The following is a 57,671-nucleotide window of genomic DNA, read 5'->3' on the forward strand; positions in this document are numbered from 1 at the left end:
AAGGAAGGACAGGTCGGCGGCCCCGACGAGGGAGCCGAGGGTGGTGCGGCGCTGGGCCAGCGCGCGGCCGGCCAGCACGAGCGCGCCGGCCGCGGCGGCCCAGGCCGGGTCGACGCCGAGCACGGAGGTGAGGACGAAGCCTGCCAGCGTGCAGGCCACGGTGACCAGCGCGAACAACGGCAGCTGAGGAGGATCGGCATCCTGCGTGGCGTGCGTTCCGGTGTCCAGATCGGTGGCGAAGCAGCGGCGGAACACCAGGTATTCGACGGCGATCGCGGCCAGCCAGGGCGGAGCCATCAGGGCGGCGAAGCGGGTGAAGCTCAGTCCGCTGGCCGCGAAGGCGAGCAGGTTGGTCAGGTTCGAGACCGGCAGCAGCAGCGAGGCGGTGTTGGACAGGTGGGTGCAGGCGTACACGTGCGGCTTGGGGCGGGCGCCGAGCCGGGCGGCGGTGGCGAAGACCACCGGGGTCAGCAGCACGATGGTGGCGTCCAGACTGAGGACTGCCGTGATCACCGAGGCCAGGACGAAGACGGCGGACAGCAGTCGCCGGGGCTGTCCCCGCGCCGTGCGGGCCATCCACACCCCGCAGGCGTGGAAGAGCCTTTCGTCGGCACACAGCCGGGCGAGGATCAGCACGGCCGCGAGGAAACCGATCACCGGCCCCAGGTGCGCGGCCTCGGCCCGGGCGTGCTCCAGCGAGATCGCCCCGATGGCGACCAGCACGGCGGCGGCCGGCACCGCGACCACCGCTTCCGGCCAGCCGAACGGGCGGATCACCGCGCACGCCAGCACCACCAGCAGCAGGACGGCCGCCAAGGCCTCCACAAGTGATGTGTTCAGGGTCCCGACCTCCCAGGTGAGGTCTTCATCGAAGCAGGTCCGTGCCGCGTGACCGGCCACGGAGCGACTCGCTGCGGTCCGGGACGGCTGTCCGTTGGCGCGGCGCACAGCGCCGCCGTGGACGCCGCCGTCGTCGGCTGATCGCCGAGCCACGCCCCGGCCTGGGATGTCGTCGAGCGGACGGGACCTTCGATTCGCTGATGGAACAGCTCAACCGGCGCTCCGCCGTCCTCTTCGTCCACCCCTCGACCCTGCCGGCCGAGCCGGTCCCCGGCCTGCCCGCCTACGCGGCCGACTTCCTGCTGGACACCACGCGTGCCGCCGTCAACCTGGCCCGGTCCGGAAGCCTGGACCGCTTCCCGGACATCAAGATCATCCTTTCCCACGCCGGCGCCCGCCGCCAAGTCCGCCCATTTCACCCGCATGCTGGACGACTTCCCGCTCCCCGATGCCCATCGCGAGGCCATCAACCGGGGCAACGCGGAAGCGCTCTTCCCGCGGCTGGCCGCCTCGTAGCCCGCCCCGGCCTTGCGGAGCCGTCCCTGCCGGTCGCGTTCCGGGCGCCATTGACATGGTCATCATGCTGTCCAAAAATCGTCCCGAACGGCTTCACGGTCTCCAATCGATGGCCACGCATCAGCTTCCGTAGGTTCCGGCTCCATGAGCGAAAAGGGCTGTCGATGACATCGTTGTCTAGCTCCGTCTCCTCAGCCGACGCGGCCCCGGTGCCGCGACCCGATGGCCGGCCGCCGCTCTCGTTCGGCCAGCGTCGGCTGTGGGCGCTTTCACAGCGGGAGGGTGCCAGTGCCGCGTACAACGAGCCGATGGCCTTCCGGCTGCGGGGGCCGCTGGACCGGACGGCGCTGGGTCGGGCGCTGGACGCCCTGACCGCCCGGCATGAGGCGTTACGCACCCGGCTGGTGCCCTTCCAGGGCGAGGCGTACCAACAGGTCGATCCGGCGGACATCGGCTTCGCACTCGCGGTGGACGACCTGACCGGCTGCCCGGATGCCGAGCACCGGCTGGCCGGCCTGCTGCACCGGGAGACCGTCCTGCCGTTCGACATGGCCGCCGAACCGCTGGCCCGCGGTCGGCTGGTGGTGCTCGGCCCGGACCACCACGTGATCGTGCTGACCGTGCACCACGCGATGTTCGACGGCTGGTCCCGGAGCATGATGCTGCGCGAGACCGGCGCGCTCTACTCCGCCGCGCTGCGTGGCGAGCCGGACCCGCTGCCGCCGGCACGGTGGCAGTACACCGACTTCACCCGCTGGCAGCGGGAGTGGATGGCCGGCGAGGAACCCGCCGCGCAGGAGGAGTACTGGACCGGGAAGCTGGCCGGCGTGCCGCCGCTGCTGGAGTTGCCGACCGACCGGCCGCGCCCGGCCGAGCAGGACCACTCCGGCGACCGGGTGCACCTGGAGATCGGCCGGGAGTTGACCACGGCGCTCAAGGCGGTCACCGAGGAGCACGGGGGTTCGCTCTTCTCCACCCTGCTGACCGGCTGGTCGATCGTGCTGTCCCGGCTGTCCGGGCAGCAGGACCTGGTGGTGGGCACCCCCACCGCCAACCGTCGGCGCGGCGATGTCGGCGGCATCATGGGCTTCGTCGTCAACACGCTGGCAGTGCGGGTGGAGTTGGCGGACGCTCCGACCGGCTCCGCGTTGCTGCGGCAGGTACGGGCCACGGTACGGGCCGGGGTGAAGAAGGTCGACCTGCCGTTCGAGCGGGTGGTGGAGCTGGTCAACCCGCCGCGCAGCGCCGCGCACACCCCGCTGTTCCAGACCATGCTCGCCTGGGTTCCGCCCATGGAGGAGATGATGGAGCTGCCGGGGGTGACGGTACGGCTGTTACCGATGCCGTTCGCCCCGGCCAAGTTCGACCTGGCGCTCGCGCTGGAGGAGGCGCAGGGGCGGATTGTCGGTGATCTGGACTACGCCACCGCGCTCTTCGGCCGGGAGACCGCCGAGCGCTACCTGCGCTACCTGGTCCGGGTGCTGGAGCAGCTGGCCCGGGAGCCCGGACGGCCGGTCACCGAGTACGCGCTGCTGGACGAGGCAGAGACCGCCGAGCTGCTGGCCGACTGGGACGCCACCGGTGCCTCGACGGACGCGGCCGCCACGGCGCCCGGCAGCGCTCCAGGCACTGAGACGGCCGGGCTGGTCGAACGGTTCGAGGCGCGGGTGCGGTCCGCCCCGGCGGCCACAGCGGTGGTGGCCGGCGACCGTCGGCTGGCCTACGCCGACCTCGACCGGCGGGCCAACCGGCTGGCGCACGCCCTGATCGCCCGCGGGGTGCGCCCGGACCAGGTGGTCGCGCTGTACGCCGGCCGGTCGGCCGAGCTGGTGGTCGGTGTGCTCGGCATCCTCAAGGCCGGCGCCGGCTGGCTTCCCCTCGACCCGGGCCAGCCGACCGAACGGCTGGCCGCGATGGTGGCCGACGCACGGCCGGCCCTGGTGCTCACCGACCGGCAGGGTGCGCCGGAAGACTGGCACCCGCTGACGGCCGTCGAGGCCGAGGGCGAGCGGGACAGTGCACCGGGCCTTGTCGTCCCGTCCTCGCATCTGGCGTATGTGATATACACCTCCGGCTCCACCGGCCGGCCCAAAGGCGTCGCGGTGACCCGCGGCAACGTACTCAACCTCTTCGACCAGTGGCTGGCCCGGTTCGGCACCACCCCGGGCGAGGCGACCTCGGCCTGGTCCAGCATCGGATTCGACGCCTCGGTGCACGAGCTGCTGCTGCCACTCACCACGGGCGCCGAAGTGCATCTGGTACCCGAGGAGTTACGCGGCGACCCGGCCGCGCTGCTGGGCTGGCTGCGCGAACACCGGGTGGTGCAGGCCTTCCTGCCGCCGGCCTACGTGCGGTGGATCGACGAGGACCCGCAGGGCCGGCTGGCCGGGCTGGCGCTCCGCCAGTTGCTGACCGGGGTGGAGTCGCTGCCCGAGGCGGCACTGCACCGGATGGCCAAGGCCCTGCCCGGGCTGCGGGTCTGCTTCGGCTACGGACCGACCGAAACCACGCTGTACAGCACCGCCTATGTCGACCCGCGGCCGGTGGACCGGCCGTGCCCGATCGGCCGGCCGCTGCCCGGCACCCGGCTCTACCTGCTCGACGAGCGGATGCGGCCGGTGCCGCCCGGCGTGGTGGGCGAGGTGTACATCGGCGGGGCGAGCGTGGCCCGCGGATACCTCAACCAGCCGGAGCTGACCGCCGAGCGGTTCCGGAGCGACCCGTTCGTCGCGGGCGGCCGGGTCTACCGCACCGGCGATCTGGCCCGTCGGCTGCCGGACGGCAACGCCGAATACCTCGGCCGCCGCGATGACCAGGTCAAGCTGCGCGGCTTCCGGATCGAGCCGGGCGAGGTCGAGGCGGCTCTGCTGGCGCTGCCGGGGGTGCGGGAGGCCGCGGTGCTGGTCGATCGCGACCCGGCCGGCGAACCACGGCTGGTGGCAGGCATCGGACGCGGCGAGGCGCCGTCCCGGCAACCGCACGAGTGGCGGGCGGCGCTGGCCGAGCGGCTGCCGGACTATATGATCCCGGCGGTCTTCGTGGAGCTGCCCGGCCTGCCGCTGGGCCGCAGCGGCAAGCTGGACCGGGCGGCCCTGCTGGAGCGGGCACGGGCGGCGCGGCCGGCACAGGTCAACACCACGACCCCACGCGACCATGTGGAGATGGTGCTGCACCGGATCTGGTCCCGGCTGCTGCTCCACCCCGATATCGGCATATCGGACAACTTCTTCGATGTCGGCGGCACCTCCATCTCGGCCATCAAGGTGGCCCACGCCATCGGCGAGGAGTTCGGCGAGACGCTGCCGATCCGCGAGGTGATCCGGCATCCGACCATCGAGGCTCTCGCCGAACGGCTGCGCCGGGGCGCCTCCGGGCCGCCGGGTACGAACCTGATCGAGTTCCGGGCCGGCGCCGGCCGACGGCGGCTGATCTGCGTCCATCCGGCCGGCGGTACCGCCTTCTGCTATCTGCCGCTGGCCGGCGCGCTCCCCGGGGACATCGGGGTCTGGGGCCTCCAGGCCCCGGGCATCAATCCGGATGAGGCGCCGCTTCCCACCGTCGAGGCGATGGCGCAGGCGTATCTGGAACTGATCGACGCCCGCCCGGACCAGTCGTTGGTGCTGTGCGGGCTGTCCTACGGCGGCCTGATCGCACATGAGATGGGCCGACGGCTGGCGCTGGCCGGCCACTCCCGGCTGAGCGTGGTGCTGCTCGACACGCACGCCTTCGACGACCCGGCCGAGCAGGCCGCGATCCAGCCGGTGGAGTACGAGGAGTTCGCCGAGAAGCTGGTCCGGTTCAACGGCATGTACCCGGGCATCGAAGCCGACCAGCTCACCCGGTACTTCGAGACGTACAACCACAGCCGGATGACCGCCCGCGACCATCATCCGCGGCCGACCACCGCCCGGCTGACCCTGATCGAGGCCGCCGCGGACGGGCCGGGCGCGTCGGGCCCGCACCCGACCCGCGAGTTCTGGCGACGGCGGGCCGGTGCGGGGCTCGCGGTGGTGACGCTCGACTGCGGCCACTGGGACTTGCTGGAGGGAACACAGGTGCCGACGGTGGCCGAGGTGGTCGTCGCGGAGCTGGCCCGGCTGGACGCCGCGGAGCCGGCCCGCCCGGCCGTGCCGTCCGCGGCGCTGGAGCTGTGATGACGACCTTGAGCAACGGCCCGGCCCCCGCCGAGCGGCCGAGCCCCGACGGTCTGCCGACCCCGGGCGAATCACCGGCGGACGGCCTGCCGGCCATGGTGGCGACCGGTCTGGCACACGGCGTCCACCTACAGACGCGGCTCACCCCCGACGCGATCGCGCTGGTGGACCAGGGCCGCCGGTTCGGTTACGCGGCGCTGGACACCGCGGGCGCCCAGGTGGCCGCGGCGCTGCGGCGCCACGGGGTGCGCCCCGGCGATTCGGTCGCGGTCGGCCTGCCGCGTTCCTGGCAGCTGGTCGTGGTGGTGCTCGGCGCACTGCGGCTGGGCGCGCGGGTGGTACCGCTGGACGCGCAGAGCCCGCCGGAGCGACAGGCGCACATCCTGACGGACTCGGGCAGCGTCGTGCTGGTGCACGGCACCACAGCGCCAAAGGACCTTCCGGCCACCTTGCGTCCGCTCCCGGCGGCGCGGCTGCTGACCGCCGTATCGGACCGGGCCGTATCGGACCAGGCGGTATCGGCCCAGGCCGAGCCGGGCGACGGCCCCGGCCGACCGGTCGAAGCGGGTGGCGTCATCGACGGGTTCCCGGAGCGGCCGGCCGGGCTGGTCCTCTACACCTCCGGCACCACCGGTCGGCCCAAGGGGGTGGAGGTGCCGGAGGCCGGCATCATGCGGATGGCCCGGCCCGGCTGGCTGCGGCCGGCGGCGGGGGCACGGTTCTCCTGCCTGTCCAACCCGGCCTTCGACGCGATCAACTTCGAGATGTGGACACCGCTGCTGACCGGCGGTTGCTGCGTGGTGCTGCGTGACGAGGACGTGCAGTCGCCGCACCGGCTGGCCGCCGCGCTGCTGCGCGAGCGGATCGACACGCTGTTCGTCACCACCGCGCTCTTCCACGCCGTGGTGGACACCGTGCCCTCCTGCTTCGCTGGTGCCCGGCAGGTGCTGGTCGGCGGCGAGCAGCTCAACACGGCCGTGGTACGGCGCTGGTACCGGCACAACGCCGGCGGCGCCACGGTGCTGCACAACATCTACGGCCCCACCGAGGTGTGCACCTTCGCGCTCATTCACCCGATCCCCCGGGACTTCGACACGGACGTCGTACCGGTCGGCCTGCCGATACCGGACACCGGGACACTGCTGGTGGTACGGGGCTCCGAGCGCGTCGCCGAACCGGGCGAGGTGGCGGAGCTGCTGCTGTCCGGGCCTGGCGTGGCGACCGGCTACCGCAACCTGCCGGAGGAGACCGCCCGGCGGTTCGTCCGGCTGTCCTGGTACGACGGCGGCCGGGAGCGCTACTACCGCACCGGCGACCTGGTGCGGGCCGGCCCAGACGGCGTGATCAGCTACCTGGGCCGGGTGGACCGGCAGGTGAAGGTGCGCGGCTTCCGGATCGAGCCGGCCGAAGTGGAACGGCGGATCGCGGCGCACCCGGCGGTCCGGCAGGCGTATGTCTGCACCCGGGAGCGTCCGGGGACCGCCGGACATGAACTGCTGGCCTACCTGGTGGCCGGCCCGGAATTGGACTTCGAGGAGTTCGACCGGCACCTGACGTCCGCCGTACCGGTTTATATGAGGCCGCACCGGGTTCACCGGGTGCACGCACTGCCGCTGACCGGCAACGGCAAGGTGGACCGGGCCGCCCTGTTGCGCCGCCCGGACCGCCCGTGGCAGCGCTCCGCCGACGCGGGCCCGGTCGCCTCGGTCACCGCGCGCCAGCGCGAGGTGCTGGAGCTGGCCGAGGCAGTGCTCGGCACCTCGGGGCTGCGCCCCACCGACCGGTGGATCTCCAGCGGGGGCGACTCGCTGCGGGCTCTGCGGCTCCGGTTCGAGATCCGCCGCCGCTGGGGGCACGAGCTGGGCCAGGCGGCGGTGCTGCACGCCGACTTCGCCGCCATCGCGGAGGCGATCGATCAGGCCGGTTCAGGAGCCGGACCGCGCTACCCGGTGCCGGCCCCGCCGTCCGGTGCCACCCGTGGTCCGGCCACCAGCGAGCAGCAGCGGCTCTGGCTGCACCACCAGCGCTTCCCCGGTTCCCGTGGCTACACGGTGGGCCAGGCGCTCCGGCTGGACGGCCGGGTGGACCGGGCCGCGCTGCGCCGGGCTCTGTGCGGCCTGGTGGCTCGGCATCCGGCACTGCGCACCGGGTTCGAGGCGTCGCCGGACGGTCTGCTGCAGGTGGTGGGCGAGCCGTACGACCCGTGGACCGAGCCGGAGGCCGCGGCGCTCGCCGGTGCGGAGGCCGCATCTGCCTTTGCCGACCGGTTCTTCGCCGAGCCGCACGATCTGGCGCGTCCCAGGATGCTGGCCGCTTGCTGGCTGCCGCGCCCGAACGGCGGCACGCTGCTGCTGCGGCTGCATCACATCGCGGTGGACGGCTGGTCGTTGACGGTGCTCTTCCGCGACCTGTCGGCCTGCTACGCCCAGGCGCTCGGGGCGCCGGACGCCGCGCTGCCGGAGGTCTCCACGGCACCGACCCCGCTGGACCACGCGGCCTGGCAGGCTGGCTGGTTCGCCACGGCCGGGTACCAGGCGCTCCGCGCCGAGCTGCGCGAGTGGTGGACCGCCGAGGAGGAGCCGGACGAACCGCTGCGGCCGGCCCGCCACCGGCCCCGGCCCGAGGGCCGACTGTGGCGCACCGCGCTGGACCCGGACCGCCGTGCCGCGGTGGACCGGCTCTGCGGCGAGCTGGAGCTGAGCCGTTTCGAGTTGCTGCTCGGCGTGTTCGCCTGGAGCCTGTACGCGGTCACCGGCCGGACCCGGCCGCGGATCGCCGCGCCCGTCACGGGCCGTCCTGTGCAGGATTTCGAGTCGAGTGTCGGGATGTTCGCCAACACCGTGCTGCTGCCCGTGGCGGTCGCGCCGCGCGGCGAGCTGCGCGCCGAACTGCTGCGGCTGGGCGCGGCGGTGCGGGCGACCCTGGAGTGGCAGGACGTGTCGCTCGCCGACGTGCTGGACGACCGTGGCCACCCGGCCGGCCGGCCCCCGTTCGACGTTCTGTTCGTACTGGAGAACACCGACTTCGGCGCGCTGGAGCTGCCCGGGATCACCGCCCGGCCCATGTGGCGGGCACCGGCCGAGGCCAAGGTGCCGCTGACCGTATCGCTGGTGGAACACCCGGACGGCTTCGACTGCCTGTGGGAGTACGCGGCCGACCACTTCGCGGCTGCCGAGATCGAAGCCATGGACCGGCTGTTCCGGGCCGGCCTGGACCTGCTCGCCGCCGGCCGGTCCGGTACCCCCGCCGAGCTGGCGGCCTCGTACCGGCGCGGGCTGCCGGAGCCGGGGCGCGGCGCCGAGCCGGCCGGCGGCTGGGCCACGGTGGCCGAGGGCTTCGCCACCCAGGTCGCCCGGACCCCGGACGCGCCGGCCCTGATGGCCGCCGACGGCCCGGTCGGCTACGCACAGCTGGACCTGTGGGCGGCCACGCTCGCCGAGGAGCTGCGGGCCGGTCACCCCCTGGCGGCCGGTGACGAGGGGTGGCGGCATGTGGCGGTGTACATGGAGCCGTCGGTGGAGCACGTGGTGGCGCTGCTGGCGCTCGCCCGGCTCAACTGGACCGCGGTGCCGCTCGACCCGGCCTACCCGACCGAGCTGCTGCGGCAGATCCTGCGCCAGGTCGATCCGGTGTGCGTGCTCCTCGCGCCGGGCGGGGGGCCGGAGTTCGATGTGGTGGACCCGGGCGACACGGCACGCCGGACGGTCACCCTGGCGGAGGGCGAGCCGCCCGCCGTACCGCTGCCGCCGCATGCCGGCCGTCCGCTGTACACGCTGTTCACCTCCGGCTCCACCGGGGTGCCCAAGGGCGTCCAGGTCTTCGACCACACACTGGCCAACCTGCTGCACTGGCAGGCGGCCGAGGGCGGTCTCGGCGCACCGGCCGTGACCCAGCAGTTCTCCATGCTGTCTTTCGACGTCTCGTTCCAGGAGATCTTCACCACCCTGTGCGGTGGCGGCTGCCTGCACCTGATCCGCCCCGGTTGGCGGCAGGACGCCCCGGCGCTGCTCGACCAGCTGGAGTCGGCCGGCGTGGAGCGGATCTTCATGCCGTATGTGGCGCTGCAACTGCTTGCCGAACACGCCGTCCACCTGGGCCGCTACCCGTCCCGGCTGCGCGAGGTGGTCACCGCGGGTGAGCAGTTGGTGTGCACCGACGCCATCCGCCGCTGGTTCGCCGGTCTGCCGGGGGCCCGGTTGTTCAACCACTACGGGCCGACCGAGACGCACGTGGTCAGCGCGTTGTGCCTGGCCGGTGACCCGGCGCGGTGGCCGGAGCGCCCGGCCATCGGCGTCCCGGTGGCGGGCGCGCTGCTGCGGGTGGTGGACCCGGCCGGCGAGCCGCTACCCCCCGATTGCGTCGGCGACCTGCTGATCGGCGGCATCATGGTGTCCCGCTGTTATCTGGGCGACGGCGCGCTGAATCGGGAGCGCTTCGTCGAACTGCCCGGAGCGGGCCTGTTCTACCGCAGCGGCGACCGGGCCGCCTTCGGCCACGACGGGCTGCTGCACCACCACGGCCGGGACGACCAGCAGATCAAGCTGAGCGGCCACCGGCTGGAGCCTGGCCAGGTGGAGGCGGCGCTGCTGCGCCACCCGAAGGTGGTCAACGCGTTGGTGGTCCCGGAGGGTGGCGGGCTGACCGCCTGCCTGGAGTGCCGCGATGACGCCCCTTCGGCCCGGGAGCTGGCCGACCACCTGGTGCCGCTGCTCCCGCCGCACGTGCGGATCGACCGGTTCCGTCGTCTGGAGTCGCTGCCGCGCACCCCGAGCGGCAAGTTGGACCGCCGGGCGGCGCTGCGCGCCCCGGGCGAGGAGCTGCGGCGCGCCCCGGCCGGCGGTCAGCGGCTCTCGGCGCGCGAGGCCGAGCTGTCCGCCGCGTATCAGACGGTGACCGGTGTGCCCATCGGCCCGGACCAGACGTTCTTCGAGGCCGGCGCGTCCAGCCTGGGGCTGATGCGCTTCCACCTGCGGTGCACCACCGCGCTCGGCCTGCGGTTCGGGATCGCGGACCTGTTCGAGCACGTAACGGTACGCACGCTGGCCCGCTTCCTGGACGGCACGGGGCCAGTCCGCTCCGGCGAGGGCGCCACGGACCGCACCGCACCGGCCACCGGGGCGCACTCCGACCGGGCCCTTCTCGAGCGCACCGGGCCCGGTGCGCGACCGGCCGAGGCGGCGGGCCAGGAGCCGATCGCGGTGGTCGGGATGGCGGTACGGGTGGCCGGCGCCCCGGATCTGCGGGCCTTCTGGGAGCTGATCCGGGACGGCGGCCGTGGCATCGAGTACTTCGACGCCCCGGACGGGCTGGTGGGGGCACGCAGTCAGATGGACGGGCTGCTCGACTTCGACCCGGAGCACTTCGGCATCGGCCGGCAGGAGGCCCGGCTGATGGACCCACAGCAGCGGCACACGCTGATGACCTGCGTCGAAGCGCTGGCGCACGCCGGCATCGCCGACACCTCGGCTCTGCGGGTCGGGCTGGTGGCCGGTGCGGGCGAGAACACCTACTTCCAGGCCATGCTGCGGCAGACCGACCCGGACCGGTTACCGGACGGGTTCCAGCTCGCGCTCCACCACGAGAAGGACTTCCTGGCCACCAAGGCCGCCTACCACCTCAACCTGACCGGTCCCGCCTTCACCGTCCAGGCGGCGTGCGCCAGTTCGCTCTTCGCGGTGCACGTGGCCGCCGGGCTGCTGCGGCAGGGCGACGCCGACGTGATGCTGGCCGGCGGGGTGCTGGTGGACACCGGGCTGAGCGACGGTTATCGCTACCGGCCGCAGCACATCTACTCAGTGGACGGCCACTGCCGGTCCTTCAGCGATGACGCCACCGGCACCGTCGGCTCCAGCGGGGTGGGCATGCTGGTGCTCAAGCCGCTGCGGCTGGCCCGCAGAGCCGGCGACACGGTCTACGCGCTGGTCACCGGGTCGGCGGTGAACAACGACGGCTCGGACAAGCTCGGTTACAGCGCCCCCTCGCTCGCCGGCCAGCGCGAGGTGATCCGTACCGCGCTGCGCCGCAGCGGGCGTACCGGCGCCGACCTCGGCTACGTCGAGGCGCACGGCACCGGCACCCGGCTCGGCGATCCGGTCGAAGTCGGCGCGTTGCGGCAGGCGTTCGGGGTGCCGGAGTCCGGCCGTACCGCGCTGAGCTCGGTCAAGAGCCAGATCGGCCACCTGGGCGCGGCGGCCGGCGTGGTCGGGCTGGTCCGGGCGGCACTGTCCGTCCACCATGGACTGATCCCGCCCACTGTGGACTTCCGCGCCCTCAACCCGCGGCTCGGCCCCGATCCGACACCGTTCTACGTCCCGGTTGAGGCGCTGCCCTGGCCGGCCGACCGGCCGCGGGTGGCGGCGGTCAGCAGCTTCGGCATCGGGGGCGCCAACGCGCACGCGGTGATCGAAGCGGGCGAGCCGGGGCGGCCGGTCGACGCCCCACCGCCCTGCCTGCTGCTCTCCGCCTCCAGCGAGGCGGCGCTGCGCGCCGACGCGGACCGGATCGCCGCCTACCTCGCGGAGCGCCCGGAAGCGTACCCGGCGGTTCTGCGCCATCTCCAGGCCGGCCGACCGGCCCGCCGCTGGCGGATGGCGGCTGTCTGCCCGGACCCGGCCTCGGCGGTGCGGTGGCTGCGAACCGCTGCCGGCACCGTAGTAGAGCCGGATGCCGAGCCGGTCCCGGCGGCGGATCGCAGCGCGCCGCGGTTGGTCACCGACTGGCTGGCCGGCCGGCGGATCGGCTGGCCGGCGGGGCCGGCGCAGGCGCCGTGGGACTTCCCTCCGCCGGCCTTCGCCCAGGCGGAGTACGACGTCGAACGGGCGCCGACCGGGCCGACCGGGCCGGCCGGGCCGGCGCCGACCGGTACCACCTGGCCGACACGGCTCGCCGAGGAGCAGTGGCTGCACCAGCCGCACTGGGTCCGGTTCCGCCGGGCGGGCACCACCGCCCCGGCGGTCGCCTCCCACCCGCTGGTGCTGGTCACGGACGGCCCGGCCGACCCGGAGGAGGTACGGGCGCTGCGCTCGGTCCGTCCGCGGGTGGTGCTGGTGGCCGCCGCGGACGGGTTCGCCCGGCTCGACGACGACTCCTACCTGGTGGACCCGGCCGACCCGGCCTCGCTCGGCGCGCTGCTGGACGCACTGGGCGACCTGGGCACCGTGGACTGGCTGCACGCGCTGCCGCTGAGCGTGACCGGCCCGGTCGACGCCGACCGGCTGCACCGTGCCCGCTGGGCCTGCCTGGACGCTCCGGCCGCACTGGTCCGGGCGGCGGCCGGCCGGACCGGTCTCACGCTGCGCCCGGTGTGGCTGTCGTACCGGGCCCGGCCGGTGGACGGCCCGGTGGACCGGCCCGAGTCGGCGCTGCTCGCCGGGGTCACCGAAGTGGCCCCGCAGGAAGGCGCCGCCGCTGGGCACTGGGTCGACCTCCCGGCCGCCGCGCCGACCGGCTGGGCGGCGCCGCTGGCGGCGCTGCTGGCCGCCGACGAGCGGCTGCCGGCGCACCTGGCACTGCGCCACGGGTACTGGTGGCGGCAGGCCACCGTGCCGGTACCGGCTCCGTGGCCTGACGCCGGCCCCGTGCTGCCGACCGCGGCGGATACGGTCCACCTGCTGCTGGGCGGCACCGGCGGAATCGGCGCCACGATCGCCGGCTGGCTGCTGGAGCGGACAGCCGGCCGGGTGCTGCTGCTGGCCCGGCGGCCGGAACTGCCGGACGCGCTGGTGCCCTGGGCCGACCGGGTCGAGCTGGTCGAGGCCGACCTGGCCGCGGATTCCGCCGCGGGCTCCCTGGAGCAGCTCGCCGATCTCGTCGCTCTCGTCGCCGACCGTACCGGGCGGCTGGACACCGTGGTGCACGCGGCCGGCGCGGGAGCGGGAGGGCTGATCGCGCGCCGCGACCCCGCCGTGGCGCGCGCCGGCTCGCTCGCCAAACTGCACGGCGCGCTGCTGGTGGAGCGCCTGGTCGAGCGATTCCGGCCGCATCTGGCCGTCTACTGCTCCTCCATGTCCGGGACGCTGGGCGGGGTCGGCCGGCTCGACTACGCCGCGGCGGCCGGGGTGCTGGACGCCTTCGCCCATCACGAGCCGGACGGCGGTGGGACGACGCTCCGGCTGGCCATCGGCTGGGACGTGTGGCGGGAGGCCGGGATGGCGCTGCGTGTCCCGGCCACCGACGTCCGCCACCAGGCCCATCTGGCGGTCGGGTTGACGGTGGCGGAGGGCCGCCGGACCTTCGCCCGGGCGCTGGCCGCGCAACTTCCGCAGGTGCTCGTCTCCACCACAGAACCGACGGCGTCCCGCGTCTTCTACGCCGGGCCGGCGCCCGCCCCGGTCACCACGGCGGCCGCACCGGAGGTCGCCGCCCTGCCGGACGCCGGCGGTTCGCGGCCGCGTCCCGCGGAGGGCCGGAGCGAACCGGCCGCGCTGCTGGGCGACCGGCTGTGCGAGTGGCTGGGTCTTGACACCCTCGACCCGGACATCTCGCTCTACGACCTGGGCGCCGACTCGCTGACCCTGCTGGACCTCATCGGCGAGATGAAGCGCCATTTCGACGTGGAGCTCGACCTGGCCGAGCTGAGTCACCAGGTCTCGCTGACCGAGGTGCTGACCCTGCTGGACCGGGCCCGCTCCGCGGCGTCCGCCTCCGGCGGCACGGCCGGGGCGGCCGATGACGTCCCGGCGGCCGGATCGCGGATCACGCTCGAGGTGTGGCAGCAGGGCACCGGAACCGAGGTGCTGTGTCTGATACACCCGGTCGGCGGAGACATCCAGGCCTACCGCGCGCTGGTCGCGGGCCTCGACCCGCGGCTGACGGTGGCATTGATCGCCGACCCGGCGTTGCGCCGGGTCGGCGGCCCGGAGTGGACCATCGCCGAGCGGGCCCGCCACTACCACGCGGCGCTGGAGGCGCGCTTCCCGGCCGCCGGCTGGCACCGGCAGCTGGCCGGGTGGTCGTTCGGCGCCTGGGTGGCCGTCGGCATGGCTGCCGAGGCGGAAGCGGCCGGCCGGCCCGTGGATACGCTCCACCTGCTGGATCCGCCGCCGCCCGGCACCGGCCCGCTCTACCGGACGTACGGCGAGGGGGAGTTGCAGACGCTCTTCGCGCACGAGCTGGGACTCGGCGGCAGCGGCCGGGACGGCGAGGCGGCCCGAGAGTACGCCGAACGGCTCACCCGGCGCTGCCTGGCCAACCTCCGTGCCATGGCCGGCCATCGGCTGCCGCTGCTGGCCACCACCCCGGCCCGGGTGTGGCTGGCCCGGCTCCCGGTGCGGGGCCTGCCGCCGCTCGGCTCGCCCGCGGAGCAGCGCGCGCTGTGGCGGGCCCACCTGACCGCGCCGAGCGACTGGGAGGAACTGGAGACCACCCACTACGGCCTGGTCCGTCCGCCCCATGTGGCGGCGGTGACGACCGCGGTCAACGCCGTCCACCGCGATGTGGCCGGTCGGCGCTGACGGCCGGCACCGGCCGCCCGGAACCATCCGACCGCCGAATCGACCGTCCAACCGACCATCCGCCGGAACCCGGCGGGGCCACCGCCCGGAACCGGCAGGGAGAGCCATGGAACAGTACGAACTCGACGCCATCAAACGGATCACCACCCGGCCACAGGCCGAGTACCGGACCATCGAGGTCGCGCCGATCACCCCGGTCATCGGTGCCGAGATCTCCGGTTTGGACCTCACCCGGGAGCTGACCGGGGAACAGCTCACCGAGGTCCGCCGTGCCTTTCTCGACCACCACGTGCTGGTCTTCCGCCGACAGGACATCACCGTCGATGACCACAAGCGGTTCGCCGGCCACTTCGGCGAACTGCGTCCGGTCAACCCGCCGCCGCCGGAAGGCGACCCGTACGTGCTGGAGATCCGCACCAGCGCCGAGGCGAGCAACGTGGCCGGCAACGGCTGGCATGCCGACGGCACCGCGGACCCGGAGCCGTCGCTCGGCTCGATGCTGCACATCACCCGGACGCCCGAGCCTGACTGCGGCGGCGACACCCTCTTCGCCAACATGTACCTGGCCTACGACATGCTCTCCCCCGCGCTGCGCGGACTGCTGGACGGGCTGACCGCCGTGCACGACGGCGGGCTGTCGCTCAAGGGATACACCCTGCCGCCGGACTATGTGGTACCCAAGTCCGAGCACCCGCTGGTGGTCCGGCACCCGGAGACCGGCCGCCAGGTCCTCTATGCCAATCCCGCCTACACCGACCGCGTCCCGCAGCTGTCGGCCGACGAGAGCCGAGCGGTGCTGGACCTGCTCTTCAAGGTGGTCGCGGAACGCCCGTTGCTCTTCTGCCGGGTGCGCTGGGAGCCCAACACCCTGGTCTTCTGGGACAACCGCTGCGTCCAGCACCACGCGGTCTACGACTATTACCCGCACACCCGTTACGGCCGCCGGGTGGCGATCAACGGCGGCCCGCTCAAGGGCTGAGCCGACGGCAGATCACGGAACCTACGGAAACGGGAATCTGAATGCGTGTGTTGCTGTCGACGTATGGGTCGCGCGGGGACATCGAACCGATGGTGGCACTCGCGGTGCGGTTGCGGGCACTCGGCGCGGAGGCGCGGGTGTGCGCGCCGCCGGACGAGGAGTTCGCGGAGCTGCTGGCCGGTGTCGGCGTGCCGCTGGTGCCGACCGGCCGGCCGGTGCGCCCGTTCATGCACGGGGCGACGCCGCCGTCGGCGGCGGAACTGTCACGGCGGCGCGTCGAGTTGGTCGCCCAGCAGTTCGACACGGTCGCCGCGGCGGCCGAGGGATGTGACGCGCTGGTGGCGGCCGGCTTGGCGCAGGTCGCCGCGCGGTCGGTGGCCGAGAAACTGGGCATCCGCTACGTGTACGCGAGCTACTTTCCGGTCGCCCTGCCGTCGCCGCACTTCCCGCCGCCGCCGCGGGAGGGCCTGCCGTTCCCGGCAGACGTGACCGACAACCGGGCGCTGTGGGACCTGGACGCCCAGGCCATCCAGGAGCTGTTCGGCGCGGCGCTCAACACCCGCAGGGCGTCGATCGGCCTGCCACCGGTGGACAACGTCCGCGACCACGTCTTCACCGACCACCCGTGGCTGGCGGCGGATCCGACCCTGGGCCCGTGGCAGGACACCCCGGACCTCGATGTGGTGCAGACCGGCGCGTGGATCCTGCCCAAGGAACGCCCGCTCCCGGCCGGATTGGAGGCATTCCTGGACGCCGGCACACCACCGGTGTACGTGGGCTTCGGCAGCATGCGCGCACCGGAGGACGCCGCCCGGGTGGCCGTCGAGGCGATCCGCGCGCAGGGCCGCCGCGTACTCGTCTCCCACGGCTGGGCCGAGCTGGCCCCGATCGACGACCGGGACGACTGCTTCGTCGTCGGCGAGGCCAACCTACAGGCACTGTTCGGCCGGGTGGCCGCCGTCGTGCACCACGGCGGCGCGGGCACCACGACGGCGGCCGCCCGGGCCGGCGCGCCTCAGGTGGTGGTTCCCCAGATGGTGGACCAGCCATATTGGGCCGGCCGGGTGGCCGAGCTGGGCATCGGCGCGGCACACGACGGGCCGACTCCGACCGCCGAGTCCCTGTCAGCCGCTCTCAGGACGGCCCTGACCCCCGGGACCCGCGCACGAGCGGCCGCCGTGGCCGGTACGATCCGCACCGATGGGGCGACGGTGGCCGCGAAGATGTTGCTCGAGAAGATTCTCCCCTAGATGAATGAGTCCGATGTTTTCAGTGGTCGTAGGCGATCAGGGATCGCTTGATCTTGGCGCCGGTGGTCCAGTTGTGCCAGATGCCGGCTGCGAGGGCGAGGAGTCGTTGGCCGGTGCGGGCGAACACCCCATGCAGGGTTCTGCCACCGTGTCGTTCCAGGCCGAGCTGACCCTTGAGCGTGTCGATGACGGCTTCGATCCACTGGCGGACGCGGGCGAGGCGGCCGTGTCGGACCGGCTCGTCCTTCCGGTCCGGCCGTACCAGATGGACGCCCAGACGCTCGGTCAGGAACGCCTCGAACTCCCGCCCGGCGAAGCCCTTGTCCGCAAGGATCACCTGACCGGCGCGGACGAGGTGGTGGTCGCGTTCCAGCAACGCGCACATCACCTCCCGCTCGCCGAGCTTGGGGTTGGCCAGGCACCAGGAGATCGGCATGCCCTCGGCGGTGGTCAGCAGGTAGAGCCGGAAGCCCCAGAAGAAGCGGGAGTGGCTGCGGCAGTAGCCGTATCCGGCGTGCCCGGCCAGGTCGGAGCGTTTGACCGTCTCGCGGGAGGCCGCACACGGCAGTGGGGTGGAATCGATCAGCCGCAGGTCGTCGTGCCAGCTCGGCACCTGCCTGGCCAGCGCCTCGATCACGGTGCTGATCAGCGGTCCGGCGGCGTTGAGCCGCTTGTTGTAGGCGGACTGCTGGGGCAGGTAGCGGAACAAGTGCCCGAGCCGGGCGTGGGCGAAGCGAATCCAGTGCCGTGCGGAAGAGAAGCCCAGCAGGACCTGGGCAACCGCCAGGCACAGCAGTTCGGCGTCCGTCAGTTTTGGAGGTCGCCCGATCCGGCGACGGGGAGCCACATGGTCGTCGATGAACACGTACAGTGCCGCCAGAAGGGCGTCCAGGCAAGGAGTCACAACCAAGCCAACGGGCGCCCTTCGCCATAGTCGCGGCCAGCACAAACATCGGACTCAATCATCTAGGCGGGATCCATCCCGGCTTCGAGGTAGTCGTGTACCGGCTTCATCGGACCGAGTGTCAGGTCCGTGACGATATGGCTCGCGGAGATGATCTCCAGCACAGGCAGGTCGGCCAGGGGCGCGAGGACGTGCTCGAACAGTTGCAGCCTGGCCGGCGCGGTCCACGCCTCCTTGACCTCGATGTCGGTGATCTCCGTGCGCACCAGCTCGCAGGCCCGCATCGACGCGTCGTAGTCCGGGGCGAACTTGAGCATGTAGGTGGGGATGCTGATCTGCGCACGAGCGTCGTCAGGGTCCATGGCATGGTGTTTGTAGCCCATGGTCGCGGTGGCCACCCGGAGCGTGCCGTAGTCGAGGGTGCCGACCAGTGCGGCGTTGTCGATGTAGAGCGAGGGTGAGCCCAGGACCTTGGGATAGGCGCCGACCTCCCGTCCGCCGGCGGCCGCCGGGAAGCTGTCCAGGTACATCGCGTGCAGATACTCACCGGGTTCACCCTGGTAGCTGACCGAGAGAGCCTGTCCGGCCTCGGTGTAGGGGCCGTACCCGGTCACCTCGTTCATCCTCATCACCTCGAACCGGACGACGGGGTCCGCGATCTCCAGCGGCTCCGGTGTCACGGCTCTGGCGGCGTCCGGATCCGTCCGGTAGAAGATGTTGAGGTACTCGCGATCGATGTATTTGGGCAGCATCGGCGGGTAGGCGGGAGCACCGATCGGGGTGGCGTAATGACGGCGCACATCTTCGGCACGCATGGTTCTTCTGGCTCCTCTGGGACGGATCGGGCCCGACGGCCTAGGCGACGCTGATCGGGATGGACTGGGGACCTCGCGCGCTGCGGGCGGTCCGCATCGTGACGTCTCCGGCGATCCGCATGTCCGGGAAGCGGGCGAACAGCTCGCGCAGGGCGATCTCCGCCTCCAGCCGCGCCAGCCCTGAGCCGACGCAGTGATGCGCACCGGCGGAGAACGAGATGTGTTCCCGGATGTTGCCCCGGGTGATGTCGAAGCGATGAGGGTCGGTGAACACCTTCGGGTCGCGGTTGGCGCCCCCCAGCAGCTGGACGAGCCAACCGCCGCGCGGAATCGGCCGGCCGTCGAGTTCGACGTCCTCGAGGGCCATCCGGACGGTGAACATCGCCGGTGGGTCGTAGCGGAGAGCCTCTTCCACCACGTCGGGCGCGATCTCGGGGCGGTCGAGGAACAGTCGTTGCTGATCCGGGTGGTCCAACAGAAAGCGCACGCTGTTGGAGATGAGGTTGACGGTGGTCTCGAGACCGGCCGCCAGCAGCAGCCCGATCAGCCCGATCAGCTCTTCGTCGGTGACCGGCCGGCCGTCGACCTCGGCGCCGACCAGGCCGCTGATCGCGTTGTCACGGGGAGCGCGGCGGTTCTCCTCGATCAGCCGCGTGAAGAACGCCGTCATCTCCGCCAGCACCGCGCGTACCAGTCGGCGCTCCCCCATGGTGCGTACGCCGTCGATGGTGGTGGCCAGTGCCATGCCCCACCGGCCGAACTGCTCGTAGTCCTCGATCTCGATGCCGAGCATGTCACCGATGACGGCGGTGGGCACCTGCGAGGAGAAGTCCCGGACCAGATCGAAGTCCTCGCCGACGGAGATGCGGTCCAGATGGCTGTGGACGATCTTTTCGACCTTGGCGGCGCGGGCGCGCAGGGCGCTGGCGGTGAACCAGGGCGCGACGAGTCTGCGCAGCCGGGTGTGCTCGGGGGGATTCACCGCCAGCAGCGACCGCTCGATGGGGTGGATCAGCGTATCCGCGTCCCCTTGGGACATCTCCCAGGCCGGGGGCGACGGGGGAACCGGCATGCCGAACCGGGGGTCCTTCAGGACGGATCGACACCGCGCGTGTGAGACGGTGCAGAAGATCCCGAGCCTGCTGCGGTAGACATCGCCCCGCTCCCGGATCTGTTCGTACAGCGGAAACGGGTCCGTGGGCTGCCGGATTGCCAGCAGTTTCGCGGCGGGATCCCCGGCCAGCGCGGCCCCCGCCATCATGGTCCGGAAGGTGGCGAACTTGATCGCCGTACGAGCACCTCTGATGCCCATCATCGGATGTCCTCTTCTCAAGGTCAGTTGACCTTGCGGTCGCTGTCCGCCCACAGTTGCTCGCGGAGTGTTCTGCGCAGGATCTTGCCGCTGGGGTTACGCGGCACCGCGTCGATGACGTGGTACTTGGCGGGGATCTTGAAGCGGGCGAGCTGGCCGCTCAGGAACCGCGTCAGCTCCTGTGCCTGTACGTCATGGCCCTGGCGCAGCACGAGGTACGCGCGCACCTCTTCGCCCGACCCGGAGTCCGGGGCGCCCACCACCGCGGCCTCAGCGATGGCCGAGTGCCGGCACAGGGCGTTCTCCACCTCAGCCGGGTATACGTTCTCCCCGCCGACGATGATGGTGTCGCTGATCCGGTCGCGGATGTAGAGGTAGCCGTCCTCGTCCCTGTAGCCCGCGTCCCCGGTGACGATCCAGCCGTCGACGAGGGTCCTCGCCGTCGCGTCGGGCAGATTCCAGTACCCGGCCATCCGGGCCGGCGTGTGCAGCCACACCTGGCCGATCTCTCCCGTGGGCACGTCGTCGCCCCGGGAGTCCACGATCCTCATCCGTATGCCGGGATAGGGAAGTCCGGCCGCGGCGAGCCGGGGACTGCCCGGCCGATGCTCCGAGGGGGGCAGACAGATCGCGGTGTTGCCGGTCTCGGTGAGCCCGTAGATCTGGGCCAGGTCGCAGTCGAAGACGTCCAGGCCGCGGCGCAGCAGCGTGTCCGAGATCGGGGACCCTCCATAAACCACCTTGCGCAGCGAGGCGAAGTCCGGTCTGCCGACATTCGGCTCGTCCAGGATCATGCGCATCATGGCGGGCACCATGCAGGTGGTGGTGATACGGGCTTCCCTGATGAGGTCGACCGCACGCAGGCTGTCGAACGCGGGGAGCAGGACGTTCGTGACACCGGCGTTGAGTCCTTGCGTCGCCCACCACAGGCCGCCGATGTGGAAGCCGGGCAGGCACACCAGGCTCCGGTCGTCCGCACGCCAGTCGATCCACTCCAGCCCGTGTTCGGCGAGCATGCCGGCGACGGCGAAGAAGCTGCGCTGGGCCAGCACGACGCCCTTGGGCGCCCCGGTCGTACCGCTCGTGTAGATCTGTACCACTTCGGTGTCCGCGTCGGCGGATATGGCGAACCCGGTGCCGGCGGGCCGGTCGTCGGCCCATGCCTCGAAACCGGCCGTGTCCAGCGGGACGGTGCGCCGAAGCCCCGGCAGGGCCGACTGGGCCTCCCGCACCAGCGGGGCCAGGGCCGGACCGAAGAACAACAGCTCGGCACCGGAATCACGCAGGATGTGGGTGACCTCGGCAGCGGTCAGCCGCCAGTCGATCGGGACGAGGACCGCGCCCATCTTGGCGCAGGCGAGCACGATCTCGTGAAATCTCTCCGAGTCGGGGGCGAAGTGCGCGATGCGGCTGCCGCGCCGGACGCCGGAGGCGGCCAGCGCCCGAGCGGTCCGGTCGCTCCTTCGGTCCAGTTCCTGGTAGGTGACCTGGACCGATCCGAAGACCAGCGCGGGGTGATGGGGCCGTTCGGCCGCGTGGCGGGCCACGCTGTCCTGAAGTGTGCTGGGCCTTGTGCTGGGCTGCGTGCTGCTCATCCGGTGCCTCGCTCGCCAGGAGTAACGGTCAGTGCCAGGTGTAGGAGTCGAGCCAGTGGCGGCCGCCGGCCGACGGCGCCGGGCCGGCAGGGGGGCCGGGCCGTGCGGTGCCGGCGGCTTCGATGAGGACGTGTGCGTTGACCCCGGTGAAGCCGAAGGCGTTGACGCCTGCCAGCCGGTGCTCTTCCGAGGGCCACGGCAGGGCCTTCGTCGGCACCGTCACCGACGTCGGCCGGCTGAAGACGGCCGGATCGGGATCGGTGAAGTCGGGTTGCGCGGGCACGGTGCGGTGGCGCAGCGCGAGAATCGCCCTGACCAGTCCCACGGCCCCCGAGGCGGTCTCCAGGTAACCGAGGTTGGCCTTTCCGCTGCCGACGTAGAGCGGCGGGCAGTCCGTGGAGTTCCGTTCGTACGCGGTGGCTATCGCATCGATCTCGATGGCGTCGGCGACCTTGTCAGCGCTGCCGTGCGCCTCGACGTAGCCGACCCGTGCCGCGTCGACCCCGGCCGCGGTCAGGCATGCCCGGATCGCCTGCTGCTGTCCCGCGGAGGACGGGGCGGACATGGTGGATCGCCGGCCGTGCTGATGGATCGCGCTCGACCGGATCAGGGCGTACAGCGTGTCCTTGTCGGCGCGGGCGTCCTGCTCGCGCTTGAGCACCAGCACCACGCTTCCCTCGGCGCGGACGTATCCGTCGGCGCGGGCGGTGAAGGGCCGGCAGCGCCCGGCGGCCGACAGCATGCCCGCCTTGGCGAAGACCGCGGTGGTGACCGGTGACAGCAGCAGGTGGCTCACTCCCACGATCGCCACATCGCATTCCTTGCGGCGCAGTGCGGCGCCGGCGAGGTGCACCGCGACGAGAGTGGAGGAGCAGGCGGTGTCGACGGTCAGCGCCGGCCCGTTCAACCCGAGGCCGACGGAGATCCGCCCGGCGGCCCCGCTGACCACCGTGCCGGTGGCCATCGGCGCGGACATCCGGTCGGCGGTGAGGCCGTTGCGGATCCCGGCCAGGCCGTACTCGGGCGTGGTGACGGAGACGAAGACGCCCACGCGTCGACCGCCCGGGTCGGTGAGACCCGCGTCCTCCAACGCCCGGGACGTCTCGGTGAGCAGCAGTCGCTGCTGCGGGTCGAGACAGCGGGCGTCCTCCTCGGAGATGCCGAAGCGCTCGGCGTCGAAGAGGTCGATGTCGGTGAGGTACCCGCCCTGGCGGAGCGCGGCGGCGTACGGCGCGATGTCGGGGGCGGCGAGGTTCCATCGCGGTTGGCCCAGGCTGTCGGTGGGGACACCGGCCTGCTCGGTGGCCAGCACCCTGCCCTCGGCGACCATCGCCCACAGTTCGGCGGGGGTGTCGATGCCTCCGGGCAGGCGGCAGCTCATCCCCACGACCGCCAAGCCCTCGGTCTCGGCCTGGTGCTGTCGTGCGAGGAGCAGCATCAACTGGCTTTTGGAGAGTTTTTCCAGCGATTCGATGTACGCCCTCATCAGAGGTCCTTCCTCATCCGAGGTCCTTCAACGCCGCCAGTTCGGCATCGGCGTCCAGTGCGTCCAGCCCGCCGCTCGGGTCGGCCGTGCCGCCGTCGTCCGGCCGGAGCAGTGCGTCAAGGTGGACCACGAGCAGGTCCGTTGTCGGGTAGTCCATGGTGATCGACGCCGACAGGGAAGTACGCAGTGCAGCCTCCAAGCCGTTCTTGACGTCCACCGCGGCCAGTGAGTCCAGCCCCAGGTGTGTGAAGGGTGTGTCGGCCGGGATGTCACCCGTGGCGTCGAAGCGCAGCACTTTGGCCACGGTCCCCCGGACCAGGTCGGCGAGCGCCTGCCGTCGTCCGTCCTCGGGGAGCCCGGCCAGTTGATCGACGTCGAGGGTGCGTACGGTGTTGTCCCTCGGGCGTGCCAGCCGTTCGTACAGCGCGTTGGGCAGCGGCCTCGTCGCGGCGTACGTGGTCCAGTCGCACTCGCCGACCACGATCTGCGGAACGGGCTCGTCCAGCAACGTGGTCAATGCGCGGGCTCCGTCCCGGGGCCGGATGAAGACCATTCCCTGCCGTTCGAACGACTGCTTGTGCGCCTCGTCCAGGGCGGCGGCCATGCCGACCTCCGCCCACGGACCCCAGTCGATGGCGGTACCGGGCAGGCCGAGAGCGCCGCGCCAGTGCATGAGCGCGTCCAGAAAGGCGTTGCCCGCGGCGTAGTTGCACTGGCCCGCCTGGCCCAGCACGGCGGAGCTGGATCCGTATCCGATGAAGAACCTGACCTCGGGGAGGTCGGATGTCGCCTGGTGCAGCAGCCAGCTTCCGTAGACCTTGGCCCGGAAGACCTTGTCGATGTTGTCCCAGTCCTGCGAGTTCACGGGCCGGTCGGACAGCACGCCCGCCGCGTGGACGACACCGCCCACCGCCGGTCCTTCCTTCGTGAGACGCTCGAACAACGCGTCGACGGCGGCGGGATCCGCGATGTCCGCGGCGTACACACGGACACTGACCTGCTCGCCGAGGGTCTGCCCGACCCTCCGGAGCTCCTCGTCGTCGGGTTCTCGCCTGCTGACCAGCGCCAGGTGGCGCGCGCCGCGGTCCACCAACGTCCGAGCGGTCAGCAGGCCCAGGCCACCGAGCCCGCCGGTGATGAGGTACGTGTGGTCACCGTCGACCGGCGACGGCTCCGGCTCGGTCCGGGGCCGCTCCTCGGGGCCGCCCGAGACGAGCCGGCGGACATGGCGCCGGCCGTCACGGTAGGCGATCTGGAACTCGTCGGGTTCGCTGCTCAGCAACTCCCGCAACACGGTGGCCGGGTCGCTCTCGCCCACCGGCAGATCCAGGAGGGTCACCCGGTGGTTCGGATACTCGCTCAGCAATACCGCCCCGAAGCCCCAGACGCTGGAGGCGGACAGCCGTGTGCCGTCGTCGGCCTCGTCCTGGGGAAACCACTGGCCTCCTCTGGTCACCAGCCACAGCCGCTGGTCCGGCCCGAATCCGCAGCTCTCCAGGAGGCTGACCAGCTCCAGCAGCTCGGTGTACTGCCGCTCGCATGCGGCACGCAGCCCGTCGAGGCCGGGCTGCTCGCCCGGCTGCCAGAACCAGCACAGATCGGCCGGCCGCTGCGCGAGCAGATCGGGGAGCTGGGCCAGGTCGGAAGCGAAGGCGAGTGAGGTGCCGGTGCGCTCCGCCTCTTCGGCCAGTGACGCGTCCCCTTCCAGACCGCTGTGCAGCAGAACGACACCACGCCCTGGGACGGGCGTGGCCGAGGAGGCCGCTTCGATCCACTGGGGCTGATAGAACATCCGCCGCCGGGCGACGCCGGCCGAGGACATCCGCCTGAGTTCCAGGCCGTTCAGCACGCATACGACTCGTTCGCCGTCGTAGAGCGCCACATCGGCGACGAAGTCCGCATCGGTGGACTGCTGTGCGGGGAGCAGCCGGACCACGCTGCGCAGTGTCGCGCCACGGGGCCGACTGAGCAGTCGGAAGGACCGCAGCCGGACGGGAAGGCCGGGCTGGGTGATGGTGGCCAGGGTCTGTAACGCGCAGTCGAGGATCGCTGGGGGGAGGTGTTCGGTGGTCACCCCCGCCGGGCCGGTGATCTCTGCCGTCGCGAGGTTGTCACCGCGGCGGGTGAAGGACTCGATGAGACGGAATCGCGGGCCGTAGCCCATACCGGAGTCCACGAAGTCGGCGTAGAGCTCGGTGACCCGCTGGTCTCGCTGTTCCTCTCCCGCCTCGGCTCCGGCGATCTCTTCCAGCAGTTCGGAGCCGTCTTCGAGCGGTACGGCGTCCTGGCCCTCCTTGCCGATGGCCGCGGTGACATGCAGCCTCTCGATGCCCGCGTCGTCGCTGACGCTGAGGATCTCGATGTGCTCCCCGCCGTCCCCCGTGGCCCTGAGCCGGGTACGCAGACTGATGACGTCGTCCGACAGCAGGAGTGGCTCATGAATGCGCATGTCGTCGATCGGAAGGCGGGTGTGGCCGTGTACGGCGTCCACCGCGGCGATGAGCAGCTCGATGAACCCCGCCGCCGGGAACACCACTTGGCCGACGACCGTGTGATCCACCAGGTAGCCCGGCCGGTCGGCGCTGATTCTGCCGACGAACTCACGTACGCGGGCGCCGCGTTGCGCCTCGGTCGTGGTCTCGGTGCCGAGAAGAGGGTGATGGGCGCCGGCTCCCGTGTTTTTGCCGAGATCCGGCAGCCAGTACCGCTTGCGGTCGAAAGAGTAGGTCGGCAGGGTGAGCCGGGGCTTCGGCCGGCCTTCGTGGAACCCTCGCCACGACAGGGGCAGCCCCGCCGTGTAGAGCTGGGCGGCGGCTTCGTACGGCGAACGGTCCTGCTCCGCCGCGGCGCCCAGGGATGCCACCCACAGGTGCTGGGAGGCCGTCACACATGCGCGCCCGGAGTTGATCAGAGCTCGACCCGGCCCGATCTCCACCATGGCGTGCGGTCCATGGCCGGCCAGTGTCCGGATGCCACCGGCGAAGTCGACGGGTTCACGGATCAGCCGCGCCCAGTAGTCGGCGGAGCACACCTCGTCCACGTCGGCGATCTCGCCACTCAGATTGGAGATCAGGGTGATCTCGGGCTCCTGGAACCGCACCCCGGCGATGAGGCTCCGGAACTCCTCCAGCACCTCGTCCATCAGCGGTGAGTGAAAGGCATGGGAGACCGGGAGCCGCTTGGTACGCGGGCCACGCTCGGTCAGCTCCGCGGCCATCGCCTCCAGTGGCTCCGCGGCCCCCGACACCACGCACTGGTCAGGAGCGTTGATCGCGGCGAGCGAGAGGCCGGGGTACTGGTCCAGTAACGGAGCGATCTCTTCACCCGATGCCCGCACCGCCATCATCCCGCCCGGTGCCGACACCGACTGCATGAGCCGGGCCCGCGCCGCCACCAGCCCGATCGCGTCGGGAAGCGGGAAGACCCCCGCCACGGTGGCCGCCGCCACCTCACCGATGCTGTGCCCGATCACCGCGTCCGGACGGATGCCCCACGACTTCCACAGCTCTGCCAGGCCTACTTCCAGTGTGAACAGGGCCGGCTGGGTGTACCGGGTCTGGTCCAGCAGTCCGGCTCCGTGGCCTGCACCGAACATCACATCGCGGACGGGCGGCCCGTCCAGGTGTTCCGCGAAGAGCCGGTCACATGCGTCAACGGTGTCGCGGAAGACCCGATGGCTCCGGTAGAGCCCGGCAGCCATGCCGGGGTACTGGGAGCCCTGACCGCTGAACAGGAAGGCCACCTTGCGCTGGTGCGGGGTGTCCTCGGCCGTGTGGAGATGCCTGGCCAGCAGCGCCTCCAGGTCCGCCGGGCCGCCGACGACTCCGGCGACGCGCGAGGCATGATGCGCCCGCAGGACGTTGCTCGCGTGGCACAACTCCTCGACGTCGGTGTCCGGATGGTCGGCGAGATGACGCCGGTACCGCTCCAGCTGGAGGCCCAGTGCCTTACGGGTCCGGGCCGACAGGGTGAACACGGCCACGCCGGGCCGCGGCCGGGCGCTCTCCTCCCGCGCCGGGTCACACGCGGGAGCCTGCTCGATGACCGCGGACGCGATGGTGCCGGCGAAGCCGAAGGAGTTCACCAGGGCCCTGCGGGTACCGGTCGGCCAGGGTACGGGCTCGCGGGGCACCGCGACGGGGAGCTCGTCCCATGCGACATGGGTGGAGGGGATGTCCATGTTCAGGTGCGGGTAGATGAGCCCCTCGCCCAGCTGGAGCACCACCTTGATGATTCCGCTGACACCGGCCGCGGCCTCGGCATGGCCGAGGTTGGTCTTGCCCGACGCGACGAAGACCGGGGAGCCGGGGCTGTGCGACTCGGCGAAGACCTTGGCGATCGCGGACAGCTCGATGGGATCGCCCAGGGCGGTGCCGGTGCCGTGCGCCTCGACGAACTGGACGTCCTCGGGCCGCACCGCCGCGTTGAGCAGCGCCGCGCGCATCACTCGCTGCTGGGAACTTCCGTTGGGGACCGTGAGACCGGCGCCCTCGCCGTCCTGGCGGATCGCCGAGCCGCGTACCAGGGCCAGGATCCGGTCGCCGTCCCGCTGGGCGTCGGACAGCCGCTTGAGTGCCAGCGCACCGCACCCTTCGCTGCGGGAGTATCCGTCCGCGCGGTCGTCGAAGGTCTTGCAACGCCCGTCCGGGGCGAGCATGTTGGCATCGGTGGTCACGATGTGCGCCTGCGGGTGGTGGACCAGGTTGACCCCGGCGCACAGGGCGATGTCGCACTGCCGCTGCCGCAGGTCCTGCACGGCCATGTGCAGGGCGACCAGCGACGACGAGCAGGCCGTGTCGAAGCTCGCGCAGGGGCCGTGCCAGCCCAGGACATAGGACAGCCGGCCCGAGGCGGCGCTGTGGGCGGTCCCGGTTCCCATATAGCCGTTGATCGCCTCGTACGGCAGGGCCTCTGCGGCGATCATGTAGTCCGCCGAGCTGATCCCCACGTAGACACCGCCGTCGCTGCCGCGCAGCGCGTGCGCGTCGAGCCCCGCGTCCTCCAGCGCCTCCCACGCCGTCTCCAGCAGGAGCCGCTGCTGCGGGTCCACGTAGTCGGCCTCTTTCGGCGATATGCCGAAGAACGCGGGGTCGAACCGGTCGATGCCCTCGAGGAAGCCGCCGCCGCTTGTGCGGATCGTGCCTTTCGCGGTCGGGTCGTCGCTCTCGAACGCGGCGACGTCCCAGCGGTCGGAGGGAATGGGTCCGGTGCCGTCCCGCCCGGAGCGCAGAAACTCCGCCAATGACTCCCGCGTGTCGTTGCCGCCCGGCAGCCGCAGACCGATGCCCACGATGGCGATCGGTTCGTACTTCTCCAGCAGCAGCCGCTGGAGGAGCTCCGCGTTGGGGTCGGCGGCCTCCTGCCGACCGCTCTGGCTGCCCATGGGTGTCGTCATGTCGCTCCTGGTATGGGGTGCACGGCCGCTCCGCAGGCCTCAGCGGTAGAGGTTCCGCAGGATCTCGTGGACCATCGGCGGCAGCTCCTGAGCGTGCTGCGGTTCGGGTGTGCCCGCAGGTGTGCCGGCGGGGAACACATCGGAGAGCACGGTGTCCGCGAGATGATCGGTCAGGCTCCGGGACGTGGGGTGTTCGAACAACGCCTCGGTCTCGATCCTCCTGCCCAGCCGCCGGGTCAGACGTTGGCGAAGGTCGGTCAGCCGGAGCGAGGTCATTCCCAGATCGAAGAAGCTGACGTCGGCGCCCATCTCAGCGTCTTCCGGGAGCAGCAGGACTTCTCTGACCTCGGTATCGACGAGGTCCGCCAGTGTCTCTCTGCGGCGCGCCCGGGGAAGCGAGAGCAGCAGGTCCACCGCGTTCGCCTGCTCGGTCATCGCGGCGCACCCTGCGGCGGGTTGGTCAGCGCGAGCTGGATCTCGCCCGTGCACCGCCCGCCGTCCTCGTCCCAGAACCGGCACTCCGTCTCGATGAGGACCAACGGCGCCTTGCCATTCCCGCCGGAGCGCAGCTTGACGTCGGTGAAGCCCACCTCGCCGCGGAACTCCTGTCCCCGGATCGCGCGATGGAACCTGCTGGTGTACCGGGTGATCAGAATGTCGGAGAGCTGGCGCTGCCAGTAGTCGTCGAGTGTCCAGGCGTCGAAGGCGGGAGGCAGCCGGTTCTCGACGCACTTGGCGATCAGGTAGTAGGCGATCTGGTTGAAGCAGATGTTGAACTCGACCGCGTTGAAGTGGCCGGTGTCGTCGATGTAGCACGACTCCGTGATGCGGAACACGCCGGAGGCGGTGACGGTCTCGTTCTCCAGGCGTACCTCTGCGGGGCCGAGGTACCGGCAGTTCGTGCGGTACGGGCGCAGAACCCGTTCACGCAGAGCCGGGTCGTCGGGGTGCACCATGCCGGTTCCGGCGGTCGGCCACGCGAAGGAGCCGGCCATCAGGTCGCCGCCCGGTAGAAGGGGTGGTCGTCGTGGACGGTCACCCGGTACGAGGTGCTGGGCTCCGGTGTGGCGCTGTGCAACGCGCGGTGGACGAGGCTGCGGTTGTCCCAGATGAGCAGGTCGCCTGCGGTGAACGTCTGGGTGTGAATGTGCTCGTTGCTGAACGTCGTGTCGAGTTGACCGCTGGCCTCGAGCAGCCGGTGCAGCGAGTCGTCCTCCAGCGGCCGGCCGTGGTGGTCGTGCAGCTCGCAGGTGAGGGCCTCGCTGACGTAGAGCACCTCTTCCCCGGTGACCGGGTGGACGAAGACAGTGGGGTGGATCGCCGGCGGGGTCTTCTTCTCGATCTCGTCCAGGAGTTCACAGACGGGGCGGTAGACATCGGACGGCCGGATCTTGAAATAGCGCCTCGCGCTGTGCAGTCCCTTGGTCGTCCGCGCCGTCGAACGCAGTTGTTCGGGCAGGCCGGCGAACACCTTTCCCATGTCAATGTAGTGCGTTCCCCGTCTTGTCTTGGGGACCACTTGTGGGTAGGTCATCGTGATGCCGAACGGCCTGGGCATGAACGAGTAGTCCGCGTGCCAGAACGCGCCGGTCCTGGGGACCCCCACCTGCTGTGTCGACTCCGGGGTGCTGGAGGACACGAATATCTCTTCGTGGTCGGGGTGGTGGTACATCGGCTCGTAATAGACCTCGATGGTACCGAGTGCCTTTCCGAGTGCGATGAACTGCTGCGGACTGAGGTGCTGGTCCTTCAGGATCAGTAACTTCTCCCGGTATATTGCACTCTTCAGGGAGAGCACATCGGATGTCGACAGCGTTTCGACATCGAAATCGGTGACAGTAGCACCCATTTTCTGGCCGACTTGCGGCGTGATCTGCATGTGAATAATTCCCCCGTTCTCGTAACCCGCCGAACGCTACCGAGGCCAACAGCCGGGAGGCAAGGGACAATGCCCACCAACTCCAAGGCGATAAAACGGAGAATGGCATTCCGCCGGTTCCGGATCGAACACGAAGAAGTGGGAATGCCCGAAATCCTGTAGGTGAACGTGGTTACACCTCGCATTTTCCGCCGCCGGCGGTTCTGCCTCAGTCGTCGAGCAGCCGCCGTGCGGTGAGGGCGAGCCTGGCCCGCATCAGTCCGGTGGGCTGGGTGAGTTCGATGCCCAGGGTCTTTCCGATGTGGTCGAGTCGGCGGGCGACGCTGCTGTGGTGCAGGTGGAGAAGGTCAGCGGCCCGGCGCAGGGAACCGGTGGCGCAGTAGGCCTCCAGGGTCTCCAGATCTTCCGGGTTGCCGGCCACGCGGGCGATCGCGGCCACGTCGGTGTTGTCGCGCGAGGCGTCCTGAGGTATCTCGGCCAGCAGCGCCAGCGCGCCCAGGTCGTTGTAGTGGACGACGGGTTCGCGCGGGCTGGTGAAGCGGAGGGCGGTGCGGGCTTCGCGCCAGGATCGGTCGGGGCTTTCCGCGGCGCCGATGCCCGCACGTACGCCCGCTGGGAACCGGGCCGGGTCGAGGGTGGTGGCCAGGATGACGCCCACCTCGGCGAGAGGAGCCGCCTTCACCGGGCGGGCCGGGCAGACCAGACCGCCGATCTGGTCGAGCGGAAGCCGCGCGTGCACGGCGGCGACGCGGACCGGCAGGCCGGCGGGGAAACCCAGGAGGCGCAGCGCCCGCGCTCTGGCCGCCTCGTCGCTGTCGGAGCTGATCGCCAGTTCCACGAGGGCGGGGTCGGCCATCGTGGTGCGGGTCGGTCCGTACCGCTCGGCGACGGCCGCGGCGGCGATGGCGAGCCGGTCCAGCAGCGCTTCGTCGAGCGGGTTCGGCGGGCCGGGGCGTTCCAACCACACCGTGCCGATCTCCTCCTCATCGAGGGTGATCGGCGCCGTGCTGGACGCGGGCGCCGGCGGGGCGGAGGTTTCCTTGCCATCGGGCGAGACCCGGATCACCCGCCCCGTGCCGTGGAGCCGAATCCCCGCCACGCACTCGGCCAGGCCCGCCGAGGCCCGGGCGAGCGCCGGGAGATCCACCCGTCGGCGCATCAGCGTGTCGTAGAACGCGACGATGCGGATCGCGCCTTGGACGTGCGAATCCAGGTGCGACAGCCGTTCGGCCAGGGCCTCCATGGCACAAGGATAGGCGCCGGACACCATCGGCCGGCCGCACGGCTGCTCATGGGCCATGGGTGACGTGGACACCGGACACCCGTACGAACTCGACGCACCCGTGGTGGCATAGTGGGGCCTCGGTGCCGCGCGGTCCGGCATCGGGCCACAGGCGTGCGGTTCGGGATCCGGACGGACCAGACGCCGCGGCAGGAAGTGCCGCACCCCGTGACTCGTTGGGCGCGCGATCGGAGAGCGACGGATGCCGAGTGGACTCATCGCGCTGGCACTCGGCGGTTTCGGCATCGGTCTGACCGAGTTCCTGATCGCCGGGCTGCTGCCGCAGGTGGCGTCGAGTCTCTCGGTGTCCGAGGCGGCAGCGGGCTGGCTGATCTCCGGGTACGCGTTGAGTGTCGCGGTCGGCGCGATCGCGCTGACCGCGGCGACGGCGCGGCTGCCCCGCAAGGGGATCCTGGTCGGCCTGGTGGCGTTGTTCGTCATCGGCAACCTGTTGTCCGCCCTGGCGGCGAGCTATCCGGTGATGCTGCTCGGGCGGATCGTCGCGGCGCTGTGCCATGGTTCGTTCTTCGGTATCGGCTCGCTGGTCGCCCGCAGTCTGGTCGCGCCGGAGAAGAAGTCCCGCGCGGTGGCGGTCATGTTCGCCGGGCTGACGGTTGCGAACGTGCTGGGCGTGCCGTTCGGTGCGCTGGTCGGTGAGCGCTGGGGTTGGAGAGCGGCCTTCTGGGCGGTCACCGGAATCGGCGTGCTCGCGCTGGCGGGAATCGTCGCCCTCGTCCCCAGCTGGGCGGGAGAGACGCGGCCGCCGACCGTGAAGGGCAGCTCCGGTCCGATACCGCCCAGCGGCTTGCGGGCCCAGTTCCGTGCGTTCCGCTCCTGGCAGGTCTGGCTGACCCTGGCGGCCACCGCGCTCAGCTATGGCGGGATGTTCGGTGCGTTCAGCTACATCGCCTACACGTTCACCGAGGTCGGCGGCTTCTCCTCAGCGGATGTCGCCTGGTTGCTGATGGTGTACGGCGCCGGCCTGGTCGTCGGGAACCTGATCGGCGGGCGAGCGGCCGACCGTGACCGTGACCGCGCCCTGGTCCTCGCCCTGCTCGGGCTCACCATCACCCTGGCCCTGTTCGGTCTGCTGGCCGACAGCGCCACCGCGTCGGTGATACTGGTGTTTCTGATGGGGCTGTTCGGGTTCGCCAGCGTGCCCGGCATGATCACTCGCGTCACCGACTTCGCCCACGGGGCGGCGCTGGCCGCCAGTGCCAACGTGTCCGCGTCCAACATCGGCAACGCGCTTGGGGCCTGGCTCGGGGGCCTGGCCATCACCGCGGGCCTCGGCTACACCGCACCGCTCTACGTCGGCGCCGGGATCGTTCTGATCTCCGTCATCGTCATGGTCATTGCCGCACACCAAGCCAGGTCACCCGCGCAGCAGGCCGACCACTCCCTGTGAATGAATGCCGTTGAGGCGGCCATAGATCACCGGTGCCGCCACGGGGTCGAACGGTTCACTGTGCCCCTGCCTTCCACCGCCGGTCGTCGCCGCCCTGGTCCGGCAGCAGGAACAGCGCGTCGCCCCAGAACGGTGTCACCGCGTGGCCCGGCGCGATCGCCGAGCGGACCACCCCGCGGGAGTCGACCGTGAAACGCAGGTTCTGGCCGTTACGGCTGTAGACCGCGGAGCACTCCCAGATGCCGACGCCCTGGTCCGTGGAGCCCCGGCTGTCCAGGCAGAAGCCGGGATCGGCGAACGACTGGAGGACACCGCGCGCGGTGTCGACGCGCCAGCGCTGCGTGGCGGACGATGTGCAGGGCGCGGTGATGACGTCCGTGCCCAGGTCCATCACCCCATCGCGGATGTCAAGGCACAGGCCCGAGGCAACGTTCACCATCTGGGCGTACGTGCCGTTCGGGGGATGTGCCGCAGGCGGCTGAGCCGTCGGCTTCCGCGTCGGCTTCGGCTTCCGCTTGGGCTTGGGCGTCGTTTGCGGGAACACCGGCTGGGTCGTCTTCGACGAGGCCGGGGTCGGCGTCGGGCTCGGCGACTTCGTCCCCGTCGTCGGGGAGGAAGATGGCGTCTGCGGGGCCTCCGCCGCGGCCGTCACTGACGGCGGTGGCGTGCGGACGCTGCTCGCGGCCTGCACATGTTCCGAACCGCCCGAGATCAACAGGTACACCAGCAGCGGGGCCACCGCCGCCCCCACGGCCGTCACGCCCAGCGCGATCCGCCGGGAGGGCCGCCAGCTCGAGAGTCCGTCGGCGCCGGCCCTGTTCTGCTCGCCCGTGTCGCCCCTGACGTACGCCGCGCCACCCCACGGGAGCAGTCCCTCCGCCAGCGCCGTGCGGGGAGCGTCGCGCAGCTGCGACAGCTCCTCGTACGCGGTGGCGCAGTGCGCGCAGCGCCCCATGTGGGTGTGCAGATCCACGCTGTAGCGCGGGGTGCCGGGTCGCACCGACTCCTCGATCAGCCGCTGGAAACCCTGACACTGCGGATTGCCGGAAGTGGCCAGCCGGGTCCTCAGCAGGGACTGGCGCAGCCTCCAGAACGCCGGTTCGATGCCGTACGCCACGTCCTGTGGGGACAGACCCAACAGACCGGCCACCCGCTCCGGCGGCTCCTGTTCGACGATGCCGTGCCAGAGCAGGCACTGCCCACGGACCGGAAGTTCCTGGAACGCGGCGAGCATCGGTGGGAGCGGGACCTCGGGGCCGTCCCTGTACACCTGCGTGAGCAGGTCGACGTCGAGACGGGCGGCGCGTTCGTCCGCGGCCCAGGAGGTGGCCACGCGACCTGCCAGCAGCAGGAGTTGGTGACGCCAGGAGCCGTGCGGCTCGCTGCCGCGGACCGTGTCGCGGGCCGCGAGCGCAAACGCCTGGGCGGTGAGCTGCCGGGCCGCGTTCTCGTCGGCCGTGCACACGCGCGCGTATACGAGGACCGAGGGACGGTGACGTGCGCGTAACTCGCGCAGCGCCGGATAGGCGGTCGGGGAGCCCGTCCGCAGCAACTTGGTCAGCTGGGCATCGGACATCTCGCCGACCACACACTCGCCGGCCTCGACGTCACCGTCGTCCCGCGCCGCCCGGGTCATCCACTGTCTCCCTTGCACCCTCGCCGCTGTCCGGCGGGCATGTCTGAGACTGAGAGGCACCGGCCGGCTAGGGGTGAACCATAGTGGTGGCAAAGGACTTACAGGAAAGGGGTACCGGTGGGTAACAGTTCCGCCACCTCCCTCGTATGGGTGAACTTTCCGGAACATCAGCACTGATCTCATAGACTCCCGGGGGCAGTTGAGCTTCCTGACGGCCGCCCCCGGACCTTTCCCGATCCCCCCCCTCAGGAGAGCCCCATATGCTGGCTGACGCCGTCGACAACCGGCTGGCCCGAAACCCGATCGCGATCGTGGGGGTGGCGGGACTCTTCCCCCGGGCGACGAACGTGCGGGAGTTCTGGAGCAACATCGTGGCCGGCGCCGACTGCACCGAGGAGGTCCCGGCAACCCGGTTCAGCATCGCCGACTACTTCGATCCCGACCCGTTCGCGGAGGACAAGACCTACTGCCGACGCGGCGGTTTCCTGCCCCCGTTCCGCTTCGACCCCCGCGAGTTCGGCATCCCGCCCAAAACGCTGGACGCCACCGGGCTGATCCAGTTGCTCAGCCTCCACGTGGCCAAAGATGTGCTGCGGGACGCCGGTTGCGACACCTCGGGCTGGTACGACCCGGCGCGGACCGGGGTGGTGCTCGGAGTGTGCGGGGGGAGTTCGAGCATGATGCCGCTGGCGGCGCGGCTCCAGACGCCCGCGCTCAAGGCGGCGGTCCTGAGCTGCGGCCTGAGCGAGGGGGACGCCGAGGAGATCGCGCGCCGGTACACGGCGGCCTTCCCGCCCTGGACGGAGAACTCCTTCCCCGGCTTCCTCGGGAACGTCGTCTCCGGCCGGGTCGCGAACCGCCTCAACCTCGGCGCGTTCAACGGCACCGTGGACGCCGCCTGCGCCAGCTCCCTCGCCGCGCTGCGGATGGCCGCCAGCGAGCTGGTCGGGCATCGCGCCGACCTCATGATCACCGGTGGCTGCGACGCGGACAACACCATCTTTTCCTTCATGTGCTTCAGCAAGACCCCGGCGCTGTCGCCGAGCGGCGAGATTCGCCCCTTCGACGAGGATGCCGATGGCACCCTCGTCGGAGAGGGCATCGGGATGCTGGCCCTCAAGCGGCTGGCCGACGCCGAGCGCGACGGCGACCGGGTCTACGCCGTCATCCGCGGCCTCGGCACCTCGAGCGACGGCCGGTCCCAGAGCGTGTTCGCCCCCTGCGGAGACGGCCAGCTCACCGCGTTGCGCCGGGCCTACGAGGACGCCGACTGCCCGCCGTCCTCGGTCGGGCTGATCGAGGCCCATGGCACCGGCACCCCCACCGGTGACGAAGCGGAACTTGGCGCGCTCAACGCGCTGATGGCGACGCCCGATGACCGGCGGTACGCGGCCGTCGGCAGCGTGAAATCCCAGATCGGGCACACCAAGGCGGCGGCCGGCGCGGCCGGGCTGATCAAGGCGGCCCTCGCCCTCCACCACAAGGTGCTGCCCGCCACCATCAACGTCCGGACGCCCAGCGCCGCAGCCCGGCAGGAGGACGCGGCGCTGTACGTCAACACGACCAGCCGACCGTGGATCCGCGACCCGCGGCGCTCGGTGCGCCGGGCGGGAGTCTCCGCGTTCGGCTTCGGCGGGGTCAATGTGCACGCCGTGCTGGAGGAACACCAGCCCTCCAGCGACACGGCGCGTACTCTCCACACCACCCCGCGAGCCCGCCTCTGGCACGCCCCGACCCCCGAGGCGCTGCGCGAGCTGCTCGAACGCGGCGAACAGCCCGCCGCCGACGAGATACCCGCCGACCACGCCCGGTTGGGCTTCGTCGCCACCGACGCCTCCTGTCCCGACCTGCTCGCCAAGGCCCTGGCCCAGTTCGACGCGCACCCGGGCCGCGCGAGCTGGACCCACGCGGACGGCATCTGGTATCGCGCCGCCGCGCTCCCCGCGGGCGGCAAAGTGGCGGCGCTCTTCGCCGGTCAGGGCAGCCAGTACGTCAACATGGGCCTCGAAGCGCTGCTCTCCCTCCCGCCGGTGCGCGCCGCCTTTGACGCAGCCAACGCGCTGTACATGGACGGGGACCCGCCCCGCGAGCTGCTGTCCGACGTCGTCTACCCGGCGCCCGGGCGGGACGGGAAGGACCTGCGGCGTGCTTCCGAGCGGCTGCGCCGTACCTCCTACGCCCAGCCTGCCATCGGGGCGTTGTCGATGGGGCAGTTCCGCTACCTCTCCGAACTGGGCTTCGCGCCGGACGGCGTGCTCGGCCACAGCTTCGGCGAGCTGACCGCCCTGTGGGCCGCCGGCTGCTTCGACGACGCCGGTTTCCTCGCCGCCACGGCGGCCCGCGCCCGGACGATGGCCCCGCCCGCCGACGCGGCCGGGCACGACGCGGGCGCCATGGTCAGCGTGCACACCTCACCCGACCGGCTCGACCCCCTCCTCGCCGAGTTCTCCGAGCTGACGGTGTGCAACCGGAACGCGCCCGAGGTGGTGGTGATCGGCGGGCCCACGGCCGCCGTGGAGCGGTTCACCGCCGCTTGTGGCGAGCGCCGCATCCCGGCGCTGCGGCTGTCCGTCGAGGCGGCCTTCCACACCCCGCATGTCCAGCACGCCGTCGCCTCCTTCGCCCGCGAGATCGCCGACATCCCGCTCCGTGCCCCGCGCGTCCCGGTGTACGCGAACACGCCGGGAGCGAGCTACGGCGACGGCTCCGAGGCGAACCGCGAGGTACTGGCCCGGCAGATCGTCAATACCGTCGACTTCCAGGCCAGGCTGCGGGAGATGTACGCGGACGGGTTCCGGGTCTTCGTGGAGTTCGGGCCCAAGCGCGTCCTCTCCCAGTTCATCGATCAGACGCTGGGCGAACATGGGGTGGACATCGTCTGGACGGACATCGGCACCGGTGGCGACAGCACGCTCACCCTGAAGCAGGCCGCCGTCCAACTGAGCGTTCTGGGACTGCCGCTGAGCGGCATCGACCGGCACGACGAGCCGGTGCCGCCGCGCCCCGTCGCGTCCGCGGTGGCCCGGGTCCTCGACGGCCCGCAGTTCGCCACCATCGCCCGCCAGGAGGAGTACCAGCGCGTCCTCGGCACGCCCTACCGGCCGGCCGAGCCCGTCGGCCGGGAGCCGGAGCCTGTTGCCGAGCGGCAGCCCGCGGTCGCCGCTGACGACGATCCGCTGGGGCGGGCCGCGGCCGAGCACCTCACCATGCACACCCGCTACCTCAACGGGCAGCTTCGGACCGCCGACCAGTTGGTGAGCCTGCTGAACCAGGGCATCGGCGGCGGCTCGGCCGAAGCGGTCCTCACCGGCATCACCGCCATCCGCGACCACAGCGTGGCGCTCGGCGAGGCTCACGCCCGCGCCAGCGAGGTGCTGAGCGACCTGCTACGCCTTCCCGCGGTCGGGACGCCGACAGGGTATTCGCCCAACGGCACGTACGACGGACACGCGCTCGAAACACCGTCGCACACCGGTCGGTTTCCCTCAGCGGGCGGGCCGCCGGAGAGTCCGGCCCCGGTCGAACCCAGCGACCCCAACGGAACCGGCGCGCCCATCGCACCCAACGCACCCATCCAAGCCGTTGCACCCGACGAAGCCGCCGCGCCGACCGGCAAATCCGCGCTCGAAGTGCTCCGCGACACCGACTTCGACGCCGCGATCGACCCCGAGCTCCGCTCCGAGCTGGCCAACCTCGATCCCGTGGAGATCGAACAGGTGATGCGCGAGGTTGTGGCCGAAAAGACCGGCTACTCGATCGACATGATCGATCCCGACATCGACCTGCAGACGGAGCTCGGCATCGACTCCCTCAAGCAGTTGGAGATCGCCTCCGAACTCTGGCGCCGCTACCCGGTCTTCTCCCGCGAGGAGATCTTCCGCTTCACGGCGGCCCGAACGGTCAGGGACTTCGCCACGCTGATCCCCGAGGTGCTGAAGAACCCCACCACCAATCTCCGCGTCGCCACCTCCGTGCCGCTGGGCCGGGCGCACATCGGCTGGCGCCTGCTGCCCGAGCCGGACGTACTGCTCGGCGCCTATGGCGAGCCGCCCTGCGCCGTACTGGTCGATGACGGCGGGGAGTTGGGCCGCTGGCTCGCCACGGCACTCCAGTCGCGCGGCTGGCGGGTCGGCCGGCTCGCGCTGCCCGGGACACGGGACGCGTCCGGAGGGGCCGAACCGGACACCTGGCACCTGCCCGACTGGGGCGAGGAGGGCCTGGCCGAGCAGGTCCGCCTCCTCGGTGCCGCCGTGCCGCGCCTCGATCTGTGCCTGCTCCCCTTCAGCCGCGACCCGGGGACCGACCGCGACGACGCCGTGCGCCGCCTGGCCCACGCCGTCCTGGTCGCCAAGCATCTGCGGCAGCCCCTCGGCAGGGCGGCGGCCGGCGGCACCCGCGCCGGGTTCGTCGCCGTCACCCGGCTCGACGGCGCGCTCGGCTACGCGGGCTCCGGCGGCGAGCCCGAGCGGGCGCTGGCCGGCGGCGTCACCGGGCTGGTCAAGTCGCTGGCCCTGGAGGCGCCCGAGCTCTTCTGCCGAACGGTCGACCTGGCTCCCGAGCTGACCGAGGAGGAGGTCGGCGCCTGCCTCGCGGGCGAGATCACCGACGCTGCCGTGGACCTGCACGAGGTGGCCCGCCACCCGGCCGGGCGCCGCACCCCGGTCCTGGTCGCCGAGCCGGTCCCGCTGGTCGACGCGGCCACGGCGAAGGACCAGGACGGGGCCGTCGAGCCGCCCGCGGAGCTGACCGCCGACGACACTCTTCTGGTCACCGGTGGCGCGCGGGGCATCACCGCCTGGTGCGCCATCGCCCTGGCGCGGCAGGTGTCCTGTGGCTACCTGCTGCTCGGCAGCACACCGCTGGCGGACGAGCCGGACTGGGCCGCCGGGCTCGACGGCAAGGAGGAGCTGAAGGCCGCTGCCGCCGAACATCTGCGCGCCACCGGCCATGACCCGGACAAGCCGGCGGCCACCGAGCTGATCGCCCGGCAGGTCGGCGAGATCACCGGCGGGCGGGAGATCCGCGCCACCCTGGCCGCCCTGCGCGACGCGGGAGCCGAGGCCGAGTACGTGGCCGTGGACCTGACCGACGCCGCGGCGGTGCGCGCGGCGCTGCGCCCGCACGCCGACCGGGTCACCGGTGTCATCCACGGGGCGGGCGTCCTCGCCGACCAGTTCCTCGCCGAGAAGGAAGCAGAGGGTGTCGGGCGGGTGGTCGGCACAAAGCTGACCGGCCTCGGCAACGTGCTGGACGCGCTCGACGCCGAACACCTTCGTCACCTGGTCGTCTTCACTTCCGTCTCCGGTATCTACGGAAACCTCCGGCAGGCCGACTATGCCCTGGCCAACGAGGCACTGAGCCGGTTCGCCTGCGCCTGGAAGGCCAGGCATCCCGGCCGCCACGTCACCGCCCTGGCCTGGGGACCGTGGGCCGGCGGCATGGCCACCCCCGGCGTCCAGAAGCTCTTCATGCAGCACGGGGTGCCGCTGCTCGCCCGGGACGTCGGTACCGGCTATTTCACCGAGCAGATGAGCCCGGAGCACGCCGCGGACCTGGTGACGGTCATCGGACCGCTGGAGCCCATGTACCGGCGGAGTGAGACGCTGCCGGCCGGCGGCGCGGTCGTGGAGCGGCGGATGGCGGAGCTCACCGCCGAGCCGCTGCTCGCCGACCACCGCATCCACGGCTGGCCGGTGCTGCCCCTGACGGCCGCGGTCGGCTGGGGCGTGCGCGTCGTGGAGGCGATGCACAGCGGGCAGCCCGTGGTCGAGTGCCGCGACTTCCAGATCAGTAAGGGGCTGGTCTTCGACGGCTCGGCGGAGGACGACCGCTTCCTGCTGACGCTCTCACCGCCCGAGGGGCCCGAGGGCGGGGACTCGGCCGCCATCACCGTCCGGCTCCGCAGCGAGCGGGAGGGCGCCGCGCCGGTGCTCCGCTTCGGGGGAGGCTTCCTCCTCGAGAAACGGGCCACCCAACCGCCGGACATCGACCTGCCGGCCTACGAGCTTCCCGACTTCGACCCGCAGACCCACGAGGCCTACGACGGCTTCCTCTTCCACGGGCCGACCCTGCGCGGCCTCGGCCCGACCCTGGAGGAGCGGCCCGGCAGGCTTGTCCTCGCCGCCCGGATGGCCGACCCGGTCTTCGGCCAGGGCGCCTTCGCCGGGGCCAGGTACAGCCCGGCCCTCACCGACCTGCTGCTCCAGGCGGCGGCGCTGTTCGGCCGCCAGCGCCTCGGCCTGCTCTGCCTGCCGGTGTCGGTGGAGCGGGTTCAGCTCTTCGCGCCGCTGCCCGCGGACGCGCCGTTCATCCTTGTGGCCGAATCCGTCGAGGAGAGCCCTCTTCACCTGATCTGCACGGTCACCGCCTGCACCCCGGAGGGAAAGGTGCTCCAGCGGTGGGGCCGGATCGGCATGATCCTCACCTCGCCGGAGATGAAGGACAGCGGCGTCTTCCTGCCCGCGGAGCGCGGGGGGCGGCATGGCTGACCCCGGCGCTCCGGCCGCCACCGCCGGCACCGCCGAAGTCGCCGAAGTCGCTGCCGCCGCTGCCGTCGAGGAACTGGGCTTCGAAGGTGAGCCGTTCCTCCTGCCTGTCCTGCCCGTCCTGCCCGTCCCGCAGGCTCCGCCCACCCCGCAAGCCACCCCACGGGGCCTCGGCGATCTGAGCCACCTTGCCCGCGACATCGCCGACCGGGTCAGCCGCGCGCACGCCGCGGTATTGGAGGCCCACGAGGCTGTCCAGCAACACCTGCTCGCGCGCTACGTGCCGGGCGCGCGGCTTCCGGCGGCGCCGGCGCCGCACCCCACGGGACGCATGGACCGGCCGGCGCGCGTCGAGCTGGTCCGGACGGTCCCAGCGGACTCGGACTACAGCGTGGCAGGCCAGGCCGACCCGGTGTGGATCCTCGACGCCGCCGCGGCGGCCTTGCCGCTGCTCGGGGAGCGCGGCCTCGCGGCGGCCGGCACCGTCCACAGGCCCGGCCGCACCGTCCTCACCTGGCACCGGGAGCTGCCGGAGGCCGGAGCGGAGCTCCGAGTGCGGGCAGGCGCCGAGGCCGTCCACCGCGACGAGCGCGGCACCCGCTTCACGTTCGACTGGCAGGTCCACGTCGAGGGAAACCTCCTGGTGGAGGCCACCGGCACCGGCGGGTTCCTGTTGCCCGAGCACGCCATCGAGCCGCTGCCCGATGAGGACCCCTGGCCGGAGCGTCACGTGCCCCGCTACCCGCGGCAGTTCCGCCCGCTGGCGGTCACCCACCGGTCCCGGCTGACCTGGCAGGAGCTGCGGGCCCTCGCCGGCGGATTCCTCACGGAGGTCCTCGGCCCCGACTTCGAGGGCGAGAGCACCGGCCCGCGGCTGCCGGGACCGGCCCCGCGGCTGATCGGCACCGTCGCGGAGCCGGCCGGCGAGGGCGGCCGGTACGGGCAGGGCAAGGTGACCGCCGAGCTCACCTTCCACGGCGGCGGGCCGGGGCGCGGAGTGGACGCCACCGCGCTGCTGGCCGAGGCCGTGGCCGGCGTTCTCCAGGTGTACGCGCTCCGCCGCGGGCTGCACCTGTGCCTGCCCGACCCGCGCTTCCAGCCCTGGGACGGCGGCCCGACCACCATCGAGGTGATCGACCCGACCGCGCTCGGCGCCGCCCTTCGCTGCGAGGTCGACGTGGCCGAGGTGGGACTCGTGCCCCGACCGCACGCCGTCGCCGATGCCGTTGTCCTCGCCGGCGACCGGCCGGTGGCCCGCCTGCACGGCATCGGCGTCGCCCTCCACGAGCCGCCGGGCACCGGCCTCGGCGCCCTGACGGTCTGGGAGGCGCGGGACTCCCCCGCCGCCCACGAGTCGCTGCGGCAGCACGGCGCACTTCAGCGGATGCTGCTCGCCCACTCGGCCGAAGGTGACCTCTCGGCCGTCACCGGGGAACCCCAGGCGACCTCGGCGACCTCGGCGACCTCGGCGACCGTACGGCCCCGGCTGCCGCGCGGCGATCTGATGATGGTCGACCGGGCGCTCGAGTACGACGCCGAGCCTCTCGACTTCCGGCCGGGCGCCACCCTCACCAGCGAGTACGCCGTCCACCCCGACCCCTGGTTCTGCCGGGAGAACGGCTCCGGCGCCGTGCCCAATCTGCTGTACATGGAGTCCAGCCTCCAGGCCGCCGCCCAGTTGAGCGCCATCCAGGGCATCCTCCACCAGCATCGTGACAGCGCCTTCGTCTGCCGGAACCTGGAGGGTCGCGCCACCCTCCTCCGGCACGCCGACCCGCGCGGTCTCGCCCTGCGGCACCGCACCATGCTGGCCGACCACTCGAAGCTGCCAGGGGCGATCCTCCACCGCTACGCCTACCAGCTCAGCCTTCCTGACGGGCCGGTCTACTCGGGCGAGTCGGTCCACGGCTTCCTCACCAAGGAGGTCCTGGACAACCAGCAGGGGCTCGACGGCGGACGGTACGCTCCGCCCTGGCTGGACCGCCTTCCGACGCGGCCTCCGGGGCTGCGCCGGCTCGACCTCTCCCGCGACGCCCGGCTCGGCCGCGGGCGGTTCGCGCTGCTGCGCGAGGCCGACCTGGTGGTGGACGGCGGCGAACACGGCGCTGGATACCTCCTGTGGGAGCGGACCGTGCCGAAGGACGACTGGTTCATGGCGCACCACTTCCGCTTCGACCCGGTGATGCCCGGTTCGGTGGGCGTCGAGGCGCTGTTCCAGTCTGTCGCGGCGTACGCGCTGCACGCCGGCCTCGCCGACTCCCTGCCGGACCCGGCCGCGCGGCCCGCGGCCCACGTCGAGCTGGCCTGGAAGTACCGAGGGCAGATCACGCCCGGTCACCGCCGGATGCGCGGCGAGGTTCACATCCGCCGGGTACGGCGTCGGGGCGACGGTCTTCTCCTGGTCGCCGACGGCAGCGTATGGCGCGACGACCTGCGGATCTACCAGGTGGACAACATCGGCGTGGAGATCCTGCCGACCGGCGGGACGACGGACGGGAAGGTGCCGCGATGACGGTGCGGTACGACCCGGACGGGGTGTACGCCGTCCTCGCCGACCTGGACGCCCCTTGCTATATCGTCCGGAACGGGGACCGGATCGGCGCCACCGCCGAACCGCCCGTCGCGGGCGGCCCGTTGACCCCGCTGGCCGTCGCCGGGCCCATGCCGTCCACCCAGCTCGGCGAGTCCGGCTTCCGGCGCGGTCACGGCGTGGCCCACTCGTATCTCGCCGGTTCCATGGCCGCCGGCATCGCCTCCGAGGAGTTGGTGGCCGCGCTGGCCCGCGCCGGTTTCCTCGCCTCCTACGGCGCCGCGGGCCTGCCCCCCGATCGGGTCGAGCGGGCCCTGAAGCGGTTCGCTCGGGAGATCCCCGGCTTGCCTCACGCCGCCAACCTCATCCACACACCGCACGCCCCGAGCCTGGAGCGAGCGGTTGTCGACCTCTACCTGGGTCACCGGCTGCGCTGCGTCGAGGCCTCGGCGTTCGTCCAGCTCACCCCCGACCTGGTCCGCTACCGGGTGGCGGGGCTGCGCCGCGGCCCCGGGGGCGGGGCGTACGCCGAGAACCGGCTGATCGCCAAAGTGTCCCGCGCCGAGGTGGCCGAGCTGTTCCTCCGGCCGGCCCCCGAGCCGATGGTGCGCACCCTGTTCGACCGTGGCGAGGTCACCGCTGAGCAGGTCGCGCTGGCGCGGCTGGTCCCGATGGCGGACGACCTGACCGTCGAGGCGGACTCCGCGGGGCACACCGACCGCCGCCCGCTGATCACCGCGCTGCCCGCGATGCTGCGGCTGCGGGACCGCATCACCCGCGAGCTCGGCCACGCGGCGGCGCCGGTACGGGTCGGCGCGGCCGGCGGCATCGGCACCCCGGAGGCGGCCCTGGCCGCCTTCGGCCTGGGCGCCGCCTACGTCGTCACCGGCTCGGTCAACCAGGCCTGCCTGGAGGCGGGCACCTCGCCGGCGGTCAAGGCCCTGCTCGCCGCTGCTGGGCCCGCCGACTACGCGATGGCCCCGGCCGCTGACATGTTCGAGGGGGGCGTCGAGGTCCAGGTCCTCCGCAGCGGCAGCCTCTTCGCCGGCCGGGCGCGCCGGTTGCATGAGCTCTACCGTGCCCACGCCGGCTTGGACGAGCTCCCCGCCTCGGACCGCCGACGCCTGGAGGCGAAGGTGTTCCAGCGCCCGCTGGCCGAGGTCTGGCGGGAGACCGCGGACTATCTCGCCGAGCACCACCCCGAACAGCTCCTGCGCGCCGAGCTCGACCCCAGGCACCGTATGGCCCTGGTCTTCCGCTGGTACCTCGGCCAGTCGTCCCGCTGGGCCGTCACCGGCGCCGAGCGCACCGGCGACTACCAGGTCTGGTGCGGGCCGGCGATGGGCGCGTTCAACGACTGGGCCGCCGGCTCCGTCCTGGCCGATCCCGGCCGGCGCCGGGTCGCCGACGTGGCGCGCCATCTGCTGCACGGCGCCGCGTTCCACCGTCGCCTCGCCCACCTCCGCTTCAGCGGGGTGCGGATCCCGGCGGCCTGCGCCTCCTACCGCCTGCCGCCGGCACCCTCGGCGGTGCCCGTCACCCCTTGACCCCGAGCGGCCCCGGGGCGATTCACGGGGTGGGCGAGGTGAGGTCGAAGGTGCCGTCGATCGTCAGGCCGCCGTCGACGGGCAGCACCGCTCCGTTGACAAAGCCGGCCCCTGGGGAGACCAGAAAGCCGACGGCCGCGGCGATCTCCTGCGGCTCGGCGAGCCGGCGCAGCGGTGTGCGAGCCAGCAGGGCGTCCTTGTCCAGGGTGCCGGCCTCCAGGCCCGAGCGGACCATCTCGGTGTTGACATAGCCGGGCGCCACGGCGTTGACCCGCACTCCATGCGGCCCCCATTCGGCGGCCAGTGTCCGCGTCAGCCCTACGATGCCGCTCTTGGCGGCAGCGTAGGCGACGCGGCGCGGTATGCCGAAGGTCGACCCGACGGAGGCGATGGTCACCACGGAGCCGCGCGCCGCGCTCAGCAGGCTGAACGCGCTGCGGGCCAGCAGGAAGCTGCCGGTGAGGTGGATGTCGAGATGCCGTTGCCAGGAGCCGAGGTCCAGCTCGGCCGCCGGGCCCCGCATCAGGTTGCCGGCGGCCGCGACAACGGCGTCGATCCGGCCGCCGATGTCGGCCGCGCGTGCCACAGCCGCGTCGACCGCTGTCTCGTCGGACACGTCGCAGGCCAGCCCGAGGTGGCCACCGTCCACCGGATGTGCGGCGTCGAGTGTGGCCGCCACCGCCTCGGCGCCGGGGCCGTTGAGATCGAGGACCACGACGCGCCAGCCGTGGCCGGCGAGATGCTCTGCCGTGGCGGCGCCGATGCCCTGCGCGCCTCCGGAGATCACGGCGGCGGGTGTGGTGGACATGTTTCCTTCCTTTCCAGCGTCATTCCAGCGATGTGTCCGGTGGCGCCGAGCCGTGGTGCCTGCTCCGCAGGGGCGTTGGGGAGAGCGCGCGGGTGACGGTTACGCCACCACCCCTGCCAGCTGGGCGACGCGGGCCGCGACCGCGCGTGCTGACAGCCCGTACGTCTCCAGGACGTAGTCGTTGGAGCCGGTCTCGACCCAGGTGTCCTCCAGCGCGATGCGGTGCACCGGCAGGGGGCGCGGCCCGGCCGAGGTGATCTCGGCGACCATGCCGCCGAGTCCACCGTAGGTGGAGTGTTCCTCGACGGTGACGACGAACGGCTGGTCCGCGCACAGCGCGATGAGGGCCTGCTCGTCGAACGGTTTGATCGTCGGGGCGTGCAGAACGCGCAGGTCGAGCCCGTCGGTGGCCAACCGCTCGGCGGCCTCCAGGGTGCGGGCCGTCTGCGCGCCGGTCGAGACCAGCACGCCGTCCGGCCCGTCGCGCAGCACGCGCAGCCTTCCGACGGCGATCTCTCCGGCCGGCAGGTCGGGGCCGGCGTCGCGGGCGAGCCGGAGGTAGACCGGGCCGTTGTGATGGTGCGCCCAGCGGGTGAGCGCCTCGCATTCGGTGGCGTCGCCCGGTGCCAGCACGGTCATGCGCGGCATCGCCCGCATCACGGCGAGGTCGGCGTGGTCGTGGTGTGATTTGCCGGCCATGCCGAAGCACACCCCGGTGTAGCCCGCCGCGATCTTGACATTGGCGTCGGTCTGGGCGACGAGCATCCGGATCGGGTCCACGGCGCGGTGGGAGAAGAACACCCCGAACGAGGACAGCCACGGCACCAGTCCGGTGGTCGCCAGCCCCACGGCGACGCCGACCAGGTTCTGCTCGGCGATGCCCATCTGGAGGAACCGCTCCGGGTGCGTCTGGGCGAAGGCGTCGGCCTTGGTGCTGGTGGCCAGATCGCCGTCGAGCACCACGGTGCGGGGGTCCTCCTCGCCGAGGGCGACCAGGGTGGCGCCCCATGCCTCGCGCATCGATGTCGTCCGTGTGGTCATCCGGCTGCCCCCTCGAGTTCGGCGAGCGCCGCGGCGAGCTGCTGGTCGTCGGGCGCACCGGTGTGCCACTGGATGGTCATCTCCGCGAAGGAGACGCCGCGCCCCTTGCGGGTGGTGGCGAGGATCATCGTGGGCCGGTCGACGGCTTCGGCCCGCCGGGCCTCGGCGAACGCGGCCCGTATTCCGGCGATGTCATTGCCGTCGATCTCCAGCACCCGCCAGCCGAGACCGGTGAAGGTGGCCCGCAGGTCGACGCCCGCCCACGGGTCGCGCCGGTCACCGCGGTCGTCCGCGCCGCGCGGCCAGCCGTACTGCTGCAGGCCGTTGTGGTCGAGGACCGCGACCAGGTGTCCCAGCCGGTAGCGGGGCGCCACATGCGCCGCCTCCCAGGTCATGCCCTCCTGCAACTCGCCGTCCCCGAGCAGTACGTACGTGCGCGAGCCCGGGTCCGAGGCGGCCCCGCCCAGCCGCGCGCCCAGCGACATGCCCACTCCGGCGGACAGGCCCTGGCCGAGCGATCCGGTCGACATCTCGATTCCGGGCAGCTTGGTCATGTCCGGATGCATCTGCAGCCGCGAACCGCCCTTGTCGAAGTCGGCGAGCTCGGCGACGTCGAAGTACCCCCGCATGGCGAGGACGGCGTAGAGGCCGAGGGCACAGTGCCCCTTGGAGAGGATGAAACGGTCCCGCTCCGGTGCGTCGGGCCGCGCCGGGTCGAGCCGCAGCTCGTCGAAGTAGAGGGTCACCAGCAAGTCCGCGGCGGACAGGGAGCCGCCGACGTGGCCGGCTCCGGCCTGATGAGCGGTGCGCAGGATGAGCTCACGGGCCCGGGTTGCGAGATGGCCGAGCTGTTCGTCGGTCGGGCGCTGCCGGTCGGTCGGCGGCGCCGTACAGGAGGCGACGGTCATGATTCCTCGATGGTCCTTTCCGGCGTACGACCGCCGATCAGAGCTTGATGATGAAGGTCTTGCTCTGGGTGTAGGCATCCAGCGCGTCCACCCCCTTCTCCCGGCCGTATCCGGATCCGCGGAAACCGCCGAACGGAAGCTCCACACCGCCTCCGGCGCCGAACGCGTTGATGTACACCTGCCCGGCCTCGATGCCACGGGCGATGGTCAGGGCCCGGGTGATGTCCGACGTCCAGACCGCGCCCATGAGCGCGTACGGCGTGCAGTTGGCCAGCCGCACCGCTTCCTCGGGACGGTCGAAGCTCAGCACCGCCAGCACGGGGCCGAAGACCTCCTCCTGAGCGATCCGGCTGCCCGGGTCCACACCGTCGACGAGGGTGGGGGCGTAGTACGCGCCGGAGCTGAGCTCCTGGTCAGCGGGGACCGTACCGCCGACCAGGACCTCACCTGAGGTGAGCGTGTCGACGAAGTCGGCGACCCGGGCCTGCTGTTTCCTTGACACCAGGGGCCCCAGGTCAGGATCGGTGGCACCGGGGCCGATGCGCACCGCGGAGAAGGCCGCGGTCAGCCGCGCCACCATCTCGGCGTGCGCGTCGCGGTGCACGATCAGCCGGGATCCGGCCGAGCAGGTCTGACCCGCGTTCTGGAGGATGCCCTTGGTGACGGCCTCGGCGGCGGCTTCGAGGTCGGCGTCGGGGAAGACGACGTGCGCGGACTTGCCGCCCAGTTCGAGCGTGGCGGGCACGACCCGGTCGGCGGCGGCGTGCGCGACCTGGGCACCGACGGCCGTCGAGCCGACGAAGCCGATCTGGCGGACGCCCGGATGGGCGGTGAGCGCGGCGCCCGCCTCGGAACCGATGCCGGGCACGATGTTGATCACGCCGTCGGGAATGCCGGCCGTCGCGGCGAGTTCTGCCAGCCGCACGGAGGTGCGCGGGGTCTCGTCGGCCGGCTTGACCACCGCGCAGTTTCCGGTGGCGATGGCCGGTGCGACCCCCCGGGCGAACAGTTGCATGGGGTAGTTCCAGGCGACGATGTGCCCGGTGACGCCGAAGGGTTCGCGCGTGGTGTACGCCTGGATACCGGGTCGCACCGGAATGGTGTCGCCGTAGTAGGTGTCGATGGCGTGGCCGTAGAACTGGAAGTAGCGGGCGCAGACGGCCGCGTCGGCACGCGCCTGGCCGATCGGCTTGCCGGTGTCCTCGCTCTCCAGCCGGGCCAGGTTCTCGCACTCGGCGGTGATGGCGTCGGCGAGGCGGGTGAGGGCGACGGCGCGGTCCGCGACCGGTGTGGCGTGCCAGCCGGGCTGGGCGGCCCGGGCCGCCTCGACGGCCAGGTCGATTTCGCGGCGGCCGGAGCGGATCACGGTGCCGAGCGAACGGCCGTCCGCCGGGTCGATGTTGTCGTAGGTCTCGGCGCCGTCGATGTGCTTGCCGCCGATGAACGCGGACGTGTGCATGGAGGGGCCCTTCGGCTGTGGTTCTGTGGTCAGGCCGCGTCGGCCTCGGAGTACAGGTCGCGGTCCCGGGTCTCCGGTGTGCGCAGGGTGACGACCAGGCTGACCGCGACGGTCACGATCATCAGGGCCGCGACGGGGATCCAGCTGCCGCTCGCCCAGGTGATCAGGGCCGAGCAGACCAGCGGCCCGGCACCGCCGACCATGGAGGCCAGTTCACGCCCCATGGTGACCCCGGCGTAGCGATAGCGGCTGCCGAAGATCTCCGGCAGGAACGCCGCCTGGGCGCTCACCGAGCCCTCGGCGGCGAAGACGAAGCCCAGGATGATCACCACCGTGATCAGCACGGGGCTTCCGGTGTTCAGCATCGCGAAGGCGGGGACCGGCAGGATCATCATCGCCAGGGCCGCGGTCGTGTACGCGGGCCGTCGCCCGAGCCGGTCCGACAGCCAGCCGAAGAAGACCGCCGCGCCCATCCCGCAGACCGCGCCGATCAGCAGCGCGCGGGTGAACACGCCCTTGTCCACATCGACGTCGGACACCAGATAGCTGCCCATGAACACCTGGTAGGTGTACGAGTTGAGGCTGACCCCGGCCACCATCAGAAAGACCCGCAGCACGTTCCGGCGGCTGTTGGCCCACACGTCCTTGATCGGCGAGGGCCGTGGCTCCTCGGTGTCTTCGTTGGCCTGCTCCTTCGCGGTCTCGGTGAAGACGTGGGAGTCCTGGAGCTTGCGCCGCAGCAGATACGCCATCAGCGTGACGACGATGGAGCTGAGGAACACCAGCCGCCAGCCGTAACTCATCATCGCGTCCTCGGGCAGTTGCTGGACCGCCAGCCAGACGAGTGCGCCCAGTGCCGTGCCCCCCGAGGCTCCGACCCAGACCAGCGCGGCGGTGTAGCCGCGTCTGCCGGGCGGCGCCGCCTCGGTCAACAGCACGGTGCCACCGGCCATTTCGGCACCGGCTCCGAAGCCCTGGAGACAGCGCAGCAGGACCAGCAGCAGGGGCGCGAAGAACCCGATCGTCTCGTACGTCGGCAGCAGGCCGATCAGAAAGGTGGCGATGCCCATCAGATACAACGTGGTGACCAGCACCCACTTGCGGCCGAGGCGGTCCCCGAAGCGGGAGAAGAACAGACCGCCCAGCGGACGGGCGAGAAAGCCGACGGCATACGCCCCGAAGCTGCCGAGATAGCCCACGGCCGGACTCAGGTCGGGGAAGAACACCGAGTTGAAGACCAGCGCGGACGCGGTCCCGTAGATCACGAAGTCATACTGTTCGAGGGCGGTGCCCACCAGGCCGCCCCAGCGGGCGCGGCGCAGATTGACGCGGTCCTCGGTGACGGTCTGAGGAGGGGTTGCGGCGCCTGTGGTGACGCCCGGTGCCGAGGGGGAGGACATGGCTTCTCCTTGCTTCTTCATTGAAGCGGCGGCTCGTTGAGCGGTGTGCCGATCACCGGTTCGGGGGCGGGGCGGCGCAGGACTCCGCGTCGTCGAATCGGGTGGGCAGCTCGACGGACCGGCCCGCCGCGCCGGCCAGGGCTTCCAGCAGCAGATCGGCGCTGACGCGGCCGATCTGGGCGACGTCCCGGCGGATCGTCGCCAGTCGGGGCCGGAGGAAGGCCGCCATCGGAGCGTCGTCGCAGGTGACGAGCGAGAGGTCCCGGGGGACTTCGTAAGGGAGTTCGGCGAGGGCCGAGAGCATGCCGACCAGGATCTGGTTGGAACCGGCGATCAGCGCTGTCGGACGCTCCTCGCCGCTCAGCAGTGCGTAGGTGGCCTTGGCCCCGTGTTCCTTGGCGAAGTCCCCGCTGTGGGCGTGGGCCGTGACACCCGGCAGCTCCGCGGCGATGCGGTACAGCGCCTGCTCGCGTTCCCGGGAGGGACGGGTGTTGGCCGAGCCGCTGACCAGTCCGATCGAGCGGTGCCCGAGTTCGACGAGGTGCCGCACCGCGGCGGTCAGTCCGCCGGCGTGATCGAAGCGGGCGGCGGAGGCGGCCGGCAGGTCGGGGATGTCGCGGTCGATCAGCACGATGGGGACGCCGGCCCTGGAGAGCAGGTCGACCGTTTCCGGGTTCCGCTCGTCGGTGACCGATACCAGCAGCCCGTCCACCCGGTGCTGGGCGAGCCGGCGCAGGTGCTCGGCCTCCAGCTCGGGGTCGTGCAGGGAGCTCATCATGAACAGCGTGTAGCCGCGTTCGCGCAGGCGGGTCTCTGCCGCGTGCGCGATCTCGGCAAGCAGCGGATTGCGGATGTCGCTGATGACGAAGCCGATGGTCTTCGTCGCACCGGTGCGGATGCTCTGCGCCGCCAGATCCGGGACGAAGCCCAGCTCGTCGATGGCCTTCAGCACCTTCTGGCGCATCTTCTCACTGACGTCGGGATGCCCGGAGATGACGCGGGAGACGGAGGACACCGCCACTCCGGCGTGCTCGGCGACCTCGCGGATCGCCACGCGGTGCGGCCGGCTGCCGCGCATTCCGAAGCTGGGATCGGTCGGCATGTCACGCCCCCGGCTCGACGCGATACCTGGCGATGTAGTCCTCGTCCAGCTCCCAGCCGAGGCCGGGCGCGTCGGAGAGCTGGAGCTTGCCGTCCACCAGCCGCCGCTCCGTGGCGATCAAATGCCACCAGAACGGGTCCCGGTCGGGATGGAAGCACTCGGCATAGGTGCCGTGTGACTGGCTGGCCAGCAGATGGGCGGAGACCTGCGGCTCCTCGTGGTGTCCCATCTGGACGTCGTACGAGGCGGCGACGGCGGCGGCACGGCGCCATGCCGTCGGTCCCCCGGACCAGGAGGCGTCGAAGTTGCAGACATCGATGGCCCCGGCTTCCATCAGGTCCCGGCAGCCGCTGGCGCTGTACTCGCTCTGGCCCGCGGCGACGGGGATGCGGGTGCGCATGCGGACGTCGCGCAGCGAACGGCGGTCGTTGTGCCAGCGCACCGGCTCCTCGAACCAGCGGATACCGAGGTCCTCGACGCGCCAGGCGAACTCCAGCGCCTCGGCCACGGTGTAGCCCTGGTTCGCGTCCACCGTGATGACGAAGTCGTCGCCGGCCGCCTCCCGCGCGGCCGCGACCCGCTTGGCATCGACCTCGGGGGAGGCGCCGCCGACCTTGAACTTGATACCAGCCAGCCCACGGTCCTTGTAGAAGGCGATCTCGTCCTCGATGGCGCCCAGCGGTTCTCCGTAGTACCCACCGATCGCCATCAGGGGAATCTCCCGGCGGTAGCCGCCCCACAGCCGGTGCAGCGGCATCCGCAGCGCCTTGCCGACGGCGTCCCAGATCGCGGTGTCGACGCCGGCCAGGGCCACCAGGCCGTGACGGCGGTCCCGCAGGATGTCGTAGGTGACCGGATAGGCGAGGTCCCAGCAGCGTTCGGTGGCGAAGGCGTCCTCACCGATCAGGCGCGGGGCGATCTCGCGCGTGATGATCGCGGCGATCTCGGTGAGGGCACCGTCCTCGTCGCCCACATAGGCCTCGCCGACGATGCCCTCCTGGGTGCGCAGCCGGGTGATCAGGGTCGCGCGATGGGTCATCCGGTAGAAGCTGCCCTTGAACTCACGGGCCAGCGGGGCCCGCACCGCCACCACGTCGACGCCGGTGATGGTCAGCCCAGACGCGCCGGCGGCCCACGGGACCGGGTCGCTGACAGCGCTCGAGATCGTCATCCTCACTCCTGGAATCGGTTCCGGAATCGGTTCCAGGAAATATCTGCCCACCTGCCGTCCCCTGTCAAGAGTCGTGATCCAGATGCGCTGTGCGTCTCCGACCATGAGGGAACGGCTCGGCCCTCCCCGCAGCCAACGCCACCGACGCGCGCCTTGACCTTGCCCAAAGGTGAAGGCCGACAGTGTCTGCGGCGACCAAGCCGGCAAGCTGAGCGCGCTTGGCTCTGACCCGACCCGGATGAGAGGAACCCATATGGATGACGACGCTCTTCTGGCAGAGCAAATGGCCTACTACAGGGCGGGCGCGGCCGAATACGACCGGCCCTACGCGGAGCGCGAAGACCTTCAGCGGTTGCTGGCTGTCGTGGATGACCTCCCGATTGCCGGGGATGTGCTGGAGTTGGCCTGCGGAACGGGCCAGTGGACCCCGAGGCTCGCGGCGCGGGCGCGGTCGGTGACGGCTGTCGACGCGGCGGCCGAAGTGCTGGCCCTCGCTCGGGCGCGTACCGCGTCCCCCGCCGTCCGGTTCCTTCAGGCCGACCTGTTCGACTGGCAGCCGCCACGGCGCTACGACACGGTGTTCTTCGCCTTCTGGCTCTCCCATGTTCCGCCGACCCGGTTGCCCGACTTCTGGAACACCGTCGCCGCCTCGCTCGCACCGGGCGGCAAAGCAATCTTCATCGACGACGGCCCCGCCGCTGCCGCGGAGGAGGAAGTCCTCGCGAACCAGCCGGCCCCGGCGGCGCTGCGCCGGCTCGACGACGGCAGCCGGTACCGCATCGTGAAGGTATTCCACGATGCCCGGACACTCACGGACGACCTCGCAGCGCTGGGGTGGTCGGTCCGCATCCGGCCCGTGGGCGGAAACTTCATCGGCATCGCGGAACCGCCTCCCACCGCCGGCCGAGAAGCCGCACCTGCGACACCGTCCTGAGCCGTGCGGTGAAGATGCCGTCAAAGCCGCTGCCACAGATCAGTACCGGGCGGCAGACGAAGTGTGCGGGTTAGGATGATTCAAATCTGCTCACAGGGGGGCCGTGTCCGACATGCTCGTTGCGCAGCGGCATGAGCTCCTGGTCAGGGAGTTGGAGGCAGCCGAGGGGCTGAAGGTCACCGAACTCGCCGCGCGCCTGAACGTCTCACGCGCCACCATCCGACGGGATCTGCTCGAGCTGGAGGCCGAAGGGCGGGTGACCCGGGTCCGCGGAGGTGCCGTGCTGGCGGCGTCCCATCCCGCCGGGCAGCCGTCCGAGCCGCGGCCGATGGTCGCGCCGTCGGCTCCTCTCCGCGCCGACGCCAAGCCGGCTTCGGCGCACACGCTCGGATTGCTGGTCCCGTCGGCGCACTACTACTACCCGCGGGTCGTCGCCGGCGTGCAGGCGGTGGCCGCCGAGCGCGGTGTCCGCGTTGTCATCGGCCTGAGTAACTACACGTACCCGAATGACACACAGCAGATCGAGGAGTTGGCCGCGTCCGGCGCGACCGGGCTGCTGGTGACCTCCGCCACCGGCCACACCCTGCCTCAGGAGCCGTTCGAGCAACTGCGGGTCGGTGGGCTGCCGTTCGTGCTGATGGAACGTCAGCCGTACGACCGCTACCTGCCGTGCGAGTTCGTGGCCACCGACCACCAGCAGGGCGCCTTCGGCGCGGTCGCGCATTTCATGGACCTGGGGCACGACCGGGTGGGGCTGTTCACCAACGGCAGCCCCACCGCGCCCCTGCTCCGCGAGGGGTACGAAGCGGCCGTCCGGCACCTGGGCCTCGTCTCCGGCGCGCCGGTCCTGGACAGCGGGCGCCCCAGGCTGGGCCCCAAGGAGGCCACCCGCCTTTACGACCGCTTCATCAAGGAGTGTCTGGCCGATGGCACCCGGGCCGCGCTGGTGCACTCCGACCACGACGCGATCGAACTGATGCGGCGGATGCGCTCCCAAGGCCTGCGCACGCCGGACGACATCGCGCTGATCGCCTACGACGACGAGATCGCCTCCCTGGCCGACGTGCCCCTGACCGCGGTGGCGCCGCCCAAGCACGAAATCGGTGCCCAGGCCGCGCGGCTGCTCCTGGATCGCCTCGACGCGGCCGACCCGTCAGCCGTACCCGTCCGGCAGTTGCTCATCCAGCCCCGCCTGACCGTCAGGTCTTCCTGCGGAGCCGCTGCCCGGGCGTGAACACCGCCTCTCGCCACCGCATCGCCGGGGGTGTTCTTTCGCGGTTCAACTTGCCTCTCTCTATTGACACTTGATGCGCCCAAGTGCAGCATTGTGCAGCAATCTGCTGCTCAGTGATTCGAATGTGTCGCAATGATTCACCGAGGCGTACCGGCGTCGCCGGCAAGCCGGGAATCGAATCGGCTGGAACCCGGACCGGACTCGCGGAATGTCGCCAATTACCGCAGAGAGGTGGGGAAAGTGGAAATGGGACAGAAACCTGAGCAACGACCGACCGGTGTGCGCCGCCGAACGGTACTGCTGGGCGCCGCGGCCGGTGCCGGAGCGGTGGCGCTCGGGGCCGGCGGCGCCCCCGCGCAGGCACAGGCCGCGGCGTTCATCCGGGGCGCGGACATCAGCTGGATGCCGCAGATGGAGGCGCGGGGCTACTACTGGAACAACAGCGCCGGAGTGCGGCAGGACCTGTTCACCATCCTCAAGGGGTACGGCATCACCGCGGTCAGCCTGCGGACCTGGGTCAACCCCTCCAGCGATCCGGCCAACGGGCACTGCAGCATCGAGGAGACCGCACAGCTGGCACAGCGGGCCAAGAACGCCGGCATGCAGGTCCTCATCGGATTCCACTTCGGCGACACCTGGAACTCGGTCGGTGTGCAGAGCCCGCCGGCGGCCTGGGCCGGCATGAACTACAGCCAGATGCTCGACGCCATGTACGACTACGTCTACCACTCGTGCAACGTCATCAAGTACTACGGTGTAACGCCGGCCTGGGTGAAGATCGGCAACGAAACCAACTCCGGCATCTGCAAACCGATCGGCAGCGTCGGCCACGCGGATCAGATGACGGGCCTGCTCAACGCCGCGTACGAAATGTCGAAACATGTCTTCCCGAGCACCCCGGTCATGGTGCATCTGGCCCAGCCGCAGAACCTGACCAGCATCCAGAACTTCCTCAACGCCTACCGGGACAACGGCGGGAAGTGGGACATCACCGGCTTGTCCTCGTACGCGCAGGGCGGCAACGTGCCCGGCGTGCTGGCCAACATGCAGACCATTCAGTCCAGCTACGGCAAGCCGGTCATGCAGGTGGAGTACGGCGGGCCGGTGGGCAAACCCACCCAGGTGCGCGATTCGCTGCGGGCGTTCATCACCGGGCTACAGGGCTTCGGTGGCCTGGGCACGTTCTTCTGGGAGCCCGAGGGCTACCCCTCGTTCAACAGCTACAACAGCTCGGCCTGGGACGAGAGCAGTCGGCGTCCCACGGCGGCCATGGACGGCTTCCTCTGAACACATGGAGCCGGTCCGGCAGGCCGCGCCAGAAGTTTCCTCGACCATCTGGAGCGAGCAATGAGTCCTGCCTTCCGTGTGACACCTGCCCTCCTGATCTCGACCGTCACGTTCCTCTTGACCCCCGTCACGATCGCCCCCAGCGCGGCAGCCGAGAGCGGCGCAGCGGCCGGAAAGGTCTATTACGTCGCCCCAAACGGCAGCGACAACGCCGCGGGAACGCAGGCCGCCCCCTGGGCATCGATCGCCCATGCGCAGGCCGTCGTCGGAGCAGGTGACACGGTGTATTTCCGGGGCGGCACCTATGCCTATACCCACGGGATCAACAGCTGCAAGAGCCAGACGGACAGAGTCGACGCGATCACCCTGAACAAGAGCGGCAGTTCAGGTAATCCGATCCGCTACTCGGCCTACCCGGGTGAAAATCCGGTCTTCAATTTCTCACGCATGACGGACGACTGCCGGATCAAGGGCTTTGATATCACCGGCAGTTGGATCCACCTCAAAGGGCTGGAAGTCACCGGCGTCCCGCAGAACAACAATCTGAACCACGAGTCCTGGGGGATCTGGATCTCCGGGAGCAACAACACTTTTGAACAGATCAACACCCATCACCACATGGGGCCCGGCCTGTTCATTCAGAATGGAGGAGGCAACCTCGTTCTCAATTCTGATGCGCACGACAACTACGACCTGAACAGCTCCGGTGGGGCCGGCGAGAACGCCGACGGGTTCGGTGCGCACATCTCGGCGAACAATCCCGGGAACGTGTTCCGGGGATGCCGCGCGTGGTGGAACTCCGACGACGGTTTCGATCTCATCAGCGCCTATTCGTCCGTCACCATCGAGAACTCCTGGGCAT

At 71.5% G+C, this 57,671-nt stretch carries 31 protein-coding genes (2 of these 31 only partly in view); 12 read left to right on the top strand and 19 right to left on the bottom strand.

From position 1 onward, the window contains the following. Positions 1–840 carry the 5' portion of an SLC13 family permease gene (locus ACWY4P_RS04085; RefSeq protein WP_456212804.1) on the bottom strand. It extends 417 nt beyond the left edge of the window, so 840 of the gene's 1,257 nt are visible here — the first part of the coding sequence; its start codon is at positions 838–840; its stop codon lies beyond the left edge, outside the window. Positions 841–1,520: 680 nt separating this feature from the next. On the opposite strand from ACWY4P_RS04085, the gene ACWY4P_RS04090 reads away from it, so the two are divergent. The 4 genes from ACWY4P_RS04090 (at position 1,521) to ACWY4P_RS04105 (ending at position 17,191) form a co-directional block, all read left to right on the top strand. Continuing rightward, the gene (locus tag ACWY4P_RS04090) at positions 1,521–5,510 is read left to right on the top strand and encodes a non-ribosomal peptide synthetase (RefSeq protein ID WP_456208715.1); all 3,990 of its coding nucleotides are present in this window, start codon (positions 1,521–1,523) and stop codon (positions 5,508–5,510) included. A gap of 95 nt (positions 5,511–5,605) precedes the next feature. Next, on the top strand, positions 5,606–14,962 hold the full coding sequence (locus ACWY4P_RS04095; RefSeq protein WP_456212805.1) for an amino acid adenylation domain-containing protein: 9,357 nt from the start codon (positions 5,606–5,608) through the stop codon (positions 14,960–14,962). 106 nt (positions 14,963–15,068) lie between these two features. Beyond that, positions 15,069–15,941: a TauD/TfdA dioxygenase family protein gene (locus ACWY4P_RS04100; RefSeq protein ID WP_456208716.1), complete on the top strand. Its 873-nt coding sequence runs from the start codon at positions 15,069–15,071 to the stop codon at positions 15,939–15,941. A gap of 41 nt (positions 15,942–15,982) precedes the next feature. Continuing rightward, positions 15,983–17,191 (top strand): glycosyltransferase, encoded by a 1,209-nt coding sequence (locus ACWY4P_RS04105; protein ID WP_456208717.1) that lies wholly within the window; start codon positions 15,983–15,985, stop codon positions 17,189–17,191. Between the two features lie 19 nt (positions 17,192–17,210). Here the strand turns inward: ACWY4P_RS04105 and ACWY4P_RS04110 are convergent, their stop codons facing one another. From ACWY4P_RS04110 to ACWY4P_RS04155, 10 genes are all read right to left on the bottom strand, one after another. Continuing rightward, the gene (locus ACWY4P_RS04110; protein WP_456212806.1) at positions 17,211–18,095 is read right to left on the bottom strand and encodes an IS982 family transposase; all 885 of its coding nucleotides are present in this window, start codon (positions 18,093–18,095) and stop codon (positions 17,211–17,213) included. Positions 18,096–18,157: 62 nt separating this feature from the next. Continuing rightward, the gene (locus ACWY4P_RS04115; protein WP_456208718.1) at positions 18,158–18,910 is read right to left on the bottom strand and encodes an acetoacetate decarboxylase; all 753 of its coding nucleotides are present in this window, start codon (positions 18,908–18,910) and stop codon (positions 18,158–18,160) included. 40 nt (positions 18,911–18,950) lie between these two features. After that, a complete protein-coding gene (locus ACWY4P_RS04120; protein WP_456208720.1) occupies positions 18,951–20,225 on the bottom strand; it encodes a cytochrome P450 in 1,275 nt (424 codons plus the stop codon). 20 nt (positions 20,226–20,245) lie between these two features. Further along, positions 20,246–21,817, bottom strand: a complete 1,572-nt coding sequence (locus ACWY4P_RS04125; RefSeq protein WP_456208722.1) for a long-chain-fatty-acid--CoA ligase — start codon at positions 21,815–21,817, stop codon at positions 20,246–20,248. Positions 21,818–21,845: 28 nt separating this feature from the next. Then, complete coding sequence (locus tag ACWY4P_RS04130) at positions 21,846–23,303, bottom strand: beta-ketoacyl [acyl carrier protein] synthase domain-containing protein (protein ID WP_456208724.1); 1,458 nt, start codon at positions 23,301–23,303, stop codon at positions 21,846–21,848. Between the two features lie 13 nt (positions 23,304–23,316). Beyond that, positions 23,317–28,698, bottom strand: a complete 5,382-nt coding sequence (locus ACWY4P_RS04135) for a type I polyketide synthase (RefSeq protein WP_456208725.1) — start codon at positions 28,696–28,698, stop codon at positions 23,317–23,319. A gap of 39 nt (positions 28,699–28,737) precedes the next feature. Beyond that, the gene (locus ACWY4P_RS04140; protein WP_456208726.1) at positions 28,738–29,133 is read right to left on the bottom strand and encodes an acyl carrier protein; all 396 of its coding nucleotides are present in this window, start codon (positions 29,131–29,133) and stop codon (positions 28,738–28,740) included. After that, positions 29,130–29,693, bottom strand: coding sequence for an FcoT family thioesterase (locus ACWY4P_RS04145; RefSeq protein ID WP_456208727.1), 564 nt, complete (start codon positions 29,691–29,693; stop codon positions 29,130–29,132). Before ACWY4P_RS04145 ends, ACWY4P_RS04140 begins: the two co-directional genes overlap by 4 nt. Further along, complete coding sequence (gene scoE, locus ACWY4P_RS04150) at positions 29,693–30,577, bottom strand: (3R)-3-[(carboxymethyl)amino]fatty acid oxygenase/decarboxylase (RefSeq protein ID WP_456208728.1); 885 nt, start codon at positions 30,575–30,577, stop codon at positions 29,693–29,695. Before scoE ends, ACWY4P_RS04145 begins: the two co-directional genes overlap by 1 nt. Positions 30,578–30,785: 208 nt before the next feature. Next, positions 30,786–31,820 (bottom strand): PucR family transcriptional regulator, encoded by a 1,035-nt coding sequence (locus tag ACWY4P_RS04155; protein WP_456208729.1) that lies wholly within the window; start codon positions 31,818–31,820, stop codon positions 30,786–30,788. A gap of 241 nt (positions 31,821–32,061) precedes the next feature. Between ACWY4P_RS04155 and ACWY4P_RS04160 the strand changes: the two genes are divergently transcribed. Further along, positions 32,062–33,267: an MFS transporter gene (locus ACWY4P_RS04160; protein ID WP_456208730.1), complete on the top strand. Its 1,206-nt coding sequence runs from the start codon at positions 32,062–32,064 to the stop codon at positions 33,265–33,267. A gap of 55 nt (positions 33,268–33,322) precedes the next feature. Here the strand turns inward: ACWY4P_RS04160 and ACWY4P_RS04165 are convergent, their stop codons facing one another. Beyond that, the gene (locus ACWY4P_RS04165) at positions 33,323–34,903 is read right to left on the bottom strand and encodes a ricin-type beta-trefoil lectin domain protein (RefSeq protein ID WP_456208731.1); all 1,581 of its coding nucleotides are present in this window, start codon (positions 34,901–34,903) and stop codon (positions 33,323–33,325) included. A 260-nt stretch (positions 34,904–35,163) separates the two neighbouring features. On the opposite strand from ACWY4P_RS04165, the gene ACWY4P_RS04170 reads away from it, so the two are divergent. From ACWY4P_RS04170 to ACWY4P_RS04180, 3 genes are read left to right on the top strand one after another with little or no spacing between them, the layout of a single operon-like run. Then, positions 35,164–41,391 (top strand): SDR family NAD(P)-dependent oxidoreductase, encoded by a 6,228-nt coding sequence (locus ACWY4P_RS04170; RefSeq protein WP_456208732.1) that lies wholly within the window; start codon positions 35,164–35,166, stop codon positions 41,389–41,391. After that, a complete protein-coding gene (locus ACWY4P_RS04175) occupies positions 41,384–43,900 on the top strand; it encodes a 3-hydroxyacyl-ACP dehydratase (RefSeq protein WP_456208733.1) in 2,517 nt (838 codons plus the stop codon). Before ACWY4P_RS04170 ends, ACWY4P_RS04175 begins: the two co-directional genes overlap by 8 nt. Next, positions 43,897–45,465 (top strand): PfaD family polyunsaturated fatty acid/polyketide biosynthesis protein, encoded by a 1,569-nt coding sequence (locus tag ACWY4P_RS04180; RefSeq protein ID WP_456208734.1) that lies wholly within the window; start codon positions 43,897–43,899, stop codon positions 45,463–45,465. The genes ACWY4P_RS04175 and ACWY4P_RS04180 overlap by 4 nt, the downstream gene beginning before the upstream one ends. 22 nt (positions 45,466–45,487) lie before the next feature. On the opposite strand, the gene ACWY4P_RS04185 is transcribed toward ACWY4P_RS04180, so the two are convergent. From ACWY4P_RS04185 to ACWY4P_RS04215, 7 genes are all read right to left on the bottom strand, one after another. Continuing rightward, a complete protein-coding gene (locus tag ACWY4P_RS04185; protein ID WP_456208735.1) occupies positions 45,488–46,273 on the bottom strand; it encodes an SDR family NAD(P)-dependent oxidoreductase in 786 nt (261 codons plus the stop codon). Positions 46,274–46,372: 99 nt separating this feature from the next. Beyond that, positions 46,373–47,314: a transketolase family protein gene (locus ACWY4P_RS04190; protein WP_456208736.1), complete on the bottom strand. Its 942-nt coding sequence runs from the start codon at positions 47,312–47,314 to the stop codon at positions 46,373–46,375. Continuing rightward, complete coding sequence (locus ACWY4P_RS04195; protein WP_456208737.1) at positions 47,311–48,222, bottom strand: transketolase; 912 nt, start codon at positions 48,220–48,222, stop codon at positions 47,311–47,313. The genes ACWY4P_RS04190 and ACWY4P_RS04195 overlap by 4 nt, the downstream gene beginning before the upstream one ends. Before the next feature lie 37 nt (positions 48,223–48,259). Next, positions 48,260–49,681: an aldehyde dehydrogenase family protein gene (locus tag ACWY4P_RS04200; RefSeq protein ID WP_456208738.1), complete on the bottom strand. Its 1,422-nt coding sequence runs from the start codon at positions 49,679–49,681 to the stop codon at positions 48,260–48,262. Positions 49,682–49,710: 29 nt separating this feature from the next. Next, positions 49,711–51,081, bottom strand: coding sequence for an MFS transporter (locus ACWY4P_RS04205; RefSeq protein WP_456208739.1), 1,371 nt, complete (start codon positions 51,079–51,081; stop codon positions 49,711–49,713). A gap of 52 nt (positions 51,082–51,133) precedes the next feature. Further along, positions 51,134–52,183 carry a LacI family DNA-binding transcriptional regulator gene (locus ACWY4P_RS04210; RefSeq protein WP_456208740.1) on the bottom strand — a complete coding sequence of 350 codons (1,050 nt, stop codon included), beginning with the start codon at positions 52,181–52,183 and terminating at the stop codon, positions 51,134–51,136. A gap of 1 nt (position 52,184) precedes the next feature. Then, positions 52,185–53,354 (bottom strand): mandelate racemase/muconate lactonizing enzyme family protein, encoded by a 1,170-nt coding sequence (locus ACWY4P_RS04215; RefSeq protein WP_456208741.1) that lies wholly within the window; start codon positions 53,352–53,354, stop codon positions 52,185–52,187. A gap of 253 nt (positions 53,355–53,607) precedes the next feature. Between ACWY4P_RS04215 and ACWY4P_RS04220 the strand changes: the two genes are divergently transcribed. From ACWY4P_RS04220 to ACWY4P_RS04235, 4 genes are all read left to right on the top strand, one after another. Further along, the gene (locus ACWY4P_RS04220) at positions 53,608–54,288 is read left to right on the top strand and encodes a class I SAM-dependent methyltransferase (protein ID WP_456208742.1); all 681 of its coding nucleotides are present in this window, start codon (positions 53,608–53,610) and stop codon (positions 54,286–54,288) included. 112 nt (positions 54,289–54,400) lie between these two features. Continuing rightward, complete coding sequence (locus tag ACWY4P_RS04225; protein WP_456212807.1) at positions 54,401–55,522, top strand: substrate-binding domain-containing protein; 1,122 nt, start codon at positions 54,401–54,403, stop codon at positions 55,520–55,522. Between the two features lie 246 nt (positions 55,523–55,768). After that, positions 55,769–56,809: a glycosyl hydrolase 53 family protein gene (locus tag ACWY4P_RS04230; RefSeq protein ID WP_456208743.1), complete on the top strand. Its 1,041-nt coding sequence runs from the start codon at positions 55,769–55,771 to the stop codon at positions 56,807–56,809. A gap of 60 nt (positions 56,810–56,869) precedes the next feature. Further along, positions 56,870–57,671: the 5' portion of a right-handed parallel beta-helix repeat-containing protein gene (locus ACWY4P_RS04235; protein WP_456208744.1), read on the top strand. It continues 545 nt past the right edge of the window; the window shows 802 of its 1,347 coding nt (coding positions 1–802); its start codon is at positions 56,870–56,872; its stop codon lies off the right edge, out of view.

The sequence above is a fragment of the Streptomyces sp. LZ34 genome (assembly GCF_053890475.1).

Coding starts and splice junctions, on each gene's coding strand:
- ACWY4P_RS04090 (WP_456208715.1), top strand. CDS start 1,521: ATGACATCGTTGTCTAGCTCCGTCTCCTCAGCCGACGCGGCCCCGGTG.
- ACWY4P_RS04095 (WP_456212805.1), top strand. CDS start 5,606: ATGGTGGCGACCGGTCTGGCACACGGCGTCCACCTACAGACGCGGCTC.
- ACWY4P_RS04100 (WP_456208716.1), top strand. CDS start 15,069: ATGGAACAGTACGAACTCGACGCCATCAAACGGATCACCACCCGGCCA.
- ACWY4P_RS04105 (WP_456208717.1), top strand. CDS start 15,983: ATGCGTGTGTTGCTGTCGACGTATGGGTCGCGCGGGGACATCGAACCG.
- ACWY4P_RS04115 (WP_456208718.1), bottom strand. CDS start 18,910: ATGCGTGCCGAAGATGTGCGCCGTCATTACGCCACCCCGATCGGTGCT.
- ACWY4P_RS04120 (WP_456208720.1), bottom strand. CDS start 20,225: ATGATGGGCATCAGAGGTGCTCGTACGGCGATCAAGTTCGCCACCTTC.
- ACWY4P_RS04125 (WP_456208722.1), bottom strand. CDS start 21,817: ATGAGCAGCACGCAGCCCAGCACAAGGCCCAGCACACTTCAGGACAGC.
- ACWY4P_RS04130 (WP_456208724.1), bottom strand. CDS start 23,303: ATGAGGGCGTACATCGAATCGCTGGAAAAACTCTCCAAAAGCCAGTTG.
- ACWY4P_RS04135 (WP_456208725.1), bottom strand. CDS start 28,698: ATGACGACACCCATGGGCAGCCAGAGCGGTCGGCAGGAGGCCGCCGAC.
- ACWY4P_RS04140 (WP_456208726.1), bottom strand. CDS start 29,133: ATGACCGAGCAGGCGAACGCGGTGGACCTGCTGCTCTCGCTTCCCCGG.
- ACWY4P_RS04145 (WP_456208727.1), bottom strand. CDS start 29,693: ATGGCCGGCTCCTTCGCGTGGCCGACCGCCGGAACCGGCATGGTGCAC.
- scoE (WP_456208728.1), bottom strand. CDS start 30,577: ATGCAGATCACGCCGCAAGTCGGCCAGAAAATGGGTGCTACTGTCACC.
- ACWY4P_RS04155 (WP_456208729.1), bottom strand. CDS start 31,820: ATGGAGGCCCTGGCCGAACGGCTGTCGCACCTGGATTCGCACGTCCAA.
- ACWY4P_RS04160 (WP_456208730.1), top strand. CDS start 32,062: ATGCCGAGTGGACTCATCGCGCTGGCACTCGGCGGTTTCGGCATCGGT.
- ACWY4P_RS04165 (WP_456208731.1), bottom strand. CDS start 34,903: ATGACCCGGGCGGCGCGGGACGACGGTGACGTCGAGGCCGGCGAGTGT.
- ACWY4P_RS04170 (WP_456208732.1), top strand. CDS start 35,164: ATGCTGGCTGACGCCGTCGACAACCGGCTGGCCCGAAACCCGATCGCG.
- ACWY4P_RS04175 (WP_456208733.1), top strand. CDS start 41,384: ATGGCTGACCCCGGCGCTCCGGCCGCCACCGCCGGCACCGCCGAAGTC.
- ACWY4P_RS04180 (WP_456208734.1), top strand. CDS start 43,897: ATGACGGTGCGGTACGACCCGGACGGGGTGTACGCCGTCCTCGCCGAC.
- ACWY4P_RS04185 (WP_456208735.1), bottom strand. CDS start 46,273: ATGTCCACCACACCCGCCGCCGTGATCTCCGGAGGCGCGCAGGGCATC.
- ACWY4P_RS04190 (WP_456208736.1), bottom strand. CDS start 47,314: ATGACCACACGGACGACATCGATGCGCGAGGCATGGGGCGCCACCCTG.
- ACWY4P_RS04195 (WP_456208737.1), bottom strand. CDS start 48,222: ATGACCGTCGCCTCCTGTACGGCGCCGCCGACCGACCGGCAGCGCCCG.
- ACWY4P_RS04200 (WP_456208738.1), bottom strand. CDS start 49,681: ATGCACACGTCCGCGTTCATCGGCGGCAAGCACATCGACGGCGCCGAG.
- ACWY4P_RS04205 (WP_456208739.1), bottom strand. CDS start 51,081: ATGTCCTCCCCCTCGGCACCGGGCGTCACCACAGGCGCCGCAACCCCT.
- ACWY4P_RS04210 (WP_456208740.1), bottom strand. CDS start 52,183: ATGCCGACCGATCCCAGCTTCGGAATGCGCGGCAGCCGGCCGCACCGC.
- ACWY4P_RS04215 (WP_456208741.1), bottom strand. CDS start 53,354: ATGACGATCTCGAGCGCTGTCAGCGACCCGGTCCCGTGGGCCGCCGGC.
- ACWY4P_RS04220 (WP_456208742.1), top strand. CDS start 53,608: ATGGATGACGACGCTCTTCTGGCAGAGCAAATGGCCTACTACAGGGCG.
- ACWY4P_RS04225 (WP_456212807.1), top strand. CDS start 54,401: ATGCTCGTTGCGCAGCGGCATGAGCTCCTGGTCAGGGAGTTGGAGGCA.
- ACWY4P_RS04230 (WP_456208743.1), top strand. CDS start 55,769: ATGGGACAGAAACCTGAGCAACGACCGACCGGTGTGCGCCGCCGAACG.